We start from the raw sequence: 57,671 nt of genomic DNA, 5'->3' as shown, positions 1-57,671 counted from the left end.
CGCGGGCCCTGACCGCCGGGTCCTGGCTCCCCGCCCGCCGGACGGCCTTCCAGGCAGCACGGCGCCGCTCCGAGGGCTCGGGCGGGGGCCATGCCCGCCCGAGCCGTTCGGAGCCTCCAGGCGGGCACTCAGGCATCCGTGCACCGGGGCTACGCACGCCCGGCTTCGTCAGCAGCGGTCCGGGCGGTGCTGTCTGGGCGCTGCTGTCCGGGGCCGCCTGAGTGGCGGCGCGGCCCGGCGGCCCGGCGCCTGCCGGGCCGCCGGGCTCCGAGGGACCGTCGCTCAGCGGTCCACCGCGACCTCGATCGCCGCGCAGCGCCAGCGCAGGTCCCGGCCCTGCTCCAGTCGGAACGCCATCGCGCTGACCCGGTCGCCCGAGCCGATGCGGGCGAAGGCCTCGATCACACCCGGTCCCGGATGGAACTCGCCGCAGTGGCGGACGACCGGCGTGGCCCGGTCCGCCGGAAGCAACGGCGTCCCCGGGGCGAGCCGGACGAGCTGTTCGTAGGCCTCGCCGATCGTGTGCCCGAGCATCCAGTGCACCGGGCGCCGGCCGCTCAGTACCGCGAGCAGACGGTCGGCGAACCAGTAGTGCGGTTTGTGCATCCTGCCGCGTGCCCGGGTCAGTGCCGCCGCCGCGTGGGCGGCGGGCCTGCGCTGGTCGTGGCGGCCTGCGGGCCTGGTCCTGTCCATACGGATCGCCCCCGATGTGCTGGTCCCGGGCTGGGTACCGGGAGGTAGCTTCGACGGGGAACTTCTATGACGTGCGCACCTTTGCCGCAAAGCGGCGAAAGCGCCCAAGGCGGTGGCCGTGAACTTCACCTATCAGGGTGACGAGGCGCTGTACGGACGGGCCGCACGGGCCCTCGACGGGGTACGGAGTGGACGGCGGGAGGGCGACAGGGCGCACCCCGAAGGGGTACGCCGCACGTATCCTGAGGGCGATCACCGACTACGAAAGCGGCCTGTCATGCGCGTGTACGTCCCCCTGACCCTTCCCGGTCTCGCAGCGGCGCACAAGGCGGGCGAACTGGGCCCCGGCCCGCTGACCGCCTACGCCGTCACGCCGGGACTGCGCGAGTGGTACGTCTCCGACGACATCGAGGAACTGGAGTACGCGGCGCTCAGCCGCGCCGCCGCCGCGTCCTTGCGTCTGATCGCCGGCGACCCGGACGCGGCCCGGCGCCGCGCGGTCGTGGCCGTCGACGTGCCGGACCAGGACGCCGTCGCCGATCCCGACCGGGTTCTCGACGCCGGCGCGCTCGGCGAGGTGCGCATCGCCAGGGGCGTGCCGATGTCCAAGGCGGCCGCCGTCCACGTGGACGCCGACGACGCGGTGGACGACGTCTCGGCCGCGGTCGCGGCGCTCGGCGCGGCCGACCACGGTGACGACGACGCGCAGTTCACGGTCGACGGCGCGGAGGACCACGAGCTGCTCTGGTTCGGTGTGCAGGAGATCCCGAACATCGTCGGCTGACCGCCCGCGCGCGGGCTGTCGTACCGACAGCCCGACAGCCCGACAGCCCGACCGGCCGACCGGCCGACAGCCCGGCCGCGCGCCGGGCTGTCGGACCCGGCCTGTACGGTTTTCGCCATGGGCAAGCAGGGGACGCAGGCGCATCTGGTCTGGGACTGGAACGGCACACTGCTCGACGACATCGGCGCGGTCATCGCGGCGACGAACGCCGCCTTCGCGGAGCTGGGGCTCGAGCAGATCACGCTCGAGCGGTACCGGGAGCTGTACTGCGTGCCCGTCCCCCGTTTCTACGAGCGGCTCATGGGACGGCTGCCGACGAACGACGAATGGCTCGTGATGGACGCGGCCTTCCACAAGCACTACTGGACGCGGGCGGAGACATGCGGGCTCGCCGAGGGCGCCGCGGAGTTGCTCACCCGCCGCCAGAGTGCCGGTCTGACCCAGTCGCTGCTGTCCCTCGCCCCGCACGAACACCTGGTGCCGATCGTGCGCCGGCACGGCATCGAGGAGCGGTTCGTCCGGGTCGACGGCCGGATCGGCACGTCGACCGCGGGAAAGGCCGAGCACATGGTGCGGCACCTGGCGCAGCTCGCCGGTGTACGGGCCGAGCACGTCGTCGTCATCGGTGACGCGGCGGACGACGCCGTCGCCGCCGCCCACGTCGGCGCGAAGGCCGTGCTGTACACGGGCGGATCGCACAGCCGCGCCAGTCTGGAGAGCGTCGGGGTGCCGGTGGTCGACTCCCTTCAGGAGGCCGTCGAGGTGGCGGAGGAGCTCGTGGCCGGCTGACCGGCCACGGGCGTCACGTCACCGGCGCCGTCGCCCGCAGCACCTTGAGGAACTCCCGCATCCACACCGGATGGTCCGGCCAGGCGCGCGAGGAGACCAGCGAACCGTCCACGACCGCCGCCACGTCCTGGAACGACGCCCCGGCGGCCTGCATGTCCAGTTCGAGCGCGGGGTACGAGGTGACCCGGCGTCCCTCCAGCCCGCCGGTCGCCGCGGTCAGCAGCGGGCCGTGGCAGATCTGGGCCACCGGCTTGTCGGAGTCGAAGAACGCCTTGAGGATCTTGCGGAGTTCGGGGTCGTTGCGCAGGTACTCGGGCGCGCGGCCGCCGGGAATCACGATGGCGGCGTACGCCCCGGGCTCGACCTCGGAGAAGGCCATGTCCGCCTGCCAGGTGTAGCCCGGCTTCTCGGTGTAGGTGTCGAAGCCCGGCTCGAAGTCGTGCACGACGAACTGCAGCTTCTTGCGGGCGGGGGCCGCGATGTGCACCTCGTACCCCTCTTCCAGCAGCCGCTGGTACGGGTAGAGGACCTCCAGGGACTCGGCGGCGTCCCCGGTGACGATGAGGATCTTCGTGGTCATGGCTGCTCCCGGTTGATTGGTTGCCAAGAGGGCCTGTGTCGCTGTCCAGACTGTCAAACTTCGGACCCCGCTTTTGTACACATACGGCTCATGACGGGGCGGGGGTACGGGGAGATAGCCTGGGGGCGTGATCAGCGCGATATGCCGTGGGGGCAGCGAAGCCCCCGGCCTGCGCCCGGACCGCCACCGCGTCCGGGCGATCGCTGACCCCTCCCGTCCGGACTGTCTCCGCCAGACAGAATTGGCCGATAACGGCTCGGACGACTCTCATCGCGGCATACCGTCGACTGCGACCGGACACCCCGGGACGCGGCGATTCGTCGCATCTTTCACCTACGTCACGCAACGGCGCGCGACAGGAGCCAGAGGACATGCAGACCAAGCTGGACGAAGCCAAGGCCGAGCTGCTCGCACGGGCCGCCCGGGTAGCTGAGAACAGCCCGGCCGGGGGGCACCTTCCGACTGGGACAGAGCAAGGGAAGCGCCCTGACCGGGACACCCTGCTCACGTACCTCCAGCGCTACTACCTGCACACAGCTCCGGAGGACCTCACCGACCGCGACCCGGTCGACATCTTCGGTGCGGCACTTTCCCACTACCGGCTCGCGGAAAACCGCCCGCAGGGCACCGCGAACGTCCGCGTCCACACGCCGACCGTGGAGGAGAACGGCTGGACCTGCAGCCACTCCGTCGTGGAAGTCGTCACCGACGACATGCCCTTCCTCGTCGACTCCGTCACCAACGAGCTCTCCCGCCAGGGCCGCGGCATCCATGTCGTGATCCACCCGCAGGTCGTCGTCCGCCGTGATGTGACCGGCAAGCTCATCGAGGTCCTGCCCTCCGACACGCACGCCAAGGACCTTCCGCACGACGCCCTCGTCGAGTCCTGGATCCACGTCGAGATCGACCGCGAGACCGACCGCGCCGACCTGAAGCAGATCACCGCCGACCTGCTGCGTGTCCTGTCCGACGTCCGGGAGGCCGTCGAGGACTGGGAGAAGATGCGCGACGCCGCGCTGCGCATCGCCGAGCAGCTGCCCGACGAGCCCAAGGCCGACGACCTGCCCGAGCAGGAGGCCGAGGAGGCCCGTGAGCTGCTGCGCTGGCTCGCCGCCGACCACTTCACCTTCCTCGGCTACCGGGAGTACGAGCTCACCGACGCCGACGCGCTGGCCGCCGTCCCCGGCACCGGCCTCGGCATTCTGCGCTCCGACCCGCCGCACCACGAGGACGAGGCCCACCCGGTCAGCCCGTCCTTCAGCCGGCTGCCGGCCGACGCCCGCGCCAAGGCCCGTGAGCACAAGCTGCTCGTGCTGACGAAGGCCAACAGCCGCGCCACCGTGCACCGCCCCAGCTACCTGGACTACATCGGCGTCAAGAAGTTCGACGCCGAGGGCAACGTCGTCGGGGAGCGCCGCTTCCTCGGCCTGTTCTCCTCCGCCGCGTACACCGAATCGGTGCGCCGCGTGCCCGTCGTGCGCCGCAAGGTCGCGGAGGTCCTGGAGGGCGCGGGCTTCTCGCCCAACAGCCACGACGGCCGCGACCTGCTGCAGATCCTCGAGACGTACCCGCGTGACGAGCTCTTCCAGACGCCCGCCGACCAGCTGCGTGCGATCGTCACCAGCGTCCTCTACCTCCAGGAACGCCGCAGGCTGCGGCTGTACCTGCGGCAGGACGAGTACGGGCGCTACTACTCCGCGCTGGTCTACCTGCCGCGTGACCGCTACACCACCGCTGTGCGGCTGCGCCTGATCGACATCCTCAAGGAAGAACTCGGCGGCACCAGCGTCGACTTCACCGCCTGGAACACCGAGTCGATCCTCTCCCGTATCCACTTCGTGGTGCGGGTCCCCGTCGGTACCGAGCTGCCGCACCTCACCGACGCCGACACCGAGCGCATCGAGGCGCGGCTCGTCGAGGCGGCGCGCTCCTGGGCCGACGGCTTCGGCGAGGCGCTGAACGCCGAGTTCGGCGAGGAACGCGCCGCCGAGCTGCTGCGCCGCTACGCCGGCGCCTTCCAGGAGGGCTACAAGGCCGACCACTCGCCGCGCTCCGCCGTGGCCGACCTGGTCCGCATGGAGGAGCTCGCCGAGTCCGGCAAGGACTTCGCGCTGTCCCTGTACGAGCCGGTCGGGGCGGGCCCCGGCGAACGGCGCTTCAAGATCTACCGGACCGGTGAGCAGGTCTCCCTGTCCGCGGTGCTGCCGGTGCTGCAGCGCCTCGGCTGCGAGGTCGTCGACGAGCGCCCGTACGAGCTGCGGTGCGCCGACAGGACGCACGCCTGGATCTACGACTTCGGGCTGCGGATGCCGAAGACCGGCGCGAACGGCGACTACCTCGCCGACGACGCCCGCGAGCGCTTCCAGGACGCCTTCGCCGCCGTGTGGACGGGCGAGGCCGAGAACGACGGCTTCAACTCGCTGGTGCTGGGCGCGGGGCTCAACTGGCGCGAGGCGATGGTGCTGCGCGCGTACGCGAAGTACCTGCGCCAGGCCGGTTCGACCTTCAGCCAGGACTACATGGAGGACACCCTCCGCAACAACGTCCACACCACCCGGCTGCTGGTCTCGCTGTTCGAGGCGCGGATGTCGCCGGACCGCCAGCGGGCCGGCACCGAGCTGATCGACGGGCTGCTCGAGGAGCTCGACGGCGCGCTCGACCAGGTCGCCAGCCTCGACGAGGACCGCATCCTGCGTGCCTTCCTCACCGTCATCAAGGCCACCCTGCGCACCAACTTCTTCCAGGAGGCGGCAGGCGGCGCCCCGCACGGCTATGTGTCGATGAAGTTCGACCCGCAGGCCATCCCGGACCTGCCGGCGCCGCGCCCCGCCTTCGAGATCTGGGTGTACTCGCCGCGGGTCGAGGGCGTCCACCTGCGCTTCGGCAAGGTCGCCCGAGGCGGTCTGCGCTGGTCCGACCGGCGTGAGGACTTCCGTACGGAGATCCTCGGCCTGGTCAAGGCGCAGATGGTCAAGAACACCGTGATCGTGCCGGTCGGCGCCAAGGGCGGCTTCGTCGCCAAGCAGCTGCCCGACCCGTCGGTGAACCGTGACGCCTGGCTCGCCGAAGGCATCGCCTGCTACCGGATCTTCATCTCGGCGCTGCTCGACATCACCGACAACCTGGTCGGTGGCGAGGTCGTCCCGCCGGCCCAGGTGGTACGGCACGACGAGGACGACACGTACCTCGTGGTGGCCGCCGACAAGGGCACCGCGTCGTTCTCCGACATCGCCAACGAGGTCGCGGTCGCGTACAACTTCTGGCTCGGTGACGCCTTCGCGTCCGGCGGCTCCGCGGGATACGACCACAAGGGCATGGGCATCACCGCCCGCGGCGCCTGGGAGTCGGTCAAGCGGCACTTCCGCGAGCTCGGCCACGACACCCAGACCCAGGACTTCACGGTCGTCGGTGTCGGCGACATGTCCGGCGACGTGTTCGGCAACGGCATGCTGCTCAGCGAGCACATCCGGCTCGTCGCGGCGTTCGACCACCGCCACATCTTCATCGACCCGAACCCGGACGCGGCCCTCTCGTACGCGGAGCGCCGCCGGCTCTTCGAGCTGCCCCGTTCCTCCTGGGCCGACTACAACAAGGAACTGCTGTCCCAGGGCGGCGGCGTCCACCCGCGCACGGCCAAGTCGATCCCGGTCAACGCGGCGATGCGCGAGGCCCTCGGCATCGGTCCCGGCATCGCGAAGCTGACGCCGGCGGAGCTGATGCAGGCCATCCTCAAGGCCCCGGTCGACCTGCTGTGGAACGGCGGTATCGGCACCTACGTCAAGGCTTCCACCGAGTCGAACGCCGACGTCGGCGACAAGGCCAACGACGCCATCCGCGTCAACGGCGAGGACCTGCGGGTCCGGGTCGTCGGCGAGGGCGGCAACCTGGGTCTGACCCAGCTCGGCCGGATCGAGTTCGACCGCAACGGCGGAAAGATCAACACCGACGCGATCGACAACAGCGCCGGCGTCGACACCTCCGACCACGAGGTCAACATCAAGATCCTGCTCAACGGCCTGGTCGCGGACGGCGACATGACCGTCAAGCAGCGCAACCAGCTGCTGGCGCAGATGACCGACGAGGTCGGCGCGCTGGTGCTGCGCAACAACTACGCGCAGAACACCGCGCTCGCCAACGCGGTCACCCAGTCGCCGTCCCTGCTCCACGCCCACCAGCGGTTCATGCGCCGCCTCGGCCGTGACGGACGCCTGGACCGGGCGCTGGAGTTCCTGCCCAACGACCGCCAGATCCGTGAACTGCTGGCCGCGGGCAAGGGACTGAGCCAGCCCGAGCTGGCCGTCCTCCTCGCCTACACGAAGATCACTGTGGCGGACGAGCTGATCGGGACGGACCTGCCGGACGACCCGTACCTGCGGCGGCTGCTGCACGCCTACTTCCCCAAGCCGCTGCGGGAGCAGTTCGGCGAGGCGATCGACGCGCACGCGCTGCGCCGCGAGATCGTGACGACGGTGCTCGTCAACGACACGGTCAACACCGGTGGGTCGACGTTCCTGCACCGGCTGCGTGAGGAGACCGGCGCGTCGATCGAGGAGATCGTGCGGGCGCAGACCGCGGCCCGGGAGATCTTCGGGCTCAGCGCGGTGTGGGACGCGGTCGAGGCGCTCGACAACCAGGTCGCGGCGGACGTCCAGACCCGGATCCGGCTGCACTCGCGCCGCCTCGTCGAGCGCGGCACGCGGTGGCTGCTGGGCAACCGGCCGCAGCCGCTGGAGCTGGCCGGGACGATCGAGTTCTTCGCCGAGCGCGTCGAGCAGGTGTGGACAGAGCTGCCGAAGATGCTGCGGGGCGCGGACCTCGACTGGTACCAGGGCATCCTCGACGAGCTCACCGGGGAGGGCGTCCCCGAGTTCCTCGCGCTGCGGGTGGCCGGCTTCTCGTCCGCCTTCCCGACGCTCGACATCGTGGCGATCTCGGACCGCACCGGGCAGGACCCGCTGGCGGTCGCCGAGGTGTACTACGACCTCGCCGACCGGCTCGCCATCACCCAGCTGATGGACCGGATCATCGAACTGCCGCGGGCCGACCGCTGGCAGTCCATGGCCCGTGCCTCCATCCGTGAGGACCTGTACGCGGCACACGCCGCGCTCACCGCCGTCGTGCTGTCGGTGGGCAACGGGACCTCGACCCCGGAGGAGCGCTTCAAGGCCTGGGAGCAGAAGAACGCGGCGATCCTGGGGCGGGCGCGGACGACTCTGGAGGAGATCCAGAGCTCGGACACGTTCGACCTGGCCAACCTGTCGGTGGCGATGCGGACCATGCGGCAGCTGCTGCGCACCCACAACTGACGGCCCTTCGCACGGACCCGGTCGCGCCTTCGGGGGCGGCCGGGTCCGTCGCGTATGTCAGCCGTCGCCGCGCAGGCGGTGCAGCCAGCCGGTCCGCGGGTCGCGGGCGGCGGGCGAGACTTTGGCCGACGCGCGGGCGACGGCCGTGACCGCCGAGGCGATGCGCTTCGGTAGCCAGCCCGCCGTCGTGAAGTCCGCACCGGCGCCGCACAGTTCCGCCACCTCCGCCGCCGTCGGGCGGTCCTCAGGGCGGGCCGCCAGTGCGGCGGTCAGGAACCGGCGGAGGGCGGGCGGCTGGGCGGAGAGGTCCGGGGGGTCGCGGTCGGTGCCGGCGATGCGGGTGGCGACGACCAGGCCGCCGCCCTCGCCGTACGGGTGGCGACCGGTGGCCGCCTCCGCGGCGACGAGGCCCAGCGTGAACACGTCGGAGGCGGGCGTGACCTGCCGGCCCAGCGCGTGTTCGGGGGACATGTACTTCGGTGTGCCGACCATCCGCCCGACGGTGGTCAGTACGGACGTGCCGTCCGTGGCACGTGCGATGCCGAAGTCGAGCAGCCACGGCCCTTCCGCGGACAGCAGCAGGTTCCCCGGCTTCACGTCGCGGTGGACGAGGCCCGCGGTGTGCACGGCGTCCAGCGCGCGCGCCGCGCCGGCCGTGAGCCGCAGGACGCACTCCGGGGGCAGCGGCCCGTGGGCGGCGAGGGCGTCGCCCAAGGGCAGGCCAGGGACGTAACGGGTGGCGAGCCACGGCAGGTCCGCCTCCGCGTCGTGGTCGACGACCTGGACCAGATGCGGGCCGCTGACCCGCCGCGCGGCCTCCACCTCGCGGGCGAAGCGTCTGCGGAACTTCTCGCTCCGGGCGTGCTCGCGGCGGATCAGCTTGAGGGCGACGGGAAGCGACGCGCCGTCGCGACCGCGGGTGAGGAAGACGGTTCCCATGCCGCCCTCACCGATCCGTGCCCGGAGCGGGTATCCGGCGATCTCGCGCGGGTCGTCGTCCCGCAGCGGCTGAGGCCCTCGACCGTCCATCCCGACCGCCCCCCTCGGCTGTCCGGTACCGGCAGTGGAGCCTACCGCGCGGGCTGCTTCCCGGTCCCGGCCCCGGCACCACCCTTGTTCCCGGCCCCGGCACCACCCTTGTTCCCGGCCGCGGTGAACTCCTCGTACGCCGCGACGACCTCCTTCGCCGGGCCGTCCATCCGCAGGACACCCGCCTCCAGCCAGAGCGCGCGGTCGCAGCTCTCGGTGATGGTCGAGTTGCTGTGGCTGACCAGGAAGACCGTGCCGGCCTCCCGTCGCAGCTCCTCGATGCGCTGCCGGCTGCGGCGGCGGAAGCGGGCGTCCCCGGTCGAGAGCGCCTCGTCGATGAGCAGGACGTCGTGGCTCTTGGCGGCGGCGATCGAGAAGCGGAGCCTGGCCCCCATGCCGGAGGAGTACGTACGCATCGGCAGCGAGACGAAGTCGCCCTTCTCGTTGATGCCGGAGAAGTCGACGATGTCGTCGTAGCGGGCGCGGATCTGGTCGCGGGTCATGCCCATCGCCAGGCCGCCGAGGATGATGTTGCGCTCGCCGGTCAGGTCGGACATCAGCGCGGCGTTGACGCCGAGGAGGGACGGCTGCCCGGCCGTGTAGACCCTGCCCTTCGCGGTCGGCAGGAGGCCGGCGACGGCCTTGAGCAGGGTGGACTTGCCCGAACCGTTGGAGCCGATCAGGCCGATCGCCTCGCCCCGGTACGCGGCGAAGCTGACGCCCTTGACGGCGTGCACCTCCCGTACGCCGGGGTGCGCCCCGCGGGAGACGATCCGGCTGAGGGCCGAAGTGGCGCTTCCCCGGCCGGTGCGGGGGCCGTTGACCTTGTAGGTGATGTGGACGCCGTCGACGACGACGGTGGGGGTGGGTTCTCCGGTCGGACGGGTCGGGTTCTCAGCCACGGCCGTACTGCTCCTCAGCCTTCCAGAAGTACAGGAATCCGCCGGCTCCGCAGAGCACGGCCCACGCCAGGGCCGCGGCCCAGACGTGCGGCGGCAGCCGGTCCGCGGTGAACGTGTCGATGAACGCGAAGCGCACCAGGTCGATGTAGATCGCGGCCGGGTTGTACCGCAGCGCGAGAGCCACCAGGTGCGGCAGGTCGCGGTCGCCGACCACCTTGTCGACGGACCACATCACGCCCGACGCGTACATCCAGGTGCGCAGCAGGAACGGCACCAGCTGGGAGACGTCCGGGACGCGGGCGGCGACGCGTGCCACGGCCATGGACAGGCCGGTACCGAAGACCGCCTGGAGCAGCAGCGCGGGGATCGCGAGCAGCCAGGAAGTCGTCGGGAGCTGGCCGAAGCCGACGAGGATCACGATCAGCGCGCCGAGCGAGAAGAGCAGTTGCTGGAGCTGTTGCAGGGCGAGCGCGACGGGCAGCGCGGCACGCGGGAAGTGCAGGGCTCTGACGAGGCCGAGATTCCCGGAGATCGCGCGGGTGCCGGCCGTGATCGTGTTGGCGGTGAACGTCCAGATGAACACGCCGGTGACCAGGAACGGCACGAAGTCGGGGACATGGTCGGCGGTGCCGAGCAGCACGCCGAAGATCAGGTAGTAGACGGCGGCGTTGAGCAGCGGGGTCATCAGCTGCCAGAGCTGCCCGAGGCGGGCCTGGCTGTACTGGGCGGTGAGTTTGGCCGTCGCGAACGCGGTGATGAAGTGGCGCCGCGACCAGAGCTGCCGGACGTAGGCGGGGAGGGTTGGCCGGGCGCCGCTGACGGTCAGCCCGTGGCGTGCGGCCAGAGCGGCGAGGTCGGTGGGTGCGGCGGGAGCGGCCGGGCCGGCAGGGGCCTGTCGTGCCGGGGGCGCGGTGGGGCTGGCGATGGTCACGCGGGCTCGCTTTCGAAGCGCGTGCAGGGGCGGGGCGCGGTCCGGAGTCGAAGGCATCGATGGAACGGGACCGTATCGTCGCTACGGGAACAGTAGGACGGCCTGACGTCGGAACGCAACCGTTCCGTCGTCGCCGCGTATGCTCCTGGGCATGACGACCGAGCCCAGAAGCCCACGCCGCGCCCCCGCAGGAGCCGCCGTGCTCCGGGAGGACGTGACCGACGCCATCCGGGGCGCCGTCTTCGACGAACTGGCGGCCGTCGGCTTCGCCCGGATGTCGATCGAGGGCATCGCCCGGCGGGCGGGCGTCGGGAAGACGGCCGTCTACCGGCGCTGGAAGTCCAAACTGTCCCTGGTGCTGGACCTCGTCTCGGCCTTCGCGGCGCAGGGCCTGCCGGCACCGGCGACGGGATCCCTGTACGGGGACGTACGCGCCCTGCTCGAGGTCGCCGCGCACGCGCTGCGCCACCCCGTGGCCTCGCAGGTCATCCCCGACCTGCTGGTGGAGGCGGCGCGCAACCCCGAGATCGCGGACGCGATCAAGGCGGCTCTGCTGGACGGCCAGCGCGGCGTGGCCGCCCTGATCGTCCGGGACGCGGTGGCGCGCGGCGAACTGCCGGAATCGGCGGACCCGGACCGGGCGCTCGACGTGATCGTCGGACCGCTGTACTGGCGGCTCGTGGTGGTGCGGGGCGAGCTGCCGGACGGCTACCTGGACGAGGTGGCACGGGGAGCCGTGGCGGCGCTCCAGGCCTGAGCGGCCGCCGGGCCGACGGCGTCACCCGGACGGAGAAGCGCCGGTGACTCCGATGCGGTGGACGCGTGAACGGGTTGTCCCGCGTACAGCGCGATGCACGAGGCGTTCCGCCAGGTGTTCCGCGATCTCGGCGACACGGGTGCGGCGGTCGCCGTCACCGACCGGATGCCCGAGGTGATCGGCCGACCCCGCCGTACGGGTGATTCACGTGCCGGGATTGCGCCGAAGATCGCAGCGCAGTGAACTCCCCGGCATTTAAGTGTGTTTATCGGTGCGAGATGTTGACGTTTCGGATTGCTACGTTCGGCGGCCATGGACCTGCGAACGCGAACGGCACCGGCGACGCTCGATGTGCGAAGAGCCAGGATCCTCGTCATCGGTGTCTCCGCGCTCGCTCTCGTCGCCAAGATGATTCTCGCGGCCCTGACGCGCGGGCCGGCGGACGTCCGCATCTTCGACGCCTTCGCCACCACGATCGCCCAGGTCGGACCGGTCCGCGTCTACGAGCAACCGATGCCACGGCTGCCCGTCTACAACCACCCGCCGCTCACGAGCTGGATGCTCGCCGGATTCCATGAACTGGAGAATCTCGGAATCCCGTTCGGCAGCCTGATCCGTGCGCCGGCCTGCCTCGCCGACTTCGTCTCCGCCCTGCTCGTGTTCGAGATCCTGCGCCGTCGCCGCACACTCGCGACGGCCACGGCGTGCGCGCTCGGATGTGCCCTCAGCCCCGTCCTCTTCGCCACGTCCGGACATCACGGGAACACCGACTCCGTCGCCATCATGCTCATGCTCCTGGCGGCCTTCCTGCTCGTCGACCGCCGTGCCCCGCTCGCCGCCGGCGTCGCCGCGGCCCTGGCCGTGAGCGTCAAGCTCGTCCCGGTCGTCGCGATCCCCGCTCTGATCGTCGCGGCGATGCGGGCCGGCCGTCCGGCCACCGTCCGTTTCTGCGCGGGCCTCGCGGCCGTGATGCTGCTCCTGTGGGGGCCGGTGCTGGCGACCGTGCCCGTCGCGCTGCGGGAGAAGGTCCTCGAGTACCAGGGCGGACGGGCCAGGCTGTGGGGCTTCGTACGCTTCGCCGAACTGGCGGGCGCTTCCGACTCGTTCATCGAGGCACTGCACAGCGACTTCCATCTCCTGTTCGTGCTGCTGTGCATGGCCGCGGGAGCGTGGCTCGCCTGGGTACGCCCCACCGGCGCCGCGTACGCCGTCGCGTTCTCCCTCGCACTGCTGCTCCTGCTCAGCACCGGCTCCGCCGTGCAGTACCTCGCCTGGCCCGTCGTCGGCCTCTGTCTCTTCGGACTGTGGGAAGGCCTGGGCTACGGGCTCGTCGCCGGTGTCGCCACCGTCGTCGTCTACGCGGGCGCGAGCGCCGTCCGCTGGAACGACTGGGCTCTGCACCTGGCCGAGGCGGGATGGCTGCTGCTCGCCGCCGGTATCGCGAGCGGCGTGCGCCGGGCGCTGACAGAGCCGCCCGCGCCCGCCCCGGGAGAGCACGTACCCCTCGTCGCCCAGCGCACCGACCGGCCCCCCGCCCCCGCCCCACCCGTCGACAGACCGCACCGATGACCCGCGCCAACGGAGAGTAGAGAAGCCCCAGTGAAGGAAATCCCAAGCCCGCGGATCGGCATCCTCGTCGTCGCCTACAACGCGGAATCCACGCTGGAGAAGACGCTCGACCGCATCCCCAAGGACTTCCGGCCCCGCATCGCCGAGATCCTGATCCTCGACGACGCGAGCAGCGACGGGACGTTCACCGCGGGCTGCCGCTGGTCCCAGCTCGACGGCATGCCGCCGACCGTCGTCATGCGGCACACCAAGAACCTCGGCTACGGCGGCAACCAGAAGGCGGGCTACGCTCTCGCCGCCGAACGGGGCCTGGACATCGTGGTGCTTCTGCACGGCGACGGCCAGTACGCCCCCGAGCTGCTGCCCGAGATGGTCGCACCCATCGAACGCGGCGAGTGCGAGGCGGTGTTCGGCTCCCGGATGATGCGCTCCGGCAGTGCGCTCAAGGGCGGCATGCCGTTCTACAAGTGGCTCGGCAACCGCGTCCTCACCCGCTTCGAGAACGGTCTGCTCGGCTCACGGCTCACCGAGTTCCACTCGGGATACCGCGCCTACAGCGTCGCGGCGCTGCGCAGGCTGCCGATCGACCGGAACACCGACGCCTTCGACTTCGACACCCAGATCATCGTGCAACTGCTCGACGCCGGGATGCGGATCAAGGAGATCCCCGTCCCCACCTACTACGGTGACGAGATCTGCTACGTCAACGGCCTGCGCTACGCGAAGGACGTCGTCAAGGACGTCCTGGAGTACCGGCTCGCCCTCAAGGGCTTCGGCACCTGCCCCTGGATCCCCAAGCCCGTCGACTACGCCTTCAAGGAGGGCGACGGCTCCTCGCACTCCGCCATTCTCAGGATCATGCGAGGGCTGCCGCCCGGCCGGGTACTCGACGTCGGCTGCTCCGGGGGCCTGTTCGCCGAGCGTCTCGAAGACCTCGGCCACACGGTGACCGGCCTGGACTTCGTCGAGGTGCCCGGTGTGCGGGACCGCTGCTCCGAATTCCTCCTCGCCGATCTCGAGGAGGGCCTGCCGCCACAGGTCGGCGCCGACTACGACTACGTGGTCGCCGGAGACGTCATCGAGCATCTGTCCCGGCCCGAGCACGTGCTGCGGGAGCTGCGGGAAGTGCTGCGTCCCGGCGGCCGGATGCTGCTGTCCGTGCCCAACTTCAGCCATTGGTACTCACGGCTGAGGGTCGCTTTCGGCGCCTTCGGATACGACCGGCGGGGCATCCTCGACGAGACCCACCTCCGCTTCTTCACCCGCAGCAGCCTGCGCCGCACCGTGCGGGCCGCCGGCTTCGACCAGCTCCAGGTCACCTCGACCGGCGCGCCGTTCTGGTCCGTGCTCGGCGGCGGCGCCGTCGCCAGGACCCTCGGCGGGATCTCCCGGCTGCTGACCCGCGTGCGGCCGACACTCTTCGGCTACCAGTACGTCGCCGTGCTCACTCCGCACGCGGCGCAGACGATCGTCGCCGGGGAGCACGTCGATGTCCAGGACATTCTCAACCGCCAGTACGTCCCCGCCGAAGTCGCCGGCCGGGTGGGCGCCGGCACCTGACGCCGGGCCCCGACTGCCGCCCAGGAGGAAGAACTTGACCCTGCCCAGCGTGTTGCTGCTGCTCTTCGCGGTCTTCTCGTCGGCGGCCGGGCAGATCATGCTGAAACACGGCATGCGCTCGGCGGCCGCCGTTGCCGAGCACAGCGGGGGATCGCTGATGACACGGGCCGCGACGACGCCCTGGGTCGTCGTCGGTCTCGTCGTCTTCGGCGTCTCCGCCGTGGCCTGGATGTCGACGCTGGCCCAGGTGCCGCTGAACATCGCCTATCCGTTCAACGCGCTCGGCTATCTGCTGATCGTGCTCGCCAGTTCCACCGTGCTGCACGAGCGGACCTCGGTGTGGACCTGGGCCGGTTCGCTGATGGTGGTGGCCGGGCTGGTCACCGTCATGGCCGGGCAGCAGCGCTGAGGGCGTCCTGCGGCCCGGTGCCGTGCGCCGGGCAGCAGCGGTGAGCATGTCCCGCGGCCCGGTGCCGCGCGCCGGGCCGGACTCCGGGTCGCGCGGCGGCGGCCCGGTCACGGGGTGACCGGGCCGCCGCACGCGTAGGACGGTGTGCCGTTGCCCGTCCGTCAGCCGGTCACTTGACGGCGCCCGCCATCACACCGGAGACGAACTGGCGCTGGAAGGCGAAGAACACCGCCAGCGGGATGATCATCGACAGGAACGCGCCGGGCGCGAGCACGTCGATGTTGTTGCCGAACTGCCGTACCTGACGCTGGAGCGCGACGGTGATCGGGGCACTCTCCGAGTCGGCGAAGATCAGCGCGACCAGCATGTCGTTCCACACCCACAGGAACTGGAAGATCCCGAGTGAGGCGATCGCCGGGGCGCCCAGCGGCATCACGACCCGGGTGAACAGACGGATCTCGCCCGCGCCGTCGAGCCTGGCCGCCTCCAGCAGCTCCCGTGGGATCTCCGCGAAGAAGTTCCGCAGCAGGAAGATGGCGAACGGCAGACCGAAGGCCACATGGAAGAGGACCACGCCGATCGTCGTCTCGAAGATGCCGATCACACCGAAGAGTTCGGACACGGGGACGAGCGCGACCTGCACGGGGACCACCAGCAGGCCCACCACGACCATGAACCACCAGTCCCGGCCGGGGAACTCCATCCAGGCGAAGGCGTATCCGGCGAGCGCCCCGATGACCACGACCAGCACGGTGGCGGGGACCGTGATCACCACCGTGGACAGCAGCGAATCGGTGATGGTCTCGTTCTGCAGCAGCCGTGAATAGTTCTCGGTGGTGAGTTCGGCGGGGGCGGTGAACACCTTCCACCAGCCGGTCGCCGCGATGTCGCCGCTGTCGCGCAGTGAGGAGAGCAGCAGGCCGATGGTGGGCATCAGCCAGAACAGGGCGGCGAGGATCAGGAAGACGCGCAGCGCGCCGCCCCCGGCGGCGGCCGCGATCCGGGCGGCGGCGGACTGCTTGGCCCTGACCGGGGAGCCGCTCTTCGCCGCGGTGTCGCTCGTGCTCATCGCCGGGTCTCCCTTCGCATCCGCCGGACGTTGAAGAACATCACCGGCAGCACCAGCAGAAGCAGCAGCACCGCGATGGCGCTGCCGAGGCCCAGGTCCGCGTCGGTGCCGAAGGAGGAGCGGTAGAGCTGGAGGGCGAGGACGTTGGCGTCGTCCTGGGAGGAGCCCGGCGCGATGATGAAGACCAGGTCGAAGATCTTCAGCACATTGATCATCAAGGTGACCAGGACGACCGCGAGCACGGGCGCCAGCAGGGGCACCGTGATCCGCCGGAACACCTGCCATTCGTTGGCTCCGTCGACGCGTGCCGCCTCCAGGAGCTCGCGCGGCACACTCGCCAGACCGGCCGCGATCAGCACCATGGCGAAGCCCGCCCACATCCACACGTAGCTGCCGATGATCGCCGGGGTCACCAGGGACGGGCCGAGCCAGTCGACGCCGTTGTACGGCTCGCGGAAGTTGTCCGCGGGCAGCCGAAGCAGCGCGCCGTCGGCGGAGGCCGGGAGGGTGAAGGTGCCGTCGGCGGCGGCACGGGTGTCCGCCACCACCTTGCCGTCCTTGACCGCCTCGATCTTGAGGCCCTTGAGCCCCAGCTCCTGGGCGTCGACGACGTTCGGTCTGCCGCCGCCGCCCCGGGTGAAGTCCAGCCAGGCGGTGCCGTGGATCTCGCCGTCGCCCGGCGCTGCCGCCTTGGCCGGTTCCGCGTCGGACGGCATGTTCGCGGGGGCCACGCCGATCAGCGGAAGCTGCGCCGGTGTCCCGGCGGAGACCGGCTCCTTGGTGACGAACGCGCCGCCGCCGGCCGCCTCGAGCGGGTGCACCGGCAGGGGCCGGGCCCGCGGGTATCCGGCCGACTCCTCGAACGTGTCGTGCACGCCCACCCAGATCGCGTTGGCCACCCCGCGCTCCGGATCCTGCTCGTAGACGAGCCGGAAGATGATGCCGGCGGCCAGCATCGAGATCGCCATCGGCATGAAGACGATCAGCTTGAACGCGGTGCCCCAGCGGACCCGTTCGGTGAGCACCGCGAATATCAGACCGAGGGCGGTGGAGACCGTCGGTGCGACGACGACCCAGATCGCGTTGTTCTTGACCGCGGTCAGGATGGTGTCGTCGGTGAAGATCTCCACGTAGTTGTCGAGCCCGGCGAAGCCGGCGCCGGCCTGGTCGAAGAAGGACCTGTAGAGCGAGTACCCGATCGGGTAGACCACGAGCGCGCCCAGCAGCACGAGCGCGGGCAGCAGAAAGCCGGCCGCGACTATTTTACGTGTTCCTGTCACGCTCTTACGCTGACGCGCGGGGGGCTCCGGACGAGCCGGGCCCCCCGCTGTGACGGCGGACACGACCTCAGCTCTTGTACGCCTTGGCCGCTTCGGCCTCCAGCCGCTGCTGGGTGCCCGCGACGTCCTGCGGGTTCTTCAGGAAGTCCTGGAGGATCTTCCACTCGCCCTTGCCGGGCGTCCCGCCGAACGACTGCGGCATCTGGTCCGACATGTCGAAGCGGAAGTCGTCGCCCGCCGCGATCAGCGCCTTCGCGATGTCCCGCTGCACGTCGTTCGGGTACACGGCCAGGTCCAGCGACTTGTTCGGCGAGATGAAGCCGCCGGCCGCCGCCTGGATCGCCGCGGCGTCGGGCGACGCCAGGAAGGTCAGCAGCGCCTGCGCGCCCTTGCTGTCCGTCAGGGCCACAGCCGCGTCCCCGCCGGTCACCACCGGCGGCTCCGCGCCGACGGCCGGGAACGGGAAGACCTTCGCGTCCGTACCGATCTTCGCGTCGGTCTGCGCGATGTTGACGGTCACGAAGTCACCCTCGAAGACCATCGCGGCCTTGGGGGCGTCACCGCCGCTGAACGTCTGGGTGACGGACGCCGGGAACTCCGTCTGGAGGGCGCCGTCCGTGCCGCCCGCGATCAGATTCGGCTGGCCGAACAGCTCACCGAGGGTGGTGAGGGCGTCCTTCACCGACGGGTCGGTCCACTTGATCTCGTGCTTGGCGAGCTGGTCGTACTTCTCCGGGCCCGCCTGGGAGAGGTAGACGTTCTCGAACCAGTCGGTCAGCACCCAGCCGTCCGCACCGGCGATGGACACCGGCGTGACACCCGAGGCGGAGATCGTCTCCGCCGTGGACATGAAGTCCTTCCAGGTCTTCGGCGGCGTGGCCCCGGCATTCTCGAAAACGGTGTTGTTGTACCAGATCAGGGACTTGTTCGCGGCCTTGTAGTACACGCCGTACTGGGTGCCGTTGACCGCGCCGAGGTCCTGCCAGCCCTTGGAGTAGTTCTTCGCCAGCTGCTCCTTGGCCTCGGCGCCGACGGGCTTGGCCCACTTGCGGGCCACCGCCTGCTGGATCGCGCCGACCTGAGGCAGCATCGCCACGTCCGGCGGGCTGCCGCCGGCGATCTTCGTGCCGAGGAAGTTGACGATCGGGTCCTGCGCGGGGACGAAGGTGACCGTCGCGCCCGTGCGCTTCTCGAACTCGTCCAGGACCTTGGTGAAGTTCTCCTGCTCCGGGCCGCTCCATACGGCGGCGACCTGGATCTTCTCGCCGTTCAGCTTGGGCAGCTGGACCGAAGAGGGCGACTCGGTGCCCTTGGTGGGTCCGCCGTCCCCCGGCTCTCCGCCGTCGCTGTCGCCGCCGCATCCGGTGAGGGCGAGAGCGCCGATCGCGGCGAACACCACTGCGGCCCTGCCCGTACGAAGAGTTCTGCGCATTACTGCCCCGTCTCTCCTGTGCGCTGCTTCCGACTGACCTGTTGCGCTGTCCCGCTGCGCCGGACCGGCTGTCCGGCGTCCGGTTGCCGGTCCGTGCCGACAGGTCTACGCCCGCGATACGGGTGTCGCAATACCGCCCCGGGCCCCTATCACTCTTTCGTGATGCCCTCGTGACGTGATGTCAGGTCAAATGGCCGCAGCGCGGCCCGTCAGGGATGCGCCGGTGTCAACGGCCCTATCGGCGCCGCGTCCACCGACCGCGCCGCGCGCTCCAGCGCACTCGCCAGCAGCGCCAGGTCCGTCGGTCCGTTGCCCAGCTCCCGGACGGGGCGGCGGGTGGGTGGATCGCCCATCCGCTCCCACTCGAGCGGAACGACAGTGGGTCTCAAGGTGGCCGTACGCGGGATGCGCCCGGTCACCCGGCCGCTCTGGAACGGGGTGACGCGGCCGTCCGGGTGCCCCAGCCTGCCGCGGCCGGGAGCCGGGTCGTCAGGGCCGGGCGCGACCGGCGGCGCCTCCAGCACGACACGCAGCCGCGCGCCCTCTGCCAGCTCTGTGTCCGCCGTGCGGTCCGGCCGCGACGACGTGGCCACAAGATGGACGCCCAGACGGGCGCCGTCCCTGGCCACCGCGTCCAGGGCCCGTACGACCGAACCCGCCGCCGGCCGGCCCGGGCTGCCCAGCGCCGGGGCGACCAGCGCGTCGAAGTCGTCGACCAGCACCACCAGACGCGGCAGCGGGTCCGGCTCCTGACTCCGTGTACGCCCGCCGGGACGGAGCCTGAGCGTCCCCGACGAGGGGGAGTCGATGTCGCCCCGCTGGTCGGCGGCTTCGGGTGACGTCCGCTGGCCCACCATCCGGCCGGCGACCTCCCACCGGGTGCGCCACTCGGCGAAGTCGGTGACGCCCGCCTCGTCCAGCACGGCCGTCCGGCGCTTCAGTTCCGCGCCGAGCGCCTGCGCGAACGCCCGCATCCGCACCGGATCGCTGGCCACGAGATGCTCGGTCACATGCGGCAGTTCGGTGCAGACGGTCAGCCCCTCGCCGCGCTCTCCGCCGGCTCCGTCGACCAGCAGCAGGCCGAGCCGGTCGGGGCGGCCCGCCGCGGCCAGCGACGCGGCGACCGAACGCAGCAGCTCCGTACGGCCGCTGCCGGCGGGGCCTTCGATCAGCAGATGCGGGCCCTCCTGCGCCAGGTCGACGGCGAGCGGGCCGCGGGGACCGGCGCCGAGGACGACGGTGCCGTCGCAGGCCGCCGCCCAGCGCGCCATCAGCGAGGCCGGGGTGGCCCGCGCCAGCTCCAGCTCGTCCAGCAGCCGCGCGGACTGCGGCAGTACGGCGGCCCGGCCGGGCTGCACGCTCGAGCCCTCCGCGCGCAGCGGGGCGAGCGCCCGCCCGAAACGCTCCGCCCAGGCGGCGGACACCGCGTCGACCACGCCGACCGTGCCATGGCCGGCGGGCTGCCCGGAGGCGACCCGCATCAGGCGCAGCGCGGTCGCCACGTCCCCGCTGAGCAGGGCCACGGCCCCGCATTCACGGAAGGGCAGCGACGCGGCGCAGGCCGACTCGTAGGTGGCGGCGACGGGGGAGAGCGGGGAGGCGGCGGGCGTCTCCGCCAGGCAGATCAGATGGATCCCGGCGGCCTGGCCGGCGCCGGCCAGCCGGGCGGTGGTCTCGCGCAGCGCGGCCGAGCCCGGGTCCCCGTCGACGATCACGACGGTGCGGGGGCCGTCGTGGCGTGCGGCGGCCTCGGCGACGGTCCGGGAGTCGGCGCTCGCCCAGCCCGTGCCGAGCGGGCCGTCGTCCAGGCGGCGCGTCAGCTCCGCGGCGCGGGCGGCTGCCTGGTCGCGGTCGTAGGCGAGCAGCAGGCGGCAGTCCTGGCCGTGGGCCGGGCGCAGATGCGGCAGCCAGCCGAGCCAGGACCACTCCGCCTTGCGCTCCTCCAGGGACCGGGCCCGGTCCGCGCTGATCAGCACGATCTCGAGGTCACCGGGCGAGTGCAGCGCGGCGAGCTGCCCCACGGCGGACCTGGCGAGGCCCGCGAGGCGGGCGCGCGGGCCGGCGAGGCCGAGCGACCCGGCCTCCCTCAGGGCGACGGTCACGGGCACGGACGGCAGGTCCGCGCGGTCCGCCGTGCCGAGCCTGAGAACGAGCGACTCGGGGTGCCGCGGGCCGCGCTCCCACAGCCTGGGGCCGGGGCCCAGCGCCGTGAGCAGCACCGCGGCCGGGTCGGGCCAGCTCTCGACGCTGGACACGGCCGAGCGGGCCACGGGGCCCGTCACGCCGCTCTCCTGCGGGGCGACGGCCTCACGGCCGCCGGCCAGCCGCCTGGCCCAGGCGCCTATGCCCCGGCGCCGGGGCGCCTCGGCGGGCTCGTCCGTACCGCGGGCGGGCGCACGCTCGGGCGACGGCTCACCGGGCCGGTCCGGGACGCGGTCATGGGCGTCGTACGTGTACTGGGCCGGTACCCGGGGCGCGGGGGCGTCGCCGAGGGGGGCGTGCATGTGGTGCGTCCGGGACGAGTCGCCGTCGGCCGCGCGGGTCGCCCCGCCCGGCGGCTCCGTCATGGCGTGGCCGTGTGCGGGTGCCCCCGTGGCGTCGGAGCGGTACGGCCAGGCGGGCGGGCCGCCGTCGGGTGCCCGGTGGGACCGGTCGGTGGCGGCCGGAGGCGTGCCGTCCGGTGATCCGCCGGGCGAGGCCCATGAAGGCACCGGCCGTGTCCCGCGGGGGGACGCGGGGCCGGCGGCTGCTGCCTCGTTCCCGCCCGGACCGGGCGCGGGCCTGCCGTCGACGGCGGAGGAAGCCGGACCCGGGACGCGGAGGTGGCCCTCGCCGTCCGGGGTGGTGGGAAGCGCCGGGGCAGGCGTGCCGGGGGAGAGACGCAGGGTGGACTCACCCAGCCGGAGCAGCGCACCGGCCGGCAGGCGCACCGGGCGGGCGTGCACGGAGGTTCCGTCGACCGTGGTGCCGTTCGTGGAGCCGAGGTCGGTCACGGTGACCCGGCCGTCGTCCGCGAGCGTCACCGCGCAGTGCAGCCGGGAGACGTCCGGGTCGTCCAGCGGTACGTCGGCGTCGGCAGAGCGGCCGACGCTGATCCGGCCGCCGTGCAGCAGATGGACCCCTCCGGCGTCGGGCCCGGCCACGACGTGCAGTTGTGCCGACACCTCGCCGTCGTGGGTCTCGTCGTCGGCCGGCGTCTGGAGGGACAGCACCGCGCCGTCGACCAGCGGCGGTTCGCCGAGGGTGCGGCGCTGCGGGTCGAGGCGCTCCTGTCCCGCGTAGAGGACGACCGTGCCGGAGACGTCGGGGCCGGAGACGGCGGCGGCGAGACCGGAGGCCACGGCGGCGAGCGCGGTGCCCGCCGGCGCGGTCACGATCACGTCGCAGGGGCGCCCGGCGGGCGCGGACTGTCCGCCGCGCGGCGCGAGAACAGTCAGCCGGATCTGCATCGCCGTCAGCCATCCCTTCTGCGCGGGGTGCCCGGCAGGGAAGCCGCCCAGATCGCCCCCACCCGGCAGGTCGGCACGCGCCAGGGGCTCCCTCCCCACGGCTCCGTGCTGGAGGCATCCTCGCATCCGCCACCGACAACACGCCCGCCGCCCACCCATAAGTGATCTTGACCGGTCGGCCCGGGTAACAAATCCGGACGGAAAAGCACGTGGTGGTATCCCGTAAAGGTCATCTTGAGGAACTACGGACGGAGGGGATCGTGATGTTCAGTGCGCGCGGACCCGGCAACCATCCGTACGATGCCCGCGTCTGTCCATCGAACAGGGGCGACCGGACGGACACCCCCTAAAGTGGGTCGGACAACCCGGTGGGCCGAAAATCATCCGGCGGACCGGGACCCATGTGAGGACCACGATCAGCAGGGAGCGCATGACGTGCGGCCGGTAGGCAGCAAGTACCTGCTCGAGGAGCCGCTCGGGCGCGGCGCCACGGGCACCGTCTGGCGAGCCCGTCAGAGGGAGACCGCGGGCGCCGAGGCGGCCGTCGCGGGCCAGCCCGGTGAGACCGTCGCGATCAAGGTCCTCAAGGAGGAGCTGGCGAACGACGCGGACGTGGTGATGCGTTTCCTCCGGGAGCGCTCCGTCCTGCTCCGCCTCACCCACCCGAACATCGTCCGGACCCGGGACCTCGTCGTCGAGGGCGACCTCCTCGCCCTCGTCATGGACCTGATCGACGGCCCGGACCTGCACCGGTACCTGCGCGAAAACGGCCCGCTCAGCCCGGTCGCCGCCTCGCTGATGACCGCCCAGATCGCGGACGCGCTCGCCTCCAGCCACGCCGACGGCGTCGTCCACCGCGACCTGAAGCCGGCGAACGTGCTGCTCAAGACGGACGCCGACGGTCAGATGCACCCGATGCTGACCGACTTCGGCATCGCGCGTCTCGCGGACTCCCCGGGTCTGACCAGGACGCACGAGTTCGTCGGCACCCCCGCGTACGTCGCGCCGGAGTCGGCGGAGGGCCGCCCGCAGACCTCGGCGGTCGACATCTACGGCGCGGGCATCCTGCTGTACGAGCTGGTCACCGGGCGCCCCCCGTTCGCCGGGGGCACGGCGCTGGAGGTGCTGCACCGCCACCTCAGCGAGGAGCCGCGGCGCCCCTCGACGCTTCCCGAGCCGCTGTGGACGGTCATAGAGCGCTGCCTGCGCAAGGAGCCCTCCGAGCGTCCGAGCGCCGAGAACCTCGCCCGCGGTCTGCGTACCGTCGCGGCCGGGATCGGCGTGCACGCGAACGCCGCCCAGGTCGACGCCGCCCTCGGCGTCGCCGCCCTCCTCGCCCCGGACCCCGCGCCGGCGTCGGTGCCGCAGACCCCCGGCGCCGCCGACCCGACGCAGGTCCTGCCGAACACCGGCGGCGGCAGCAGCGCCTACGACCCCTCCGCGGCGACCAGCGTCATGCCGCAGACCGGGCAGCCCGGTGGCACGGCCGACCCGACCGCCGTGATGCCGCCCGTCCCTCCGGGGCAGCCCGGACCGGAGGAACCGCACCCCTGGCAGTCCCAGCTGCGTGCGGCCCGGGACCGCAACGAGCAGACGCAGGTCCAGTACCTCGACCCGAGCCAGGACCCGCTGCGCCGGCGCCCGCAGCGCCAGGCCCCGCAGCAGCCCCCGCAGAACCGTCCCCAGCGGCCCCAGCAGCAGTACGCGCCGGCGCCGCAGCAGCGCCCGCAGCACCAGCCGCAGCGTCAGCAGTACGCTCCGCCGCCGCAGCAGCAGCAGTACGCACCTCCGCAGCAGCCGCCGGCCCAGCGCCCGCCCCGCCAGCCGAGGCAGCGCGCCAACCCGATGCGCATCCCCGGGCTCGGCTGCCTCAAGGGCTGCCTGTTCACGGTGCTGCTGTTCGTCGTGGCCGGCTGGCTGATCTGGGAGCTCACCCCGCTCCAGGACTGGGTCGCGGAGGGCAAGAGCTACTGGGACGCGATCGGCGACGGCATTTCGACGGTCACGGACTGGATCTCGAAGCTCGGCGAGGCGAAGGACACCGCCGACCAGATCGGTAACCAGCAGTAACTCTGTCGTTTTGTCGACTTCTGCGGGCTTATTTATCCCGCAGAAGTGGAGGTTGGTGTCATCCGGGGCACACAGGCCCCCGATGCCCGCGTACGTTGTGGGGCAACGCCAGCCGCTGAGGGAGCAGTCTTGGCACGGAATATCGGCAGCCGGTACACGGCCCACCAGATCCTGGGGCGGGGCAGCGCCGGCACGGTGTGGCTCGGCGAAGGACCCGAGGGGCCTGTCGCCATCAAGCTTCTTCGCGAGGACCTCGCGTCCGACCAGGAGCTGGTCGGACGCTTCGTCCAGGAGCGCACCGCCCTGCTCGGGCTCGACCACCCCAGGGTCGTCGGCGTCCGCGACCTCGTCGTCGACGGCAACGACCTGGCGCTGGTCATGCAGCTCGTACGCGGCACCGACCTGCGGACACGTCTCGACCGTGAGCGCCGGCTCGCGCCGGAGGCAGCCGTCGCGATCGTCGCCGACGTCGCCGACGGCCTGGCGGCGGCCCACGCGGCGGGCATCGTGCACCGGGACGTCAAGCCGGAGAACATCCTGCTCGACATGGAGGGCCCGCTCGGCCCGGCCGGCTCGCACCCCGCGCTCCTCACCGACTTCGGCGTCGCCAAACTGATCGACACACCGCGCCGCACCAAGGCCCAGCGGCCGGCCGGAAGCGGTGCGCCGAACCCCTCGGGCATCATCGGGACCCCCGACTACATCGCGCCCGAGATCGTCGAGGGTCTGCCGCCCCGCGCGGCGGTCGACATCTACGCCCTCGCCACGGTCCTCTACGAGGTCCTGGCCGGCTTCACCCCGTTCGGCGGCGGTCACCCCGGCGCGGTCCTGCGCCGCCACGTCACAGAGACCGTGGTGCCCCTGCCCGGCATCCCCGACGAGCTGTGGCAGCTCATCGTCCAGTGCCTGGCCAAGGCGCCCGCCTCCAGGCTCCGCGCCTCCGAGATGGCGGCCCGGCTGCACGACCTGCTGCCGACGCTGAAGGGCATGCCGCCCCTGGACGTCGACGAGCCCGACGCGGAGCCGGCCGCGGAACCCTACGAGGACGCCCTGCCGCCCACCCCCGGTGAGCCGCGACGCCGAGGCGCCGTCCCGCTCGTCCCCGGATCCGCCCCGGCCGACTCCAACCGGGACACCCACACCTCGATGCGCGTCCCCGCGCCGGACGAGCTCGCCGGCGGCGCGCACGGCACGGCGAGGGCACCGCGCGCCCCCGGCCAGCGGCGGCCGGGGTCGGCCCGCAACAGGTCGACCGCGGTCCGCAGGCGCCGGATCACTCTCGGTGTCGCCGCACTCGCCGTCGTCGCGGCGGTCGGCATCGGCGGCTGGCTGGCCGTGAGCGACGACGACGGCCAGGTACCGCCCCCGGATTTCCAGCAGTCGGCGCCCTCGGACCCCTAGGGCCACTGCCGGCCGTCCGGGGCCAGCACGGGTCCGGCCGCTCAGCCGTTACGCTGGACCCGTGGCAGTCGTCGATGTATCCGAAGAGCTGAAGTCCCTTTCCTCGACCATGGGGTCGATCGAGGCCGTTCTGGACCTCGACAGGATGAGGGCAGACATCGCCGTGCTCGAGGAGCAGGCGGCGGCACCGTCCCTGTGGGACGACCCCGAGGCGGCGCAGAAGATCACCAGCAAGCTTTCCCACCTCCAGGCCGAGGTCCGCAAGACGGAGGCGCTCCGCGGCCGGATCGACGACCTCGAGATCCTCTTCGAGCTCGCGGAGGCCGAGGACGACACGGACGCGCGGGCCGAGGCCGAGGCCGAGCTGGAGTCGGTGCGCAAGGCGCTGGACGAGATGGAGGTCCGCACCCTCCTGTCCGGCGAGTACGACGAGCGCGAGGCGCTGGTCAACATCCGCGCCGAGGCCGGCGGCGTCGACGCCGCGGACTTCGCGGAGCAGCTCCAGCGCATGTACCTGCGCTGGGCCGAGCGGCACAACTACGGCACCGAGGTCTACGAGACGTCGTACGCGGAGGAGGCCGGCATCAAGTCGACCACCTTCGTCGTCAAGGCGCCCTACGCGTACGGCACGCTCTCGGTCGAGCAGGGCACGCACCGGCTGGTGCGTATCTCGCCGTTCGACAACCAGGGCCGCCGTCAGACGTCCTTCGCGGGCGTCGAGGTGCTGCCGGTCGTCGAGAAGACCGATCACATCGAGATCGACGAGTCCGAGCTGCGCGTGGACGTGTACCGCGCGTCGGGCCCCGGCGGCCAGGGCGTCAACACCACCGACTCCGCGGTGCGGCTGACGCACATCCCGACCGGCATCGTGGTGTCCTGCCAGAACGAGCGCTCGCAGATCCAGAACAAGGCGAGCGCGATGAACGTCCTCCAGGCGAAGCTGCTCGAGCGCCGCCGCCAGGAGGAGCAGGCCAGGATGGACGCGCTCAAGGGTGACGGCGGCAACTCCTGGGGCAACCAGATGCGTTCGTACGTGCTGCACCCGTACCAGATGGTCAAGGACCTGCGGACCGACTTCGAAGTGGGCAATCCCCAGTCGGTACTTGACGGTGAGATCGACGGGTTCCTCGAAGCCGGAATTCGCTGGCGCAAGCAGCAGGCCAAGTAGCGAAGAGCTTTGTCGACAAGGGAACTGCCGCCCAGGGGGCGGCAGTTCCCTTTTATGTCACAGTTGCATCCCCGCAGGTCAGGCAACTGACAGCATTTCGGACATCGCGTCCGCTAACGACCTTGACGCCCTTGCCAGAACTGGGAAAGGTGGCACGCGGCATGCGTATTTCTGGGGCGTGTGCGAACGGGGGCAAGTGCAACGGCCCCTGAACCCGCTGCCCCTGACGCTGCTCCGACAACGAGATAGCTACTGGGGGTAGCAGCCAGATGACCAAGAAGACGCGGATCCGTGTCGCACGTATAGCCGCCGGCGCCGTGATCGCCGCGGGTGCGTCGCTGACCGCCGCAGGCGCCGCGAGCGCCGTCGGGATCGGGATCGACGTCGGCCCCGTCGAGGTGTCCGCCAACGCCGGCGAGGGCGGCATCGACGCCGGCATCGGCATCAAGGACGACTGCGAGATCGACCCGACGCTCTGCAGCACTCCGCCGGTCGACCCGCCGACGACCCCGCCGGTGGACCCGCCCACGACCCCGCCGGTCGACCCGCCGACCACGCCGCCGGTGGACCCGCCCACGACCCCGCCGGTCGACCCGCCGACCACGCCGCCGGTGGACCCGCCCACGACCCCGCCGGTCGACCCGGACCCGTCCGAGGACCCGACCGAGGACCCCGACCCGACGCCGAGCAACCCGGGCAACGGGAACGGCAATGGCAACGGTAACGACAACGACACCGACGGTGGCGTCATCGACGGTGACGCTCCGGTCGGCGGCGGTGACGGTACCGACACCGACAACGCCGGTTCCGAGCCGGTGCAGCAGGGTGAGGCCAAGGAGGAGCTGGCCGAGACCGGCGCCGCCGAGACCACCTTCCTGCTGCTGGGCGCCGCGACGATGATCGCCGGTGGCATCGGTTTCCGCATGCTGCCGCGCCTCGTCGGCGGCGGTCGCACCGTCGCCTGACCGGCACAGTGCGTAGTTGACAGGTGACAGCCGACGGCTGACACGGGAAGGGCCCGGAGTGCTCAGCACTCCGGGCCCTTCTGTCGATCTTCCGCTGGCCGTGCGGCAGTGAGGCCGTACGGCGCACGGGACGCGCTATACCGCCAGCAGGGCCACCGCGGCGACCAGGACCACCAGCAGGGCCAGCAGTGTCACCGGGCTCAGGCCGGCGAAGGGGCCGTCGCCCTGCTGCAGCCGCTCGCGATTCGCCCGGCACACCGGGCAACGGCCCTCGGCGACGGGCGCCGCGCAGTTGGCGCACACCAATCGGTCATAGGTCATGCGCTCTCCTCTCCCGCGCCGGGGCCGCAGGCGCGGACCGCAAGCACATTTCTCTCCGGACAACGCCCGGGGAAACGCGACTGTTCCCCTACCACTGTGCCAGCTCCCGCGCTTTTCGTCGCGGCCCGCCGGATTTGCCCCCGATCGATGAACGGACAAAATGCGCAAGTCAGGACGGGGACTGCGCGGCCGTGGCGCAGTCGCGTAAGGTCACGCTCACCTACTCCCGGCCGACCGTGGTGCACCCGTGATCCGATTCGACAACGTCTCCAAGACATACCCCAGGCAGAACCGACCTGCTCTGCGCGACGTCTCCCTCGAAATCGAGAAGGGCGAGTTCGTCTTCCTCGTGGGCTCTTCCGGTTCGGGCAAGTCGACGTTCCTGCGGCTGGTCCTGCGTGAGGAGCGCGCCAGTCAGGGCATGGTCCATGTTTTGGGCAAGGACCTGGCCCGGCTCTCCAACTGGAAGGTGCCGCAGATGCGCCGCCAGCTGGGCACCGTTTTCCAGGACTTCCGCCTCCTGCCCAACAAGACCGTCGCGGAGAACGTGGCGTTCGCCCAGGAGGTCATCGGCAAGCCGCGTGGCGAGATCCGCAAGGCCGTGCCCCAGGTGCTCGACCTCGTCGGGCTCGGCGGCAAGGAGGACCGGATGCCCGGTGAGCTGTCCGGTGGTGAGCAGCAGCGTGTGGCCATCGCCCGCGCCTTCGTCAACCGCCCCATGCTGCTCATCGCGGACGAGCCGACCGGAAACCTCGACCCGCAGACCTCTGTCGGCATCATGAAGCTGCTCGACAGGATCAACCGCACGGGCACCACGGTGATCATGGCGACCCACGACCAGAACATCGTCGACCAGATGCGCAAGCGCGTCATCGAGCTCGAGAAGGGCCGTCTCGTACGCGACCAGGCGCGCGGCGTCTACGGCTACCAGCACTGAGCCCGGACAGACTGAAAGGCTGAAAGCACGCCATGCGCGCCCAGTTCGTCATGTCGGAGATCGGCGTCGGTCTCCGCCGCAATCTCACGATGACCTTCGCGGTGATCGTCTCTGTAGCCCTCTCGCTCGCCCTGTTCGGCGGCGCGCTGCTCATGCGTGAGCAGGTCAGCACGATGAAGGACTTCTGGTACGACAAGGTCAACGTCTCCATCTTCCTCTGCAACAAGAACGACGCGGCGACCTCGCCCCAGTGCGCCAAGGGAGCCGTCACCACCGCGCAGAAGGAGCAGATCGAGGCCGATCTGAAGAAGATGGACGTCGTCGACGTGGTCCACCACGAGACTGCGGAACAGGCGTACAAGCACTACCGCGAGCAGTACGGCGACACCCCCATCGCGTCCACCATCACCCCGGACCAGATGCAGGAGTCGTTCCGGGTGAAGCTGGACGACCCGGAGAAGTACAAGGTCGTGGCGACCGCCTTCGCCGGACGGGACGGTGTGCAGTCCGTCCAGGACCAGCGCAACATCCTGGAGAACCTCTTCTCCCTGATGAACGGCATGAACGTGGCCGCCATCTTCGTGATGGGCCTGATGCTGATCATCGCGCTGATGCTCATCGTCAACACCGTGCGCGTCTCGGCGTTCAGCCGTCGGCGTGAGACCGGCATCATGCGGCTCGTCGGCGCCTCGAGCTTCTACATCCAGATGCCGTTCATCATGGAGGCCGCGTTCGCGGGCCTGTTGGGCGGTGCGGTCGCCTCCGTGATGCTGCTGGTGGGCCGTTATTTCCTCATCGACCACGGCCTGGCGCTCTCCGAGAAGATGCAGCTGGTCAACTTCATCGGCTGGGACGCCGTGATCACCAAGTTGCCGCTGGTATTGGCGATCGGGCTGCTGATGCCCGCTGTGGCTGCTTTCGTCGCATTGCGCAAGTACCTGAAGGTGTGACAAGCGCCCCGGGCGCCGTGCGGTCAACCTCCGTACGGCGCCCTTTGCTTGTCCTAGACTCGACGCCATGTCGGACCCCGAGTTCAGTCCCCGGCCCCACGGCATCCGCCGCGGGGCCGCGCTGACGTTGGCTTTCGGAGTCGTCCTCGCCACCGCCGCGGCCACCAACTGCCTGCCGCACGACAAGCCGGCCTCGCCCCGTCCGCTCTCCGCACAGGCCGCCGCCGCGACGGTGGACCGGGAGGACGTCGCCCGCGCCGCCGCGAGGGCGGCGGCGGAGGGGAAGTCGGGCACCAAGGCGGCGGAGGAGGTCGTCAGCCGCAGTGGCGACCGCTGGGGCGCCGTCTACGACAAGCGCGAGTACGAGGAGTTCGCCAAGGCGCTCGACGGGGAGTACACCGGCGTGGGCCTCGGTGCGAGACGCGCCGCGGACGGCCGGGTCGAGGTGGCCAGGGTGCAGCCGGGCAGCCCCGCGGAGCGGGCCGGGATAAAGGCCCGCGACCGGCTCCTCGCGATCGACGGCCGCGACACCGCCCGCCGGCCGGTCACCGAGGTCGTGGCCCTGCTCAGGGGCGCCGCAGGCACCGCTGTGACGGTGGACCTGGAACGCGACGGGCGCCGCTGGTCCGAGACCCTGACGCGCGCCCTGCTGACCACGGAGACGGTCACCGTCGACCGTCTCCCCGACGGCGCCGTGGTGATCAGGGTCTCCTCGTTCACCAAGGGCACCGGCGCGCGGGTGCGGAAGGCCGTGCGTGAGGCGCCCGCGGGCGCCGGGGTCCTGCTCGATCTGCGAGGCAACGACGGCGGCCTCGTCGCGGAGGCGGTCGCCGCGGCGTCGGCCTTCCTCGACGGCGGCCTCGTCGCCACGTACGACGTGCGCGGCGAGCAGCGCGCTCTCCACGCCGAGCAGGGCGGCGACACGGAACGGCCCGTCGTCACGCTCGTCGACGCCGGCACCATGAGCGCGGCCGAGCTCGTCACCGGAGCGCTCAAGGACCGTGGTCGTGCGGTCACGGTCGGTACACGGACGTTCGGCAAGGGCTCGGTGCAGATGCCGAGCCGGCTGCCCGACGGCTCGGTCGCCGAACTCACCGTCGGTCACTACCGCACCCCGTCCGGTCACAGTGTCGACGACAAGGGCATCACCCCGGACCTCGTGACGGCCGAAGGCGCCGAGAAAAGGGCCCGGACGGTATTGAGTGGCCTCGGGGGCGGGTCGTAGTGCGAAAATGTCGGCACTATGGCTAAGGAAACAGGGCGCAAACTGATCGCGCAGAACAAGAAGGCGCGGCACGACTACCACATTCTCGACACCTACGAGTGCGGTCTCGTGCTGATGGGCACCGAGGTGAAGTCGCTGCGCCAGGGCCGGGCCTCGCTCGCGGACGGCTTCGTCCAGATCGACGGCAACGAGGCATGGCTGCACAACGTCCACGTGCCGGAGTACAGCCAGGGCACCTGGACCAACCACAGCGCACGCCGCAAGCGCAAGCTGCTGATGCACCGGGAAGAGATCGACAAGCTGGAGTCGAAGTCGCAGGAGACGGGGCACACCATCGTGCCGCTGGCCCTGTACTTCAAGGACGGCCGGGCGAAGGTCGAGATCGCGCTGGCGAGGGGCAAGAAGGAGTACGACAAGCGCCAGACGCTCCGCGAGAAGCAGGACCGCCGCGAGGCGGACCGCGCGATGTCCGCCGTCCGCAGGAGGCAGCGGGCCGGCACGTGACCGGCACCGGCCGCAGCCGTGCGGAATAGGCTGGCACCGGCCCGTGTTGTTCACGTACGATGGCACCTGCCCCACCAAGCAGGGGCCGGGCCCGCAAGGGGCCTGAGCAGTGACAACTCAATAGTGGTCAACATGGGGATGATCGGTTTCGACAGCGGATGTCGAAGCAGGGGAAGCGTGTCGAGGAAGCGGCAATGATCTCGTAAACCATATGTCGCAACCAATAATCGCCAACACCAAGCGCGATTCCTTCGCCCTCGCTGCCTAAGTAGCGACTTTGCGAAGTGTCAGCCCGGGGCTGTTCCCGACCCGGATCCTGGCATCAGCTAGGGAACTAAACCTACGAGCCCGGTCACGGGGCGCGTAGGGAAATCAAACAGTGACTGAGCCCGTCGGAGACTTGTCCGCGTGATCTCCGGGGCTGAGAAAAGCGCAGCGGACTGCACACGGAGAAGCCCTGATTCTGCACCGTTGGACGCGGGTTCGATTCCCGCCATCTCCACTCATCCCATGTACGACGAAGGCTCGGCGGCTACGGCTTCCGGGCCTTTTTCGTGTTCTGGCCCGCTCCCCACGCCAGTACGAGCGCGAGGGCCGCGGCGCCCACCGGGATCGCGTAGCCCTGTGCCGCGCCCAGGTGCTCCACCACGTACCCGCCGCTCGCGGAGCCCGCCGCGACGCCGCCGAGCAGAGCGGTGACCGCGAGCGTCATGCCTTCGTTGATCTGTGCCTGCGGAGTCAGCCGCTGCACCATGGTCATCGCCGTCACCATCGTGGGGGCCGTCGCCATCCCGGCGACCAGCAGCGCGCCCGCCACCGCCGGGAGCGATCCGGTGCCCGCGGCGGCCAGCAGCGGCAGCGACATCAAGGCCGTCATCGCGGCGAGGCAGGTGGGCAGGCCCGCCGTACGCCGGGACCGGCCGTAGAGCAGGCCGGCGGCGCAGGAGCCCGCCGCCTGGAGCGCGAGGACCGGACCCGCGACCGGGCCGTCGGCGAAGGCGATGGTGACGACCTCCATCGAGCCGAAGACCGCGCCCGTGGCGAGGAGGACGACGAGCAGCGCGGGCATGCCGGCGGTACGCAGCGGCGAGCCGGCCGGGACCCGCGGGGCGACCGGCGGCTCGGTGGCGCGCCGGCTCGTGAAGATCAGCACACCCGTCAGCAGCAGGACCGCGCCCACCAGCGTGCCGGCCTCCGGGAAGAGCGCGGAGCAGAGGAACGCGGCCACAACGGGGCCGAGCATGAAGCAGAGTTCGTCGGCGGCCTGCTCGAACGAGTTCGCCGTGTGCAGCGCCGCCGCGTCACCCCGGTACAGGTGCGCCCAGCGGGCACGTGACATGCCGCCGGTGTTGGGGGTGGTGGCGGTCGCCGCGTAGGCGGCGAAGAGTGTCCAGTCGGGCGCGCCGAGGCGTACGCACAGCAGCAGGGCGAGCGATCCGAGGACGGCCAGGGCCGTGGCGGGGACGGCTATCCGCGCCTGCCCGTACCGGTCGACGAGCCGCGCGGTCCAGGGAGCGACCAGCGCGGTGGCGGCCAGGCCCGTCGCGGTGACGGCCCCGGCGAGGGCGTAGGAGCCGCGCGACCCGGCGATCATGATGACGGCGCTGACGCTGAACATCCCCATCGGGAGCCGCGCGACGAGGTTCCCGGCGGTGAACGCGCGGGTGCCGGGTACGGAGAACAGCCGCCGGTAAGGGCCCGGCGGCCGGACGGTCCCGGTGAAGGACGCCGGGCGCGACCCGGTGCGGCGGCGTGGCGCGAGCACCAGCGAGTCGCCGGTGACCGCGAGCAGCGGTGCGAGAGCCGTGTCCTCGACACGGGCTGCTCGGGACGCGGCTGCTCGGGACACGGCTGCTCGGGACGCGGCCGTAGGGGGACTGGCCGGAGGGGGCGTGGCCGGAGGCGGCGTGGCGGAACTCGGCAGGGCGGGACTGGGCATGGCTCCACCCTCGCCGCCGCCCCTGGGGCCGGTCCAACACCTGCTCGGTGGCCGTTCACGCACCTGTGTTGTTGAATGCGCTGTGCCCCGTGATCTGGAACCCCGGCTGCTCCGCGCCTTCGTCGCCGTCGCCGACGAACTGCACTTCACCCGCGCCGCCGCCCGTCTCTACGTCGCCCAGCAGGCCCTGAGCCGTGACATCAGGCGGCTGGAGAGGGAGTTGGGCGTCGGCCTGTTCGTCCGTACCACCCGGCAGGTCGCCCTCACGGCCGACGGCGAGCGGCTGCTGCCGTACGCCCGGCGGGTGCTCGAGACGCAGGACGAACTGCTCGCCGCCGCCTCCGGCGCCGCGCGGCCGCTGCTCGTCGACCTCAACAGCGCGGGCATGACCTCGGGCCGGATCCTGGAACGCGCCCGTGAACTGGCCCCCGACTGCGAGCTGATGGCCCGTTTCGAGAGCGGGCTCACCGGGGCGGCCGACGAGATCGCCGCGGGGCGCCTCGATGTCTCCTTCGGCCGGTTCGCCGGCCTGGACGCCGGCCGCCAGGCGTTGCTCGCCCAGCAGCCCGTCCGGTACGAGCCGATGGCGGTCCTGCTGCCCGACGACCATCCGCTGGCGGACTCCGACCGGATCGAGTTGAACGCACTCGCGGGTGAGACCGTATATGCCGGTGCGGGCAACCCTCGGACGCTGGAGTGGACGGAGCTGGCGCGGCTGCTCTTCGCGGGCCGCGGCATCGCCGTGGCGCCGCCGGCACCCATGGCCGTGGGGGTCGAGGAGTTCCGGCGGGTCATGGCGAAGACCCGCAACCCGGTCCTCGCGGTCGTGGGCTTTCCGGCCATGCCGGGGACGGTTCTTCGGCCGATAGTCGACCCCGTTCCGCTGTCGCCGCTGTCGATGGTCTGGCGTGCCGGGCTGCGGCATCCCGGCCTCGATGCGCTGCGGCGGGCGGCGGCCGAACTCGCCGCGCGCGAAGGGTGGCTGAAAAGGGTGCCCGACGGATGGTTGCCGGAACGTGATATGTCGCTGATGTGTGACAACCGCTGAGCGTGGCGCGCGACGTGCGGCAGGTTGCGCTACATTCATGGACCGGGTGAGTGAGTGGGATAGAAGCGCTCGGACAGCGGGTTGGGGACCCTAATTCGAACGCGGCCGGTCGGTTGTGCGCGCACCCGATTCCAGTCAGTGGGGGGATGTGCCACAAGCCATGGAAAATTGGCAAGAAGACGTCGGTACCGGTCACACGCACGAGCCGCACGAGGTGACGATTCAACTCGACGGCCTCGGGCGGAAGCTGCGCGACCTGCCGGTCGAGCCGATCGCCGCTCAGGACAGCGCCGAGGGGCCCGTCTTCGTCGACGAGAGCGGCCGCCGTAGCAAGAAGTTCCGCCGTATCGGCTGGGTCCTGGCCGCCGCCTGCGCCGTCTACGCGATCACGCTCGTCGCCGCCCTCCTCGGCGGCAACTCCAGCGCGCCGTGGATGCCGGGCCTCGGTTCGGTCGGCGAGAAGCAGCCCGAGCACGTCGAGATCCAGCCCGCACCCACCGACCTCGTGTCCACGGTGCCCACGCCGAACGCCCCGCCCGGCGTCCCCGCTCCCTCCGACTCCGCCGGTGCGGCTCTGCCGCTGCCGTCGGGCAGCGCGGGCGACGGCAGCGCGCTGCCGAACGTGCCGCCGCCCGCCTCCAAGTCCCCTTCCCCGCGGCAGCCGTCCCCGGGGACGGGTACCACCGGCCCGGTCGCGAGCCCCGACGCACCCCGCAGCGATTCCCCCGCCCCGGCCGTCAGCCCGCCTGTGGGCCCCGGCCCGTCGACGGCGCCCAGTGGTTCTCCCGATCAGCCCGTGCAAGAAGGCGCACTGTAGATGACCATCCCCGCATCAGGGGCTCCGCGACCGCGGAGCCCCAAGCGCGTCGTACGCCGCAGACTGCCCATGCGCTATCTGCTTCCCGTGCTCTTCCTCGTCGCGCTGCTCGCGATGCTGATGCTGCGCGGCTATGTGCACAGCGAGATCCTCGCCGACCACCGCGTCCGGCCGCCGGCCCCCACGGACCAGGTCCCCCAGCACATCCTCGACGGCGGCCCCGTCATCGACGCTCGGGACAAGCACGATCCCAAGGCGCTCAGCGTGCCCGACCAGCGGCTCGTGCTGACCTTCGACGACGGCCCGGACCCCGTCTGGACGCCGAAGGTCCTCGACGCTCTCGCCCGGTACGACGCGCACGCCGTCTTCTTCGTCACCGGCACCATGGCCTCGCGCCATCCGGACCTGGTTGAACGGATGGTGCGCGAGGGTCACGAGATCGGCCTGCACACCTTCAACCACCCGGACCTGTCCTTCCAGTCCACCGACCGCATCGACTGGGAGCTGTCGCAGAACCAGCTGGCGCTCGCCGGCGCCGCGGGCATCCGCACCTCGCTGTTCCGTCCGCCGTACTCCTCCTTCTCGGACGCCCTCGACAACGAGTCCTGGCCGGTCACCCAGTACATCGGCACCCGCGGCTACATCACGGCCTTCAACAACACCGACTCAGAGGACTGGAAGCGCCCCGGCGTCGACGCGATCATCGAGCGCGCCACGCCCAAGGGCACCCAGGGCTCCATCGTGCTGATGCACGACTCCGGCGGCGACCGCTCCCAGACGGTGGCGGCCCTCGAGCGCTTCCTGCCCGACATGAAGGAACGCGGCTACCGGTTCACCAACCTCACAGAGGCGCTCGGCGTGCCCAGCGCCCACAGCCCGGTCACCGGACCGGAGCTGTGGAAGGGCAAGGCCTTCGTCGGCGCCGTCGCCGTCTCGGAGAACACCACGGAGGTCATGGTCGTCGGGCTCGCCGTGATCGGCGTGCTGGTCTTCGCCCGCTTCGGACTGATGCTGATCCTGTCCTTCGCGCATGCCCGCAAGGTGCGCCGGAAGGGCTTCAGCTGGGGGCCTCCCATCACCCGGCCGGTGTCCGTGCTGGTCCCCGCCTACAACGAACGCGAGTGCATCGCCAACACGGTCCGCTCACTGATGGCGAGCGACCACCCCCTCGAGGTCATCGTCATCGACGACGGCTCCAGCGACGGCACCGCCGACATCGTCGAGGCGATGGGCCTGCGCGGCGTACGGGTCGTACGGCAGCCCAACTCGGGCAAGCCCGCCGCCCTCAACAACGGCATCCGGAACGCCCGCTACGAGATCGTCGTCATGATGGACGGCGACACCGTCTTCGAGCCGTCCACCGTCCGCGAGCTCGTGCAGCCCTTCGGCGACCCGCGCGTCGGCGCGGTGGCCGGCAACGCCAAGGTCGGCAACCGCGACACCCTCATCGGGGCCTGGCAGCACATCGAGTACGTGATGGGCTTCAACCTCGACCGCCGCATGTACGACCTGCTCGGCTGCATGCCCACCATCCCCGGCGCCGTCGGAGCCTTCCGCCGCACCGCGCTCGAGCGCGTCGGCGGCATGAGCGAGGACACCCTCGCCGAGGACACCGACATCACCATGGCCATGCACCGCGACGGCTGGAGGGTCGTCTACGCGGAGAAGGCACGCGCCTGGACCGAGGCCCCCGAGTCCGTGCAGCAGCTGTGGTCGCAGCGCTACCGCTGGAGCTACGGCACCATGCAGGCCATCTGGAAGCACCGCCGCGCCCTCGTCGAGAAGGGGCCCTCCGGCCGCTTCGGCCGGGTCGGCCTGCCGCTGGTCTCCCTGTTCATGGTGCTCGCCCCGCTGCTCGCGCCGCTGATCGACGTCTTCCTGCTGTACGGGCTGGTCTTCGGCCCCACCCAGAAGACCATCGCCGCGTGGCTGGGCGTACTGGCGATCCAGGCCGTCTGTGCCGCCTACGCCTTCCGGCTCGACAAGGAACGCATGGTCCACCTCGTCTCCCTGCCGCTCCAGCAGATCCTCTACCGCCAGCTGATGTACGTGGTCCTCCTCCAGTCCTGGATCACCGCCCTCACCGGCGGCCGGCTGCGCTGGCAGAAACTGCGGCGCACCGGGGCCGTCGAGGCCCCGGGAGTCGTCCAGCAGCGGCAGCGCGCCGGGGAGCGGAGGCCCGTCGCATGACCCCTTACACCGCACCGCAGACGGTGCCGCCGCAGTCGGGGGGCACCTCTCCGGTGCCCGCGGGGGGCCGGGACCGCTACTTCGACCTGCTCCGGGCGATCGCCCTGTTCCGGGTCGTGCTCTACCACCTGGTGGGCTGGGCCTGGCTGCCGCTCGTCTTCCCGTCCATGGGCGTGATGTTCGCCCTCGCCGGGTCACTGATGGCACGCTCCCTCGCCCGGCCGGCGTTCCAGGTGATCCGCGGCCGGGTACGGCGGCTGCTGCCGCCGCTGTGGGTGCTCGGAGCCGCTGGGATCACCGCGATGCTCGTCGAGGGATGGCGCCCCGGCCCCTCCGCGGTCTTCTGGCTCCTGCCGTTGAGCGACCCGCCGTTCCTCGCCGCCGGCTGGGCCGGCGACCTGGCCGAACCGCTCTGGTACCTGCGCGCGTATCTCTGGTTCGTACTCCTGTCACCGCTGCTGCTGCGCTGCCTGCGCAAGCTGCCGTGGGCCACCCTCGCCGCGCCGCTCGCCCTGTCCTTCGGGCTGGCCGCCGGCTATCTCTCCATGCCGGAACGCATCGACTCGGCGCTCACCGACTTCAGCACCTTCGGCGCCTGCTGGATCCTCGGCATGGCCCGCCAGGAAGGCATCCTGGCCCGCCTGCCGCGCTACCTCGTCCCCTCCGTCGCGCCCTTCGTCATGCTGGCCGGTATCTGGTGGGCCCGCCGCGACGGCTTCGGCTCGGGCGCCGAGCTCGACGGCATCCCGCCGGCCGACGCCCTCTGGTCGCTCGGCGCGGTGATGATGCTGCTGCACTTCAGCCCGTCGTGGCAGTCGTGGCCGCCGAAGCTGCGGCAATGGGACAGCGTGATCACCCTGCTCAACGCGCGGGCGGTGACCGTCTACCTCTGGCACAACGTGTGCATCCTCGGCGCGGCGGCGCTGTGGGACGTCATGTGGGACGTCGACCTGCTCGCGGAGCACGTCCCCTGGCTGCTGGAGAGCTGGGTGCCGGTGCTGCTGCTCGCCTGGGCGCTGATCGCCGGGTGCATCCTGGTCTTCGGCTGGGCCGAGGACCTTGCCGCCAAGCGCCGCCCGCGGCTGTGGCCCAACGGAGAGCCCCGGCGCCGCTCCCGCTCACACACCGCCTGACCGACGGGTGAGAGCAAGGTTTCGCGCCGGTCACCTCCTGGCACCGGCCTGAAACCCGCCGTCCATAACGTCGCTTCCACGATCGGAAACAGGTGGAGGCGCGTGATGGCAGGCCGATGGATCGAAGAGTGGGACCCCGAGGACGAGACCTTCTGGCGGACCAAGGGGGAGCGGGTCGCACGGCGCAACCTCGCCTTCTCCGTGCTCAGTGAGCACATCGGGTTCTCCATCTGGAGCCTGTGGTCGGTGATGGTCCTCTTCATGGGGCCCGAGTACGGGGTCGACCCCGCCGGCAAGTTCTTCCTGATCGCCACGGCGACCGTCGTCGGCGCCGTGATCCGGGTGCCGTACACCTTCGCGGTCGCCAAATTCGGCGGCCGGAACTGGACGATCTTCAGCGCCCTGCTGCTGCTGGTCCCCACCGCCGCGGCGTACCTGGTGATGGAGCCGGGCACCTCGTACACGACGTTCCTCGCCGTCGCCGCCCTCACGGGTGTCGGCGGGGGCAACTTCGCCTCGTCGATGACGAACATCAACGCCTTCTTCCCGCTGCGCAAGAAGGGCTGGGCGCTCGGCCTCAACGCGGGCGGCGGCAACATCGGGGTACCGGTCATCCAGCTGGTCGCCCTGCTGATCATCGGTACGGCGGGCGCGGCCCACCCGCGGCTGGTGCTCGGCATCTACCTGCCGCTGATCGTCCTCGCCGCGCTGTGCGCCGCGCTGTGGATGGACAACCTCGCCCCGGTGAAGAACGACACCGGCGCGGCGATCGACGCGGCCAAGGACGGCCACACCTGGATCATGGCCTTCCTCTACGTCGGCACCTTCGGCTCGTTCATCGGCTACAGCTTCGCCTTCGGTCTCGTCCTGCAGACCCAGTTCGGCCGCACCCCGCTCCAGGCGGCCTCCCTCACCTTCATCGGTCCGCTGCTCGGCTCCCTGATCCGGCCCCTGGGCGGTGCGCTCGCCGACCGCTTCGGCGGAGCGCGCATCACCCTGTGGAACTTCGTGGGCATGGCCGCCGCGACGGCCGTGGTCATCGCCGCCTCGGTCCAGGAATCGCTCGCGGTGTTCCTCGTCGGATTCATCGGCCTGTTCGTGCTCAGCGGCCTCGGAAACGGCTCGACGTACAAGATGATCCCCGGCATCTTCCAGAACAAGGCGCTCGCCAAGGGCATGACCGGGGAGACCGCGGCCGCCTACGGGCGCCGTCTCTCCGGCGCCTCGATGGGACTCATCGGCGCGGTCGGCGCCGTCGGCGGGCTCGCCATCAACCTCGCCTTCCGGCAGTCGTTCCAGACCGCGGGCACCGGAACCGCCGCCTTCGTCTCCTTCCTCGCCTTCTACGCGGTCTGCTCAATCGTCACCTGGGCGGTATACCTTCGCCGCCCCGTCGTGGTGCCGGTCCGCGGCGGGCACACGGGGACGGACGCGGAAACGGGCGCCGAACCGGTCTACGCCCGCGTCTGAGCGAGCGGAGTACGTAACGACGGTGAAATATGAGCGAACCGGGCCTGTCACGCGCCTTTGACAGGCTCGGTCGTCCGTTCACCGTTCAATGGCACCGGCCATCAGGGCACTCCAGTGGGGACGACCGAGATGCACGACCAAGGCCAACCGCACGGCCCCCTCGCGGGCTTCACCGTCGGCGTGACTGCCGCCAGGCGGGCCGACGAGCTCGGCGCGCTGCTCCAGCGGCGGGGCGCGGCCGTCCTGCACGCCCCCGCGCTGCGCATCGTTCCGCTCGCCGACGACACAGAGCTCCTCGCCGCCACCAAGGAACTGATCGACCACACCCCCGACGTGGTCGTCGCCACCACCGCCATCGGCTTCCGCGGCTGGGTGGAGGCGGCCGACGGCTGGGGTCTGGGGGAGCAGCTGCTGGGCCGGCTGCGCGGCGCCGAGCTGCTGGCCCGCGGCCCCAAGGTCAAGGGCGCCATCCGCGCGGCCGGCCTCACCGAGGAGTGGTCGCCGGTCTCAGAGTCCATGGCGGAGGTACTGGACCGGCTGCTCGGCGAGGGAGTGGCGGGCCGCCGCGTCGCGCTCCAGCTGCACGGCGAGCCGCTGCCCGGGTTCGTGGAATCACTGCGTGCGGCGGGCGCGGACGTGGTCCTCGTACCCGTCTACCGCTGGATGCCGCCGGAGGACCTCGCCCCGCTCGACCGGCTGCTGGACGCGGCCGTCTCCCGCGGCCTCGACGCGGTCACCTTCACCAGCGCCCCGGCCGCCGCGTCGCTCCTGAACCGTGCGGAGTCCCGCGGCCTGCTGACCGACCTCCTGGCCGCCCTGGACCACGACGTCCTCGCGGCCTGCGTCGGGCCCGTCACGGCGGTACCGCTGCAGGCGGCCGGAGTCCCGACGGTGCAGCCGGAGCGGTTCAGACTCGGTCCGCTGGTGCAGCTGCTCGGTGTCGAGCTGCCCGCCCGCGCCCGTACGTTCCCGGTCGCGGGCCGCCGCGTCGAGATCCGCGGTCACGCCGTCCTCGTCGACGACGAACTGCGCCCGGTGCCGCCCGCCGGGATGGCCCTGCTGCGGGCCCTGTCGGAACGGCCCGGCTGGGTCGTCGCCCGCTCCGACCTGCTGCGGGCCCTGCCGGGCGCCGGCCGGGACGAGCACGCCGTGGAGACGGCCATGGCCCGGCTGCGCACGGCGCTGGGCGCCCCCAAGCTCATCCAGACCGTCGTCAAACGCGGCTACCGGCTGGCCCTGGACCCGGCGTCCGACGCCAAGTACGCCGACGCGTGACCTGCCTGCTCCGGTCGTGCCGTGCGCAGCAGTGACGTGGCACGCCACAGGCACAGCAGGGCCGCCGTGGTGAGCACGGTGCGCACGGTGTTCCAGAGCACCCACGGGTCCTCGAAGTTCTCCCGTACGGCGCCCGGGTCGGCGATCCCGGCCGGGGCGCCCGCGGCGGCGAGTTCGTTGTTGAGCGGCACGTTCGCCGCGGACGTCACCACGAACACCAGGACGTAGAGGACCAGCGCGGCGGTCACCCAGCGGCCCCTGGGCGTACGGCGCTGCTGCCATGCCGAGACGGCCGTGAGGACGAGCGCGCCGAAGAGCGCGGCGAAGAAGGCCGGGTTCTCGATCACCTCGTTGATGTTCTGCATGACCTCGACGTAGGTCCGGTCGTCGCTGCGGCCGAGCGCCGGCATCACCGAGACCGTGAACGCGAACCAGACGCCCGCGATGAGCCCGGTCGTCACGGTCGCCGCCGCGAGGACCGCTCCTGCACCCCTGTTCTGTGTCATGAGACCCAGTCAACCGGCCCGTCCTCGTGCGGGACATGGGTGAGCGTCGCATTCGCATGTCCGTGCGTCCACGTCTCGATGAGGGCTTCCGGCCGCACCGTCGGGCAGGCACTCTGGTGGGGACACCCGACGGTGATCCCGAGGCGGTGACAGGCGCATGACAGCGGTGGGCGCGGTTCCGTACCCGTCCCAGTGGCGATTCGACTCCGGGCGCGTCTGCCTGGACCTGGTGGCGACGGCGCAGGAGGCGGACCGCCGGGCCGGCGGGCCCGAACCGCTCGCGGACACGGGGGGACTGGCGCGCTGGCTCGTGGGCGCCGGTCTCGTCCCGGCCGGGACACCGCTGCACGGGATCGACGGCACCTGGGTGGCAGGTTTCGTCGAACTGCGCGACTGCATAGACCGTTTGGTGCGCACCGGGCCGGACGAAGGCCGCGCGGACGACGCTCTCGACATCCTCAACGCCCGCGCACGGAACGCGCCTCCGGGCATCAGAGCCGTGAAGGACGGGAAAGGCACGCTGGTACGGGCGCTGTGCGCCGCCCCGGAGTGCGCGGCCCTGCTCGCCGTCGTCGCCCGGGACGCGGTGGACCTCCTCACCGACCCGGTCGCCCGCTCGCGGCTGCGGCAGTGCGAGGGCGACAACTGCCGCCGCGTCTATCTGGACACCTCACGGGGCAGGCGGCGCCGCTGGTGCTCGAGCGAAGTGTGCGGAAACCGCGAGCGGGTGGCGAGACACCGCAGGAAGGCCTCCGTCAAAGAATCTTGAAATTTCTTCGGCCGGCGTTGAGTGAACCTCCGGCGGTCCCCGTAGTGAAGAGGGACAAGCAGCCAGCCGTGAAAAACAGGGTCTCGACCGGGAGGTTCAGGTGCGCAAGGATGCCGCCGTGGCCGATGACCGTCCGCAACGGGCCCGCCATCGCAGTGAGAAGCCACGTATCGACACCTCTGTGCCCGACGAGGAGTTGATGCGTGCCCTCTACCGCGAACACGCAGGGCCGTTGCTCGCCTATGTACTGCGTCTCGTCGCCGGCGATCGCCAGCGCGCCGAGGACGTCGTACAGGAGACGCTCATCCGTGCCTGGAAGAACGCCGGCCAGCTCAACCGGGCGACCGGCTCTGTCCGACCCTGGCTGGTGACGGTCGCCCGGCGCATCGTCATCGACGGTCACCGCAGCCGGCAGGCCCGGCCGCAGGAGGTCGACCCGTCGCCGCTGGAGGTCATGCCCGCGGAGGACGAGATCGACAAGGCGTTGTGGCTGATGACGCTCTCAGATGCACTCGATGATTTGACGCCCGCCCACAGGGAAGTTCTTGTCGAGACGTATTTCAAGGGGCGTACGGTCAATGAAGCGGCCGAAACGCTCGGCATACCCAGCGGGACCGTGCGGTCCCGTGTGTTCTACGCGCTCCGTTCCATGAAGCTCGCTCTTGAGGAGAGGGGGGTCTCGGCATGACCATGTACGAGCAGGAGTCCGTACACGACGCGGTGGGCGCATATGTGCTCGGCGTGCTCGACGAAGCGGACGCCTCCGCCTTCGAGGCGCATCTGGCGGGATGCGACATCTGTGCCGCCCACCTCGAGGAGTTCTCGGGGATGGAGCCGATGCTCGCGATGCTCGCGGAGGCGCCCGCCCCCGCGCCGCCGCAGAGCAACGTCTACAGCCTGCCCGGGATGCCGGGCATGTCCGACTTCCCCGCGCCGCGCGCCGTCCCGGTGGTGCCCACCTCCCCGAGCCCCAAGGTTCTCGACGGTCTGCTCAACGAGGTCGCCGTCAAGCGCGCCCACAAGCGCCGGCGCGGCATGTACCTGCTCGCGGCGGCCGCGGCGCTGATCATCGGCGGCCCCGCCGTCGCCGTGGTCGTCACCGCCGACGACACCGGCAGCAACGTGGCGGGCGCCGACCCGCACCCCACCAGCCCGGCCGAGGACGCGTTCTTCAACCACATGGAGGAGAAGGTGCAGGCCACGGACGCGACCACCAAGGTCAGCGCCGTCGTCGGCATGGAGAAGAAGGGCTGGGGCACGCACGCCGTCCTGGAGCTGAAGAACGTCAAGGGCCCCCTGAAGTGCAACCTCATCGCCGTCTCCAAGACCGGTGAGGAGGAGGTCGTCACCTCGTGGGCCGTGCCGAAGTGGGGCTACGGAATCCCCGACAGCCCCAACAAGGACGCCAAGAACCCTCTGTACGTCCACGGCGGCTCCGCGATGGACCCGGGCGACATCGACCACTTCGAGGTCCGCACGTTCGACGGGGAACGGCTGGTGGAGGTCGACGCCTAGCCGGCGGCCGTCCCACCGTCGGCCGGGGAGCTGTGCGGCCCCCGGCCGCATCCGCATGTCCACGGCCCTTCGGCAGGTCCGCGGCTCTTCCTCGACTCCTCGGCACGGCCGGCCCTCCGTGACTCCTTCGCAGGGCCGGCCCTTCCGTGACTCCCTCGCACGGCCGGCCCTTGCGTGACTCCATGGCGGGGCCGGCCCTTCGGCATGTCCGGCCCTTCCGCGGGCCGCCGCCTGCCGTGGACCCTCCCACCCGCCCTGCCCCACGGCCGGGCCAGGTGCAATAACCTGCCTCCTTGCCGTACGGTTGACGGCTGCCCAGTGCACGTCAGAAGGGGGCCTCGGTGGCCGCGCAGGATGCCGCTGTCGAATCCGTGGTCGGCTCCGCCGCCGACACGGTGAGAGACCGTGAGATCGGTGTCGAACAGGAACATCTCGACCAGGTGTACCACCGTCTCGAGGAGAAGATCCACGAGGCCGAGTTCCTGATGAACGACGCCGCCAAGCGAGGGCAGGTCGGCACCCCCGGCGCCCTCGCGGAGCGGGACGCCCAGGTCTTCCGGGCCGGCGTCCACCTCAACCGCCTCAACAACGAATTCGAGGACTTCCTCTTCGGCCGGATCGACCTGCTCCACGGCAAGGACGGCAAGAAGGGCCCCGACGGCGCCTTCACCTCGGTCGAACCCGCGGACGACGCCGTACGCCCCGACAACACGGCCGAGATCGGCGAGACCCTGCACATCGGCCGGATCGGCGTGCTCGACTCCGACTACGCCCCGCTCGTGATCGACTGGCGCGCCCCGGCCGCGGCCCCCTTCTACCGCTCCACCCCGGTCGACCCCGGCCGTGTGGTGCGCCGCCGGGTCATCCGCTCCAAGGGCCGCAAGGTCCTCGGCGTCGAGGACGACCTGATGCGCCCGGAACTGACGGCCACGCTGAACGGACAGACACTGCCCGTCGTCGGCGACGGCGCCCTCATGGCGGCGCTCGGCCAGGCCCGCAGCCACACCATGCGGGACATCGTCGCGTCCATCCAGGCCGAGCAGGACCTGGTCATCCGCGCACCCGCCGCGTCCGTGACGTACGTGGAGGGCGGCCCCGGCACCGGCAAGACGGCGGTGGCGCTGCACCGGGCCGCGTACCTGCTCTACCAGGACCGGCGCCGCTACGCCGGCGGCATCCTCATCGTCTCCCCGACGCCGCTGCTCGTCGCCTACACCGAGGGCGTGCTGCCGTCGCTGGGCGAGGAGGGCCAGGTCGCGATCCGCGCGGTCGGCTCCCTGGTCGACGGCGCGGAGGCGACGGTGTACGACGAACCGGCGGTGGCCCGCGTCAAGGGCTCCTCCCGGATGCTGAAGGTGCTGCGCAACGCCGCGCGGGGCGCGCTCGAGATGCCGGACGCCGCGCCGCGCGACGGTCAGCTCGCCTTCGGCGAGGAGCCGGCGGCCACGCCGGGCACACCCTCGAGGCTGCGCGTCGTCGCCTTCGGCCGGCGGCTCGAGCTGGAGGCCGACGAACTCCGTCGCATCCGCCACAACGTGCTCGGCGGAAACGCTCCCGTCAACCTGCTGCGCCCACGGGCCAGACGGCTGCTCCTCGACGCCCTGTACGCCAAGTCGGGCGCCGTCGGCCGCCACCCCGGCGACCCGGAGCTGGCCGCCGAGCTGCGGTCCTCCTTCGACGAGGACGTGACGGGCGAGGACAGCTTCATCGCGTTCCTGGACGCCTGGTGGCCCGAACTGACCCCGCGCGCCGTGCTCGCCGCGATGGGCGACGAGCGCCGCCTCGGCCGCTGGGCACGCAGGGTGCTCAACCCCGGCGAGGTACGCAGGCTGGCCCGCTCACTGCGCCGCGACGCCCTCTCCGTGCACGACGTGGCACTCCTCGACGAACTGAGCACCCTGATCGGCACGCCCGCCCGTCCCCGTAAGCGGCGCGACCTCGACCCTCTGGACCAGCTCACCGGGCTGGAGGAGCTGATGCCGCAGCGCGAGGAGACACAGCGCGAGCGGGCCGAGCGGCTGGCTGCCGAGCGCACCGAGTACGCGCACGTCATCGTCGACGAGGCGCAGGACCTCACGCCCATGCAGTGGCGGATGGTCGGCCGTCGTGGCCGGCACGCCACCTGGACGGTCGTCGGCGACCCTGCCCAGTCGTCCTGGTCCTCGCCGGAAGAGGCGGCCGAGGCCCGTGACGAGGCGCTGGGCAGCCGCCCGCGCCGCCGCTTCGAGCTGACCGTCAACTACCGCAACCCGGCCGAGATCGCGGAGCTGGCCGCCACCGTGCTCCACCTGGCGATGCCGGGCATGCGCTCGCCCTCCGCCGTCCGCTCCACCGGAGTGCGGCCGCGCTTCGCGGTCGTACCGGACGGCGGCGACCTCGCGGACTCCGTGCGGGCGGAGGCGGAGCGGCTGCTGGAGCAGGTGGAGGGCACGGTCGGCGTCGTCGTCGCCATGAACCGGCGGGAGCAGGCCGCCCGCTGGCTGGCCGGACTGGGCGAGCGAGTCGTGGCGCTCGGCTCGCTGGAGGCGAAGGGCCTGGAGTACGACGCGACGGTCGTCGTCTCCCCGGCGGAGATCGCCGACGAGAGCCCGGCCGGTCTGCGGGTGCTGTACGTGGCGCTCACCCGGGCCACGCAGCAGCTCACGGTGGTCTCCGGGCGTCGTGACCAGCCGGACGCGCGGGGCGTACCGGAGCTGCTGCGGGACTGAGCAGGGTCGAGCGGGACTGAGCAGGGCTGAGCGGGGCTGAGCGGGGCGTTCGGCGGCCGTCGTCGCGGCTCTCCGGCGGGCCGCCCCGGAGCCGGTGCCGAAGTCGGCCCGTGATGCGGGAATCACTTCCCGGGGCGGTGCGTTAGCCTGGATACGGCACCGGCTCGATCCAAGCCCCCGGGCCCAACCTTCGTCCCTTAGAGGGACCACTTGCCGCGAGGCGAGCATGGCGGGTCGGTGCCACCCAACTCGCGCGGAAGAGGCCCGCGTCACCTGGACAGGTGACGCGGGCCTCTTCAGTTTCCGGTCACTTTCTCGTATGGTGGAAAACAGTTTCCGAAAACAATATGACCGCATTACCTGCTACCGGCGGGTAGGTGTCACCATCTTCACAGCGCTGCCGGGCCTCAGGTGCGGTACCGCACAGCAATGAAGCTAGGGAAAGCAGAGGAACCCGGTCATGGCAACGGCGCCCAGCGTCTCGTACTCGATGACGGTCCGACTGGAGGTGCCCGCGAGCGGAACCGCGGTCTCCCAGCTCACCACGGCCGTGGAGTCCTCCGGCGGTTCCGTAACCGGCCTCGACGTGACCGCGTCCGGCCACGAGAAGCTGCGGATCGACGTCACGATCGCCGCCAGCTCCACCGCGCACGCCGACGAGATCGTCGAGGGCCTGCGCGACATCGAGGGCGTCGTCCTCGGCAAGGTCTCCGACCGTACGTTCCTGATGCACCTCGGCGGCAAGATCGAGATGGCGTCCAAGCACCCCATCCGCAACCGTGACGACCTCTCGATGATCTACACCCCTGGTGTGGCGCGGGTCTGCATGGCGATCGCGGAGAACCCCGAGGACGCCCGCCGCCTGACCATCAAGCGCAACTCCGTTGCAGTGGTGACCGACGGCTCCGCCGTGCTGGGCCTCGGCAACATCGGCCCCAAGGCCGCGCTGCCCGTCATGGAGGGCAAGGCGGCCCTCTTCAAGCGCTTCGCCGGCATCGACGCCTGGCCGCTGTGCCTGGACACCCAGGACACCGACGCCATCGTCGAGATCGTCAAGGCGATCGCCCCCGGCTTCGCGGGCATCAACCTCGAGGACATCTCCGCGCCCCGCTGCTTCGAGATCGAGGCACGCCTGCGCGAGGCCCTCGACATCCCCGTCTTCCACGACGACCAGCACGGTACGGCGATCGTCGTCCTCGCCTCCCTGACCAACGCGCTGCGCGTGGTGGGCAAGGGGATCGGCGACGTACGGGTGGTCATGTCCGGCGCCGGCGCGGCCGGTACGGCCATCCTCAAGCTCCTCATCGCGGCGGGCGTCAAGCACGCCGTCGTCGCCGACATCCACGGCGTGGTGCACGCGGGCCGCGCCGACCTGGTGGACGCCACCCCCGACTCGCCGCTGCGGTGGATCGCCGACAACACCAACCCCGAGGGTGTCACCGGCACGCTCAAGGAGTCGGTCGTCGGAGCGGACGTCTTCATCGGCGTCTCCGCGCCCAACGTGCTCGGCGCGGACGACGTCGCGGCCATGGCCGACGACGCGATCGTGTTCGCGCTCGCGAACCCTGACCCCGAGGTCGACCCGGCAATCGCCCGGCAGACGGCGGCAGTTGTGGCCACCGGCCGCTCGGACTTCCCCAACCAGATCAACAACGTGCTGGTCTTCCCCGGCGTGTTCCGCGGCCTGCTGGACGCCCAGTCCCGCACCGTCAACACCGAGATGATGCTCGCGGCCGCGGCCGCGCTCGCGGACGTCGTCACCGAGGACGAACTCAACCCGAACTACATCATCCCCTCGGTCTTCAACGACAAGGTCGCCGGAGCCGTCGCGGGAGCCGTCAGGGACGCAGCGAAGGCCGCCGGCCCGACTGTGACAGGCCCCACGTCCCACTGACATACGGCGCGTCGCGGGTCGCGGGGTTGCAAACCCCCCTTTAGGGTGGCGGATCAGGGAGCACGCGGCCCCGGCATGCCCGCCCCGACGAGTCTCGAGGGAGTCGACGGAACGTCACCACGACGAGGCAGTGGTGGCCTTCGTGTGACTCCGGAGGGTGCCGGATTGGCTTTCCCGCCGCTGGTGGGGGCAGGATGCTTCCCCGAGGACCTGCGTCCTGGGGGAAGCCCCGCGGGCGCGGAGGGGTCTGACAGCAGACCCGGGTCCGGGGACTGTCCGAGGGCCCTGGCAGCATCGGCTTCGATCCACGCCTCACAGGCAAGAAGAACACGGGAGTAACAAAATGAACCGCAGTGAGCTGGTGGCCGCGCTGGCCGACCGCGCCGAGGTGACCCGCAAGGACGCCGACGCCGTTCTGGCCGCTCTCGCCGAGACCGTCGGCGAGGTCGTCGCCAAGGGCGACGAGAAGGTCACCATCCCCGGCTTCCTGACCTTCGAGCGCACCCACCGTGCCGCTCGCACCGCTCGGAACCCGCAGACCGGCGACCCGATCCAGATCCCGGCCGGCTACAGCGTGAAGGTCTCCGCGGGCTCGAAGCTCAAGGAAGCCGCCAAGGGCAAGTAAGGCCTTCGGCAGCGTGAGGGCGGCCACCCGGGTCCGGGTGGCCGCCCTTCTGCGTGTACGGGGCGCGGAGGGCGCGTCACGCGCCTGCGGCGGGCTGTTCCCCACCCCGCCCCTTCCCGTAACCGGGGGCTCCGCCCCCCCCGGACCCCCGCGCCTCAATCGCCGGCGAGGCTGATTTCGCGGAGCGCGGTACCGGGTCCGGGCGGAGCCCGGTTACGGGAACGGCGACGGCCCCCGCGGATGTGCTCCGTGGGGGCCGTCGGCGTCGTAGGGGCCGTCAGACGATCGGGCCCCCGGGCAGTTCCACCTTCGCGCCGAGCTTCTCGAGCTTCTCCATGAAGTTCTCGTAGCCTCGGTTGATCAGGTCGATCCCGTGCACCCGGCTCGTCCCCTGCGCGGCCAGTGCCGCGATCAGGTACGAGAAGCCGCCGCGCAGGTCGGGGATGACCAGGTCCGCGCCCTGGAGCTTGGTCGGGCCGGAGACGACCGCGGAGTGCAGGAAGTTGCGCTGGCCGAAGCGGCAGTGCGAGCCGCCGAGGCATTCCCGGTACAGCTGGATGTGCGCGCCCATCTGGTTCAGCGCGGACGTGAAGCCGAGCCGGGACTCGTACACCGTCTCGTGGACGATCGACAGCCCCGTCGCCTGCGTGAGGGCGACCACCAGCGGCTGCTGCCAGTCGGTCTGGAAACCGGGGTGGACGTCCGTCTCGAGCGCGATGGACTTGAGCCGGCCGCCGGGGTGCCAGAAGCGGATGCCCTCGTCGTCGATCTTGAAGGCGCCACCGACCTTCCGGTACGTGTTGAGGAACGTCATCATCGAGCGCTGCTGGGCACCGCGCACGTAGATGTCGCCTTCGGTGGCCAGCGCCGCCGACGCCCAGGACGCCGCCTCCAAGCGGTCCGGGAGGGCACGGTGGGTGTAGCCGCCGAGCTTGTCGACACCGGTGATCCGGATGGTCCGGTCGGTGTCCATGGAGATGATCGCGCCCATCTTCTGCAGTACGCAGATGAGGTCCTCGATCTCCGGCTCCACCGCGGCGTTGGTCAGCTCGGTGACGCCCTCGGCGAGCACGGCCGTGAGCAGCACCTGCTCGGTCGAGCCGACCGACGGGTACGGCAGTCGGATCTTCGTGCCGCGCAGCCGCTGCGGGGCCTCCAGGTACTGTCCGTCCGCGCGCTTCTCGATCGTCGCGCCGAACTGGCGCAGCACGTCGAAGTGGAAGTCGATGGGCCGGCCGCCGATGTCGCAGCCCCCGAGGCCGGGGATGAAGGCGTGGCCGAGGCGGTGCAGCAACGGGCCGCAGAAGAGGATCGGAATGCGCGACGAGCCCGCGTGGGCATCGATGTCGGCGACGTTCGCGCTCTCGACGTACGTCGGGTCGAGGACGAGCTCGCCCGGCTCCTCACCGGGGCGGACCGTCACCCCGTGCAGCTGCAGCAGCCCGCGTACGACTCTGACGTCACGGATGTCCGGCACGTTGCGCAGCCGGCTCGGTTCGCTGCCGAGCAGGGCCGCGACCATCGCCTTGGGCACGAGGTTCTTCGCGCCGCGGACGCGGATCTCGCCCTCGAGCGGGGTTCCGCCGTGGACAAGCAGTACATCGTCAGTGCCGGTCATGAATCTCGCGTTCCGGAAGTGGTCCCCCAGGCAGAGCCAGGAGGAGTGTCGGACGGGGGGCCAGAGGAAAGGGTAAGGGGGCAGAGCCCCTAAGTTGTAAGCCCGCGGACCGTTCTCGGACGTAATGAATCGGGCACAATACGCTCCGTCCGCCGGGCCTCGCGCACGGTCACCGTCCCACCCTTCGGACACCTGTCCGGGGCTCCGCCCTCTGAGCTGCGCCCATCGTCCGGGCGGCAGCGAGTGGGCCGCTCGGGCTCCGCGAAGGGGAAAGATGCGGGATCATGTCTGGCATGACCGAGGTGTCCTCGCTCACAGGGCGGCTGCTCGTCGCCGCGCCCGCCCTGGCGGACCCGAACTTCGACCGGGCGGTGGTCCTGCTGCTCGATCACGACGACGAGGGTTCCCTCGGCGTGATCCTCAACAGGCCGACCCCGGTGGTCGTGGAGGACATCCTGGAGTCGTGGGCGGCGCTGGCAGGTGAGCCGGGTGTCGTATTCCAGGGCGGCCCTGTCGCCCTGGACTCCGCCCTCGGCGTCGCCGTGATCCCCGGCGACGAGGGCCCTCTCGGCTGGCGTCGGGTGTACGGCGCGATCGGCCTCGTCGACCTGGAGGCGCCCCCCGAACTGCTCGGCGGCGCCCTCGGCTCCCTGCGGATCTTCGCCGGGTACGCGGGCTGGGGTCCGGGTCAGCTGGAGGACGAGCTGCAGGACGGTGCCTGGTACGTCGTCGAGTCGGAGCCGGGGGACGTGTCCTCGCCCGCGCCGGAGAGCCTGTGGCGCTCGGTGCTGCGGCGCCAGCGCAACGAGCTGGCCATGTTCGCCACGTATCCCGACGACCCGAGCATGAACTGACCCGCCCGGGGCAAGACGGACAGGGCCTTGCTCCCGTAGAGACCGCGCGATGAGTACCCTTGGAGCCCATGAGCACTCTTGAGCCCGAGCGCGGGACAGGCACGGGGACCCTCGTAGAGCCGACACCACAGGTGTCGCACGGCGACGGCGACCACGAGCGCTTCGCCCATTACGTCCAGAAGGACAAGATCATGGCGAGCGCCCTCGACGGCACTCCCGTGGTGGCACTGTGCGGGAAGGTCTGGGTGCCGGGGCGTGACCCCAAGAAGTACCCGGTCTGCCCCATGTGCAAGGAGATCTACGAGTCCATGGGCGCCGGTGGCGACAAGGACAAGGGCAAGAGCGGCAGCGGCAAGGACAAGAAGTAGCTCCTCGCCCCCCAGCCCGTACAACGGCCCCCGGGACGCGCTTCGGCGCGCCCGGGGGCCGTTCGCGTGCGGTGCGCCGTTGCACAGGGTGCTTCCTCCGGTCACAGAGTGGTTGAGACCTCTCGCGTCCCTCTTGTACGGCCGTTCAGGCGGGCCTAGCCTCCTGCGTGTTGTGCATGGCGAAACACCCGTTGCGTATGCTGCAACGCTCACTTCGTAGGGGATCACGCATGAAGCTCGTCTCCAGAGTCGCCGCCACCGCCGCGGCCCTCGCACTGGCCGGCCTCACCGCCACCGCCTGTGCCCCGCAGACCTCCGGCAACAGCGCCCAGCAGGACGACAAGAGCGGCACGCTGCGGGTCTGGCTGTTCCAGGAGGTCCACAACAAGCCCAAGGAGCAGGTCGTCGACGCGGCGGTCGCCGCGTTCGAGAAGGCGCACAAGGGCGCCGAGGTCGAGATCGAGTACATACCGGTCGAGAGCCGGGCCCAGAGGATCAAGGCGGCGTTCAACGACCCCAAGAGCGCCCCCGACCTGATCGAGTACGGCAACACCGACACCGCCGGCTACGTCAAGGACGGCGGACTCGCCGACGTGACCACCGAGTTCGGCGCCTGGGACGAGGCCAAGGACACCGACCCGACCGCACGGCAGTCCGTCACGGTCGACGGAAAGGTCTACGGAGCGCCTCTCTTCGTCGGCGTCCGCGCGCTCTACTACCGCACCGACGTCTTCAAGGACCTCGGCATCGCGGTGCCCAGGACCCAGGACGAGCTCATCGCCACCGCGAAGAAGATCCACAAGGAGAAGCCGGACCTCTACGGTCTCGCCGTGGGCGGCGCCTACACCTACGGCGCGATGCCGTTCATCTGGGCCAACGGCGGCGAACTGGCACAGGAGAACGGCGGCTCCTACGAGTCCGCCATCGACAGCGCCGCCGCGCAGAAGGGCATCAAGGCGTACACGTCCCTCTTCGGCGACGACAACTGCCCGGCCGCCAAGTGCGCCGCCATGGGCGGCAACGCCGTCATCACCGCCTTCGCCGCCGGCAACGCGGCCATGGCGATCGGCGGCGACTTCAGCCATCAGGCCGTCGAGTCCGGCGCGGTCAAGGGCAGGTACGCGGTCGTACCGCTGCCGGGGCTGAAGGCCGGTGAGATCGCCCCGGCGTTCGCGGGCGGCAACAACATCGGCGTGCTCAAGAGCAGCTCGCACCGCACCCTGGCGGTGGACCTGATGAAGCGGCTCGCGGGCAAGGAGTCCCAGGGCAAGCTCTTCGACGCGATGGGCTTCCTGCCCACGTACACCGATGTGCGCGCGGAGGCGGCGAAGAAGCAGCCGTTCGTCGCGCCCTTCATCCGGACCCTCGGCGCCGGCGCCAAGTTCGTCCCGGCCTCGCCCGCCTGGGGCCGGATCGACGCCTCGCTCGTCCTGCCGACCATGTTCCAGGAGATCATCAGCGGCAAGAAGGACGTGGCCGCGGCCTCGAGCGACGCCGCCGACAAGATGGACGCCGCGTTCACCGACGCGGGCTGAGCCCATGGCCCACAAGACCGCGGCGGAGCCGGCCGTGGCCCCCGCGGGGACCGCGGCCCGCCCGCAGGACACGACCGCGCCCCCGGCCGGGCCCGCACGGCGCAGCGGGGCCTGGACACCCTGGCTCTATCTCGCACCCGCCCTGGTGGTGCTCGCCGGGCTGCTCGTCTACCCGATCTACCAACTCGGCCTGATCTCCTTCCTCGAATACACGCAGGCACAGGTCAGCGGCGGTGAACCGACCACCTTCCAGGGCCTCGGCAACTACCGGACACTCCTCGCCGACAGCCAGTTCTGGCAGGTGCTCCTCGCCACGGTGCTCTTCGCGGCCGCGTGCGTGGTCTCCACGCTCGCCGTCGGCTGCGCGCTGGCCGTGCTGCTGACCCGCGTACGCGCCCTGCCGCGGCTCGCGCTGATGATGGCGGCGCTCGGCGCCTGGGCGACCCCGGCCATCACCGGCTCCACCGTGTGGGTCTTCCTCTTCGACCCCGACTACGGCCCCGTCAACCGGATGCTGGGACTGGGCGACTTCTCCTGGACGTACGGACGCCTCAGCGCCTTCGCGCTCGTCCTGTTCGAAGTCGTGTGGTGCTCGTTCCCGTTCGTGATGGTGACCGTGTACGCGGGCATCAAGGCCATTCCGGGAGAGGTGCTCGAGGCGGCCTCGCTGGACGGCGCCTCACCATGGCGCATCTGGCGGTCCGTCATGGCGCCGATCCTGCGGCCCATTCTCGTGGTGGTCACCATCCAGTCGGTCATCTGGGACTTCAAGGTCTTCACCCAGATCTATGTGATGACGAACGGCGGAGGCATCGCCGGCCAGAATCTCGTGCTCAATGTGTACGCCTATCAGAAGGCCTTCGCGTCCTCCCAGTACAGCCTGGGCTCCGCGATCGGCGTCGTCATGCTGCTGATTCTGCTGGCGGTCACGCTCGTGTATCTGCGGCTGCTGCGCCGTGAGGGAGAAGAGATATGAGCCTGATTCCCACGTCGCTGAGGGTGCGGCGCCCCGGGCGGCTGCTGGCGGAGGCCACGGCGCTGGTCATCGCGATCGTCGTCGCCTTCCCGCTGTACTGGATGGTCCTCTCCGCCTTCAAACCCGCCGGGGAGATCCAGTCGACGGACTCGAAGCCGTGGACGCTTTCCCCGTCGCTTGACTCGTTCCGGCGGGTCTTCCAACAGGAGGAATTCGGCCGGTATTTCGTCAACAGCCTGATCGTCGCCGGCACGGTCGTCGTCGCCTCCGCGCTGATCGCCTTCCTGGCCGCCACCGCGGTCACCCGGTTCCGTTTCAGGTTCCGTACGACGCTGCTCATCATGTTCCTGGTGGCACAGATGGTCCCGATCGAGGCGCTGACGATTCCGCTGTTCTTCCTGATGCGCGACTTCGGGCAGCTCAACACCCTCGGCTCGCTGATCCTGCCGCACATCGCCTTCTCGCTGCCGTTCGCGATCTGGATGCTGCGCGGCTTCGTCAAGGCCGTTCCGGAGGCGCTGGAGGAGGCGGCGTACATCGACGGAGCGAGCCGCGCGCGCTTCCTGTGGCAGATCCTCTTCCCGCTGGTCCTCCCCGGCCTGGTGGCGACGAGCGTGTTCTCGTTCATCTCGACCTGGAACGACTTCCTGTTCGCCAAGTCGTTCATCATCAGCGACACTTCGCAGTCGACCCTGCCGATGGCGCTGCTGGTCTTCTTCAAGCCCGACGAGAACGACTGGGGCGGAATCATGGCGGGATCGACGGTGATGACCGTGCCGGTCCTGGTCTTCTTCGTACTCGTACAGCGACGTCTGGTCTCCGGGCTGGGCGGCGCGGTGAAGGACTGACCGTGAGGGCGCCCCGCGCCCGCGTACCCGGGGCCGCCGGGCCCCTGGCAGGCCGGCGTCGTGCCGTGCCCGCCGTGGTCGACCGACTCGAAAGGCGGACCTGATGGATGTCCTCCCCCTGCCGCGCAGCGGCAAGACACGCGACGGCGCAGTCGTGCTCGACGGGTCCACCGTCATCGACGCGGGCCCCGGCACCGAAGGCGCCGAGCGCCGGTTGCGCGCCGACCTGGGCGCGGCGACAGGGCTGCCGCTGGCGCCCGGCGCCGGTGACGACGGGCGGACGATACGGCTGCGCGTCGATACCGCGGACGCCGGGCACCTCGGCCCCGAGGGCTACAAGCTGTGCGTCGACGGCGACGGCATCACCGTCCACGGCGGCGGGGCCGCCGGCGTGTTCTGGGGCGTGCAGACGCTCCGTCAGCTCCTGGGGCCCGATGCGTACCGCAGGGCGCCCGTGGCGACGGACCGGCGCTGGGAGGTGCCGTACACCGTCATCGAGGACGCGCCCCGGTTCTCCTGGCGCGGCCTCATGCTCGACGTGTCACGGCACTTCATGCCCAAGGAGGGCGTGCTGCGCTACCTCGACCTGCTCGCCGCGCACAAGCTCAACGTCTTCCACTTCCACCTCACCGACGACCAGGGCTGGCGCATCGAGATCAAGCGCCACCCGAGGCTCACCGAGGTGGGCGCCTGGAGGTCGCGGACGAAATACGGACACCGGGCCTCACCGCTCTGGGACGAGGCCCCCCACGGCGGTTACTACACCCAGGACGACATCCGGGAGATCGTCGCCTACGCCGCCGAACGGCACATCACCGTCGTCCCCGAGATCGACGTCCCCGGGCACTCGCAGGCCGCCATCGCCGCGTATCCGGAACTGGGCAACACCGACGTCATCGACACGACCTCCCTGACCGTCTGGGACAACTGGGGCATCACCCCCAACGTACTCGCCCCCACCGACAGCACCCTCCGCTTCTACGAGGGCGTGCTCGAGGAGGTCCTCGACCTCTTCCCGTCCGAGTTCGTGCACATCGGCGGCGACGAGTGCCCCAAGGACCAGTGGAAGGTGTCGGCCGCCGCCCAGGCACGCATCAAGGAACTCGGCCTGGCCGACGAGGACGAGCTCCAGTCGTGGTTCATCAGGCACTTCGACCGTTGGCTCGCGGACCGCGGCCGCCGCCTCATCGGCTGGGACGAGATCCTCGAAGGAGGCCTGGCGCCCGGCGCGGCCGTCTCCTCCTGGCGCGGATACCAGGGGGGCATCGCCGCCGCGGAGGCCGGCCACGACGTCGTCATGTGCCCGGAGCAGCAGGTCTACCTGGACCACCGGCAGGCCGCCGGCGACGACGAGCCCATGCCCATCGGCTACGTGCGCACCCTCGAGGACGTCTACCGCTTCGAGCCCGTACCGCCGGCGCTCTCCCCGGAAGCCGCCCGGCACGTACTGGGCACCCAGGCGAACGTCTGGACCGAGGTGATGCAGGACAGTGGCCGCGTCGA

The 57,671-nt window shown here is 71.1% G+C and carries 47 protein-coding genes and 1 other RNA gene (1 of these 48 only partly in view); 35 read left to right on the top strand and 13 right to left on the bottom strand.

Annotation, left to right across the window (positions count from 1 at the left end; translation table 11 throughout):
• Positions 1-282 precede the first annotated feature (282 nt).
• On the bottom strand, positions 283-693 hold the full coding sequence (locus AB0K36_RS15265) for an Rv3235 family protein (RefSeq protein WP_189467322.1): 411 nt from the start codon (positions 691-693) through the stop codon (positions 283-285).
• 277 nt (positions 694-970) lie between these two features.
• Here AB0K36_RS15265 and AB0K36_RS15260 point away from each other — a divergent pair, with 277 nt between their 5' ends.
• Positions 971-1,477 (top strand): DUF6912 family protein, encoded by a 507-nt coding sequence (locus AB0K36_RS15260; protein ID WP_364593546.1) that lies wholly within the window; start codon positions 971-973, stop codon positions 1,475-1,477.
• 117 nt (positions 1,478-1,594) lie between these two features.
• On the top strand, positions 1,595-2,266 hold the full coding sequence (locus tag AB0K36_RS15255) for an HAD family hydrolase (RefSeq protein ID WP_364593543.1): 672 nt from the start codon (positions 1,595-1,597) through the stop codon (positions 2,264-2,266).
• 13 nt (positions 2,267-2,279) lie between these two features.
• On the opposite strand, the gene AB0K36_RS15250 is transcribed toward AB0K36_RS15255, so the two are convergent.
• A complete protein-coding gene (locus tag AB0K36_RS15250; RefSeq protein WP_189467329.1) occupies positions 2,280-2,846 on the bottom strand; it encodes a DJ-1/PfpI family protein in 567 nt (188 codons plus the stop codon).
• Between the two features lie 371 nt (positions 2,847-3,217).
• On the opposite strand from AB0K36_RS15250, the gene AB0K36_RS15245 reads away from it, so the two are divergent.
• Positions 3,218-8,152 carry an NAD-glutamate dehydrogenase gene (locus tag AB0K36_RS15245; RefSeq protein WP_364593539.1) on the top strand — a complete coding sequence of 1,645 codons (4,935 nt, stop codon included), beginning with the start codon at positions 3,218-3,220 and terminating at the stop codon, positions 8,150-8,152.
• Between the two features lie 57 nt (positions 8,153-8,209).
• Here the strand turns inward: AB0K36_RS15245 and AB0K36_RS15240 are convergent, their stop codons facing one another.
• Genes AB0K36_RS15240 through AB0K36_RS15230 form a run of 3 tightly spaced genes read right to left on the bottom strand, consistent with a single transcriptional unit; the run spans position 8,210 to position 11,008 of the window.
• Positions 8,210-9,181 carry a serine/threonine-protein kinase gene (locus AB0K36_RS15240; RefSeq protein WP_364593536.1) on the bottom strand — a complete coding sequence of 324 codons (972 nt, stop codon included), beginning with the start codon at positions 9,179-9,181 and terminating at the stop codon, positions 8,210-8,212.
• 41 nt (positions 9,182-9,222) lie between these two features.
• On the bottom strand, positions 9,223-10,083 hold the full coding sequence (locus tag AB0K36_RS15235; RefSeq protein ID WP_364593533.1) for an ABC transporter ATP-binding protein: 861 nt from the start codon (positions 10,081-10,083) through the stop codon (positions 9,223-9,225).
• Complete coding sequence (locus AB0K36_RS15230; RefSeq protein WP_435877866.1) at positions 10,076-11,008, bottom strand: ABC transporter permease; 933 nt, start codon at positions 11,006-11,008, stop codon at positions 10,076-10,078. Before AB0K36_RS15230 ends, AB0K36_RS15235 begins: the two co-directional genes overlap by 8 nt.
• A gap of 157 nt (positions 11,009-11,165) precedes the next feature.
• On the opposite strand from AB0K36_RS15230, the gene AB0K36_RS15225 reads away from it, so the two are divergent.
• The 5 genes from AB0K36_RS15225 to AB0K36_RS15205 all read left to right on the top strand — a co-directional run bounded on the left by AB0K36_RS15225 (position 11,166) and on the right by AB0K36_RS15205 (position 15,309).
• Entirely contained in the window at positions 11,166-11,771 is a 606-nt protein-coding gene (locus AB0K36_RS15225) for a TetR/AcrR family transcriptional regulator (RefSeq protein WP_364593527.1), read from the top strand.
• A 93-nt stretch (positions 11,772-11,864) separates the two neighbouring features.
• On the top strand, positions 11,865-12,014 hold the full coding sequence (locus AB0K36_RS15220; protein WP_364593524.1) for a hypothetical protein: 150 nt from the start codon (positions 11,865-11,867) through the stop codon (positions 12,012-12,014).
• Positions 12,015-12,083: 69 nt separating this feature from the next.
• Positions 12,084-13,340, top strand: a complete 1,257-nt coding sequence (locus AB0K36_RS15215; RefSeq protein WP_364593521.1) for a glycosyltransferase family 39 protein — start codon at positions 12,084-12,086, stop codon at positions 13,338-13,340.
• A 30-nt stretch (positions 13,341-13,370) separates the two neighbouring features.
• A complete protein-coding gene (locus tag AB0K36_RS15210; protein ID WP_364593518.1) occupies positions 13,371-14,900 on the top strand; it encodes a methyltransferase domain-containing protein in 1,530 nt (509 codons plus the stop codon).
• A 34-nt stretch (positions 14,901-14,934) separates the two neighbouring features.
• Positions 14,935-15,309 carry an SMR family transporter gene (locus tag AB0K36_RS15205; RefSeq protein WP_229834870.1) on the top strand — a complete coding sequence of 125 codons (375 nt, stop codon included), beginning with the start codon at positions 14,935-14,937 and terminating at the stop codon, positions 15,307-15,309.
• Between the two features lie 169 nt (positions 15,310-15,478).
• Here AB0K36_RS15205 and AB0K36_RS15200 read toward each other — a convergent pair whose 3' ends face one another.
• From AB0K36_RS15200 to AB0K36_RS15185, 4 genes are all read right to left on the bottom strand, one after another.
• On the bottom strand, positions 15,479-16,378 hold the full coding sequence (locus AB0K36_RS15200; protein WP_364593515.1) for a carbohydrate ABC transporter permease: 900 nt from the start codon (positions 16,376-16,378) through the stop codon (positions 15,479-15,481).
• Entirely contained in the window at positions 16,375-17,721 is a 1,347-nt protein-coding gene (locus AB0K36_RS15195) for a carbohydrate ABC transporter permease (RefSeq protein ID WP_364593512.1), read from the bottom strand. The genes AB0K36_RS15200 and AB0K36_RS15195 overlap by 4 nt, the downstream gene beginning before the upstream one ends.
• A 4-nt stretch (positions 17,722-17,725) precedes the next feature.
• Entirely contained in the window at positions 17,726-19,090 is a 1,365-nt protein-coding gene (locus tag AB0K36_RS15190) for an ABC transporter substrate-binding protein (RefSeq protein ID WP_364593509.1), read from the bottom strand.
• Between the two features lie 209 nt (positions 19,091-19,299).
• The gene (locus AB0K36_RS15185) at positions 19,300-22,539 is read right to left on the bottom strand and encodes an FtsK/SpoIIIE domain-containing protein (RefSeq protein WP_364593590.1); all 3,240 of its coding nucleotides are present in this window, start codon (positions 22,537-22,539) and stop codon (positions 19,300-19,302) included.
• 435 nt (positions 22,540-22,974) lie between these two features.
• Between AB0K36_RS15185 and AB0K36_RS15180 the strand changes: the two genes are divergently transcribed.
• From AB0K36_RS15180 to AB0K36_RS15165, 4 genes are all read left to right on the top strand, one after another.
• Positions 22,975-24,609: a serine/threonine-protein kinase gene (locus AB0K36_RS15180; protein ID WP_364593506.1), complete on the top strand. Its 1,635-nt coding sequence runs from the start codon at positions 22,975-22,977 to the stop codon at positions 24,607-24,609.
• A 129-nt stretch (positions 24,610-24,738) separates the two neighbouring features.
• Complete coding sequence (locus tag AB0K36_RS15175) at positions 24,739-26,010, top strand: serine/threonine-protein kinase (RefSeq protein ID WP_364593503.1); 1,272 nt, start codon at positions 24,739-24,741, stop codon at positions 26,008-26,010.
• 61 nt (positions 26,011-26,071) lie between these two features.
• Positions 26,072-27,178 (top strand): peptide chain release factor 2, encoded by a 1,107-nt coding sequence (gene prfB / locus AB0K36_RS15170; protein WP_364593500.1) that lies wholly within the window; start codon positions 26,072-26,074, stop codon positions 27,176-27,178.
• A 269-nt stretch (positions 27,179-27,447) separates the two neighbouring features.
• Positions 27,448-28,143, top strand: a complete 696-nt coding sequence (locus AB0K36_RS15165; protein ID WP_364593497.1) for an LPXTG cell wall anchor domain-containing protein — start codon at positions 27,448-27,450, stop codon at positions 28,141-28,143.
• 135 nt (positions 28,144-28,278) lie between these two features.
• On the opposite strand, the gene AB0K36_RS15160 is transcribed toward AB0K36_RS15165, so the two are convergent.
• Positions 28,279-28,464: a hypothetical protein gene (locus tag AB0K36_RS15160; RefSeq protein ID WP_159691530.1), complete on the bottom strand. Its 186-nt coding sequence runs from the start codon at positions 28,462-28,464 to the stop codon at positions 28,279-28,281.
• Between the two features lie 247 nt (positions 28,465-28,711).
• Between AB0K36_RS15160 and ftsE the strand changes: the two genes are divergently transcribed.
• The 5 genes from ftsE (at position 28,712) to ssrA (ending at position 32,585) form a co-directional block, all read left to right on the top strand.
• Positions 28,712-29,401 carry a cell division ATP-binding protein FtsE gene (gene ftsE / locus AB0K36_RS15155; RefSeq protein ID WP_005316903.1) on the top strand — a complete coding sequence of 230 codons (690 nt, stop codon included), beginning with the start codon at positions 28,712-28,714 and terminating at the stop codon, positions 29,399-29,401.
• Between the two features lie 32 nt (positions 29,402-29,433).
• Complete coding sequence (gene ftsX / locus AB0K36_RS15150; RefSeq protein ID WP_005316905.1) at positions 29,434-30,351, top strand: permease-like cell division protein FtsX; 918 nt, start codon at positions 29,434-29,436, stop codon at positions 30,349-30,351.
• A gap of 67 nt (positions 30,352-30,418) precedes the next feature.
• The gene (locus tag AB0K36_RS15145; RefSeq protein WP_364593492.1) at positions 30,419-31,576 is read left to right on the top strand and encodes a S41 family peptidase; all 1,158 of its coding nucleotides are present in this window, start codon (positions 30,419-30,421) and stop codon (positions 31,574-31,576) included.
• 18 nt (positions 31,577-31,594) lie between these two features.
• Positions 31,595-32,080: an SsrA-binding protein SmpB gene (gene smpB / locus AB0K36_RS15140; protein WP_189467362.1), complete on the top strand. Its 486-nt coding sequence runs from the start codon at positions 31,595-31,597 to the stop codon at positions 32,078-32,080.
• 134 nt (positions 32,081-32,214) lie between these two features.
• Positions 32,215-32,585, top strand: a transfer-messenger RNA (tmRNA) gene (gene ssrA, locus AB0K36_RS15135).
• Positions 32,586-32,612: 27 nt separating this feature from the next.
• Here ssrA and AB0K36_RS15130 read toward each other — a convergent pair.
• The gene (locus AB0K36_RS15130) at positions 32,613-34,019 is read right to left on the bottom strand and encodes an MFS transporter (RefSeq protein WP_364593488.1); all 1,407 of its coding nucleotides are present in this window, start codon (positions 34,017-34,019) and stop codon (positions 32,613-32,615) included.
• Between the two features lie 82 nt (positions 34,020-34,101).
• On the opposite strand from AB0K36_RS15130, the gene AB0K36_RS15125 reads away from it, so the two are divergent.
• From AB0K36_RS15125 to AB0K36_RS15100, 6 genes are all read left to right on the top strand, one after another.
• On the top strand, positions 34,102-35,067 hold the full coding sequence (locus AB0K36_RS15125) for a LysR family transcriptional regulator (protein ID WP_364593485.1): 966 nt from the start codon (positions 34,102-34,104) through the stop codon (positions 35,065-35,067).
• 160 nt (positions 35,068-35,227) lie between these two features.
• Positions 35,228-35,884, top strand: coding sequence for a hypothetical protein (locus tag AB0K36_RS15120; protein WP_364593482.1), 657 nt, complete (start codon positions 35,228-35,230; stop codon positions 35,882-35,884).
• Positions 35,885-35,953: 69 nt separating this feature from the next.
• A complete protein-coding gene (locus tag AB0K36_RS15115; RefSeq protein ID WP_364593587.1) occupies positions 35,954-38,074 on the top strand; it encodes a bifunctional polysaccharide deacetylase/glycosyltransferase family 2 protein in 2,121 nt (706 codons plus the stop codon).
• A complete protein-coding gene (locus AB0K36_RS15110) occupies positions 38,071-39,207 on the top strand; it encodes an acyltransferase family protein (protein ID WP_364593479.1) in 1,137 nt (378 codons plus the stop codon). Before AB0K36_RS15115 ends, AB0K36_RS15110 begins: the two co-directional genes overlap by 4 nt.
• 105 nt (positions 39,208-39,312) lie before the next feature.
• Positions 39,313-40,677: a nitrate/nitrite transporter gene (locus tag AB0K36_RS15105; RefSeq protein WP_364593476.1), complete on the top strand. Its 1,365-nt coding sequence runs from the start codon at positions 39,313-39,315 to the stop codon at positions 40,675-40,677.
• Between the two features lie 129 nt (positions 40,678-40,806).
• On the top strand, positions 40,807-41,952 hold the full coding sequence (locus tag AB0K36_RS15100) for a uroporphyrinogen-III synthase (RefSeq protein WP_364593473.1): 1,146 nt from the start codon (positions 40,807-40,809) through the stop codon (positions 41,950-41,952).
• On the opposite strand, the gene AB0K36_RS15095 is transcribed toward AB0K36_RS15100, so the two are convergent.
• Positions 41,901-42,458 carry an anthrone oxygenase family protein gene (locus tag AB0K36_RS15095; RefSeq protein WP_364593470.1) on the bottom strand — a complete coding sequence of 186 codons (558 nt, stop codon included), beginning with the start codon at positions 42,456-42,458 and terminating at the stop codon, positions 41,901-41,903. The genes AB0K36_RS15100 and AB0K36_RS15095 overlap by 52 nt on opposite strands.
• Positions 42,459-42,615: 157 nt before the next feature.
• Here AB0K36_RS15095 and AB0K36_RS15090 point away from each other — a divergent pair, with 157 nt between their 5' ends.
• The 6 genes from AB0K36_RS15090 to AB0K36_RS15065 all read left to right on the top strand — a co-directional run bounded on the left by AB0K36_RS15090 (position 42,616) and on the right by AB0K36_RS15065 (position 49,969).
• Positions 42,616-43,227, top strand: coding sequence for a CGNR zinc finger domain-containing protein (locus tag AB0K36_RS15090; protein WP_364593467.1), 612 nt, complete (start codon positions 42,616-42,618; stop codon positions 43,225-43,227).
• 100 nt (positions 43,228-43,327) lie between these two features.
• Positions 43,328-43,915 (top strand): sigma-70 family RNA polymerase sigma factor, encoded by a 588-nt coding sequence (locus AB0K36_RS15085; protein ID WP_005316925.1) that lies wholly within the window; start codon positions 43,328-43,330, stop codon positions 43,913-43,915.
• Positions 43,912-44,742: an anti-sigma factor family protein gene (locus AB0K36_RS15080; protein WP_364593463.1), complete on the top strand. Its 831-nt coding sequence runs from the start codon at positions 43,912-43,914 to the stop codon at positions 44,740-44,742. The genes AB0K36_RS15085 and AB0K36_RS15080 overlap by 4 nt, the downstream gene beginning before the upstream one ends.
• 341 nt (positions 44,743-45,083) lie before the next feature.
• Positions 45,084-47,450, top strand: a complete 2,367-nt coding sequence (locus AB0K36_RS15075; RefSeq protein WP_364593460.1) for a HelD family protein — start codon at positions 45,084-45,086, stop codon at positions 47,448-47,450.
• A 460-nt stretch (positions 47,451-47,910) separates the two neighbouring features.
• Complete coding sequence (locus tag AB0K36_RS15070; RefSeq protein WP_159691552.1) at positions 47,911-49,344, top strand: NAD-dependent malic enzyme; 1,434 nt, start codon at positions 47,911-47,913, stop codon at positions 49,342-49,344.
• A 343-nt stretch (positions 49,345-49,687) separates the two neighbouring features.
• Positions 49,688-49,969: an HU family DNA-binding protein gene (locus AB0K36_RS15065; protein ID WP_004571953.1), complete on the top strand. Its 282-nt coding sequence runs from the start codon at positions 49,688-49,690 to the stop codon at positions 49,967-49,969.
• Between the two features lie 277 nt (positions 49,970-50,246).
• Here the strand turns inward: AB0K36_RS15065 and murA are convergent, their stop codons facing one another.
• On the bottom strand, positions 50,247-51,587 hold the full coding sequence (murA, locus tag AB0K36_RS15060) for a UDP-N-acetylglucosamine 1-carboxyvinyltransferase (protein WP_364593456.1): 1,341 nt from the start codon (positions 51,585-51,587) through the stop codon (positions 50,247-50,249).
• 293 nt (positions 51,588-51,880) lie between these two features.
• Here murA and AB0K36_RS15055 point away from each other — a divergent pair, with 293 nt between their 5' ends.
• From AB0K36_RS15055 to AB0K36_RS15030, 6 genes are all read left to right on the top strand, one after another.
• Complete coding sequence (locus tag AB0K36_RS15055; protein WP_364593453.1) at positions 51,881-52,441, top strand: YqgE/AlgH family protein; 561 nt, start codon at positions 51,881-51,883, stop codon at positions 52,439-52,441.
• A 68-nt stretch (positions 52,442-52,509) separates the two neighbouring features.
• Complete coding sequence (locus tag AB0K36_RS15050) at positions 52,510-52,809, top strand: DUF3039 domain-containing protein (RefSeq protein ID WP_005316940.1); 300 nt, start codon at positions 52,510-52,512, stop codon at positions 52,807-52,809.
• A gap of 230 nt (positions 52,810-53,039) precedes the next feature.
• Positions 53,040-54,344: an extracellular solute-binding protein gene (locus AB0K36_RS15045; protein WP_364593449.1), complete on the top strand. Its 1,305-nt coding sequence runs from the start codon at positions 53,040-53,042 to the stop codon at positions 54,342-54,344.
• A gap of 4 nt (positions 54,345-54,348) precedes the next feature.
• Positions 54,349-55,320, top strand: a complete 972-nt coding sequence (locus AB0K36_RS15040) for a carbohydrate ABC transporter permease (RefSeq protein ID WP_364593446.1) — start codon at positions 54,349-54,351, stop codon at positions 55,318-55,320.
• Positions 55,317-56,168 (top strand): carbohydrate ABC transporter permease, encoded by an 852-nt coding sequence (locus AB0K36_RS15035; protein ID WP_364593443.1) that lies wholly within the window; start codon positions 55,317-55,319, stop codon positions 56,166-56,168. The genes AB0K36_RS15040 and AB0K36_RS15035 overlap by 4 nt, the downstream gene beginning before the upstream one ends.
• Positions 56,169-56,271: 103 nt before the next feature.
• Positions 56,272-57,671 carry the 5' portion of a beta-N-acetylhexosaminidase gene (locus tag AB0K36_RS15030; RefSeq protein ID WP_364593440.1) on the top strand. Its footprint extends 226 nt past the window's final position, so only the first 1,400 of its 1,626 coding nucleotides appear in the window; the start codon lies at positions 56,272-56,274; its stop codon lies beyond the right edge, outside the window.

Source organism: Streptomyces kurssanovii (genome assembly GCF_040677245.1).
Taxonomy (GTDB): Bacteria; Actinomycetota; Actinomycetes; order Streptomycetales; family Streptomycetaceae; genus Streptomyces; species Streptomyces kurssanovii.
Note: the sequence above shows the minus strand (reverse complement) of the source record. Positions and strands in the feature narration are given on the sequence as shown.

What these genes read in the sequence shown, in the direction of transcription:
- AB0K36_RS15265 (WP_189467322.1), bottom strand. Translation starts at nt 693, where the DNA reads ATGGACAGGACCAGGCCCGCAGGCCGCCACGACCAGCGCAGGCCCGCC.
- AB0K36_RS15260 (WP_364593546.1), top strand. Translation starts at nt 971, where the DNA reads ATGCGCGTGTACGTCCCCCTGACCCTTCCCGGTCTCGCAGCGGCGCAC.
- AB0K36_RS15255 (WP_364593543.1), top strand. Translation starts at nt 1,595, where the DNA reads ATGGGCAAGCAGGGGACGCAGGCGCATCTGGTCTGGGACTGGAACGGC.
- AB0K36_RS15250 (WP_189467329.1), bottom strand. Translation starts at nt 2,846, where the DNA reads ATGACCACGAAGATCCTCATCGTCACCGGGGACGCCGCCGAGTCCCTG.
- AB0K36_RS15245 (WP_364593539.1), top strand. Translation starts at nt 3,218, where the DNA reads ATGCAGACCAAGCTGGACGAAGCCAAGGCCGAGCTGCTCGCACGGGCC.
- AB0K36_RS15240 (WP_364593536.1), bottom strand. Translation starts at nt 9,181, where the DNA reads ATGGACGGTCGAGGGCCTCAGCCGCTGCGGGACGACGACCCGCGCGAG.
- AB0K36_RS15225 (WP_364593527.1), top strand. Translation starts at nt 11,166, where the DNA reads ATGACGACCGAGCCCAGAAGCCCACGCCGCGCCCCCGCAGGAGCCGCC.
- AB0K36_RS15220 (WP_364593524.1), top strand. Translation starts at nt 11,865, where the DNA reads ATGCACGAGGCGTTCCGCCAGGTGTTCCGCGATCTCGGCGACACGGGT.
- AB0K36_RS15215 (WP_364593521.1), top strand. Translation starts at nt 12,084, where the DNA reads ATGGACCTGCGAACGCGAACGGCACCGGCGACGCTCGATGTGCGAAGA.
- AB0K36_RS15200 (WP_364593515.1), bottom strand. Translation starts at nt 16,378, where the DNA reads ATGAGCACGAGCGACACCGCGGCGAAGAGCGGCTCCCCGGTCAGGGCC.
- AB0K36_RS15190 (WP_364593509.1), bottom strand. Translation starts at nt 19,090, where the DNA reads ATGCGCAGAACTCTTCGTACGGGCAGGGCCGCAGTGGTGTTCGCCGCG.
- AB0K36_RS15185 (WP_364593590.1), bottom strand. Translation starts at nt 22,539, where the DNA reads ATGCAGATCCGGCTGACTGTTCTCGCGCCGCGCGGCGGACAGTCCGCG.
- AB0K36_RS15165 (WP_364593497.1), top strand. Translation starts at nt 27,448, where the DNA reads ATGACCAAGAAGACGCGGATCCGTGTCGCACGTATAGCCGCCGGCGCC.
- AB0K36_RS15160 (WP_159691530.1), bottom strand. Translation starts at nt 28,464, where the DNA reads ATGACCTATGACCGATTGGTGTGCGCCAACTGCGCGGCGCCCGTCGCC.
- ftsX (WP_005316905.1), top strand. Translation starts at nt 29,434, where the DNA reads ATGCGCGCCCAGTTCGTCATGTCGGAGATCGGCGTCGGTCTCCGCCGC.
- AB0K36_RS15145 (WP_364593492.1), top strand. Translation starts at nt 30,419, where the DNA reads ATGTCGGACCCCGAGTTCAGTCCCCGGCCCCACGGCATCCGCCGCGGG.
- smpB (WP_189467362.1), top strand. Translation starts at nt 31,595, where the DNA reads ATGGCTAAGGAAACAGGGCGCAAACTGATCGCGCAGAACAAGAAGGCG.
- AB0K36_RS15130 (WP_364593488.1), bottom strand. Translation starts at nt 34,019, where the DNA reads ATGCCCAGTCCCGCCCTGCCGAGTTCCGCCACGCCGCCTCCGGCCACG.
- AB0K36_RS15120 (WP_364593482.1), top strand. Translation starts at nt 35,228, where the DNA reads ATGGAAAATTGGCAAGAAGACGTCGGTACCGGTCACACGCACGAGCCG.
- AB0K36_RS15115 (WP_364593587.1), top strand. Translation starts at nt 35,954, where the DNA reads ATGCGCTATCTGCTTCCCGTGCTCTTCCTCGTCGCGCTGCTCGCGATG.
- AB0K36_RS15110 (WP_364593479.1), top strand. Translation starts at nt 38,071, where the DNA reads ATGACCCCTTACACCGCACCGCAGACGGTGCCGCCGCAGTCGGGGGGC.
- AB0K36_RS15105 (WP_364593476.1), top strand. Translation starts at nt 39,313, where the DNA reads ATGGCAGGCCGATGGATCGAAGAGTGGGACCCCGAGGACGAGACCTTC.
- AB0K36_RS15100 (WP_364593473.1), top strand. Translation starts at nt 40,807, where the DNA reads ATGCACGACCAAGGCCAACCGCACGGCCCCCTCGCGGGCTTCACCGTC.
- AB0K36_RS15095 (WP_364593470.1), bottom strand. Translation starts at nt 42,458, where the DNA reads ATGACACAGAACAGGGGTGCAGGAGCGGTCCTCGCGGCGGCGACCGTG.
- AB0K36_RS15090 (WP_364593467.1), top strand. Translation starts at nt 42,616, where the DNA reads ATGACAGCGGTGGGCGCGGTTCCGTACCCGTCCCAGTGGCGATTCGAC.
- AB0K36_RS15080 (WP_364593463.1), top strand. Translation starts at nt 43,912, where the DNA reads ATGACCATGTACGAGCAGGAGTCCGTACACGACGCGGTGGGCGCATAT.
- AB0K36_RS15070 (WP_159691552.1), top strand. Translation starts at nt 47,911, where the DNA reads ATGGCAACGGCGCCCAGCGTCTCGTACTCGATGACGGTCCGACTGGAG.
- AB0K36_RS15065 (WP_004571953.1), top strand. Translation starts at nt 49,688, where the DNA reads ATGAACCGCAGTGAGCTGGTGGCCGCGCTGGCCGACCGCGCCGAGGTG.
- murA (WP_364593456.1), bottom strand. Translation starts at nt 51,587, where the DNA reads ATGACCGGCACTGACGATGTACTGCTTGTCCACGGCGGAACCCCGCTC.
- AB0K36_RS15055 (WP_364593453.1), top strand. Translation starts at nt 51,881, where the DNA reads ATGACCGAGGTGTCCTCGCTCACAGGGCGGCTGCTCGTCGCCGCGCCC.
- AB0K36_RS15050 (WP_005316940.1), top strand. Translation starts at nt 52,510, where the DNA reads ATGAGCACTCTTGAGCCCGAGCGCGGGACAGGCACGGGGACCCTCGTA.
- AB0K36_RS15045 (WP_364593449.1), top strand. Translation starts at nt 53,040, where the DNA reads ATGAAGCTCGTCTCCAGAGTCGCCGCCACCGCCGCGGCCCTCGCACTG.
- AB0K36_RS15040 (WP_364593446.1), top strand. Translation starts at nt 54,349, where the DNA reads ATGGCCCACAAGACCGCGGCGGAGCCGGCCGTGGCCCCCGCGGGGACC.
- AB0K36_RS15035 (WP_364593443.1), top strand. Translation starts at nt 55,317, where the DNA reads ATGAGCCTGATTCCCACGTCGCTGAGGGTGCGGCGCCCCGGGCGGCTG.